We start from the raw sequence: 56410 nt of genomic DNA, 5'->3' as shown, positions 1-56410 counted from the left end.
TATTATTTCAATACCTTTGCTTTGTAAAAATTCTACCGTATGATAATAATCTTTTACTCTGATGGCAAAATGTCCATCTCTACTATCGATATTTTTTTGGTGCCTCAGCGTTTCTGCCTGTTTATTTTCAATTAAATGAAGTTGCGCATTCCCCACCTGATACCATGCTCCAGGAAAATCAAAGTCTGGTCGTTTTAACTCTGGAAACCCAAGAAGTGTTCCATAAAAGTGTTTTGCCTTTACAATATTATTGACTGCTAAGCTGACATGATGTAGGTCTGATATTTTCATCTTGGTTACACACCCAATCTAAAAAGTTTTAGTGCTAGTATAACACTTATTGATCCTTACCTAGTGAAAAACCATCAAACAACCTACCACCATACGGTTCTAATATACTCTTCACAATATGTATTACCTTGCTTTTATCATTCTTACTATAAAATAAATCAAACGCTTGCGTAAATGCTTCTGCGAAGTTCTCATCGTATTCAACAAGAGAACGAATAACCCATTTGGAGGAACCAATCCACCTATTATTGGTTCTTAATGTAAATTCCGCCGCAAGCTCAGCAAGGGTCCCAGCAATAAATATTGCTTCCGATCGATTTGAAGTCCCAATAAAATCATCAAGTACATCCGTAAGAAAATATTGTTTCAACTTAATTGTTGCAGTGTCCCATTTTTCTGGACCTGCATGTAAAAGTGTTTCCGATTCTTGTTTAATACCATCTAAAATACCGTTATCCTTGAGAACAATCCCCTCTGAAATCATCCTTGGCAAACTTGGTCTTGCCCTTTCACAATCGCTTTTAAAAAAGGTTTGATAGGACTCAAGATTATGACAGAATAGTTCAACCGGCCATCCAAACTCGACAAAAGATTCTCTATAAGAATCAGGTATCTTTTGATCAAAGACCACAATATCCAAGTCAGATGTTGCGCTTTCCTGACCACGCACCACACTGCCAGCAAGTATGGCTCCTTCACAATCAGGAAAATATTTATCTACAATTTTCTTTGCAGCTTGTTTGGAAGATAATCGTTGATTTTGATTTACTTGCATCTCTTATACACCTCTTTTCTCAAAAGCATATCATAAACAAATGATCATCTTTAAGAAAATTTTCCTCCCTCTCATTTCCTTCTGACTAATCCAAATGATAAACTATGGTATATATATCCTTTTTGGAGGTTTTTCGGTGAAACAGCTAAAACGTATTTTAATTGTTATGGGCATTTTACTTTCCTACATTCTATTTATCGGCATTTTCTTTACCAATAAAGTAATGTACATTCGTAAAAAAACAAATGAAGAAATTTTACAGCGGGAAAAACTGCTCGGACACTTTAAAGAAGACCTATATATCAAATTGCCAAAACGAGAACTTACTATCCCCTCTCCCCTTGGCTACAATATTTACGGGGAAATGTTTGATGTACCAGGGTCTGCTCGTTATATGATTTTCAGTCATGGTGTGACTCAGAACACCCTCAATTCCATTAAATACATGAATATCTTTCTGGAAAGAGGCTGGAATGTCGTTTTATATGATCACCGAAGACATGGCAAATCCGGTGGAAAGACAACAAGCTATGGATTTTATGAAAAGCACGATTTAAAAGCCGTCGTAGATTGGGTTCGTGAACATGCAGGAAGTGACGCAATCGTAGGTATACATGGGGAATCAATGGGTGCTGCTACGCTATTGATGTATGCAGGAGCCATTGAGGACGGTGCTGATTTTTATATAGCTGACTGTCCGTTTTCTGATCTGGAGGAACAATTGACCTATCGATTAAAAGCGGATTTCAAGATTCCTAAGCAGCTTGTTATTCCAATTGCCAATACTTTTTTACGCATAAGAGATAAGTACTCCATCCGAGATGTCTCACCTATCAATGTTATAGAAAATATTGAAAATCCAGTCCTGTTTATCCACAGTGAACCGGACGACTTTATTCCCATTATGATGACCCAGCAACTTTTCGAAAAGAAGAAAGGGAAAAAACAACTATATGTCGCAAGAAACGGGATGCATGCGATGAGTTACTCTGATAACCGCGAGGAATACGAAAAGGCGATTGATGAATTTTTGGACGAAATTGGATTTGGAATCAATAAATAATTCCTAAGGAGCAATCATACCAATGGTTGTTCCTTTTTTGTTCCTAAGAATAATTTCCTATTGTTAATTGAATCATAAAGGTAGCGACAAATTGGAAGGAGTGAAAGAAATGGACGAGCAAATTAAGGAATTGAATGCTTTTTTGGAAGGCGAATTTATGGGCATTCATGCATATGAACATTATATTAAAAACACAGAGGATGCTGCGATAAAGAAGGATTTACAGACAATTCAGCAGAACCATAAGATGCATGCTATTTTTGTAGCAGAAAGAATTCAGAACTTGGGAGGCGAGGCGGTCGATGATGTTGGCCTTGTCGGAGCTTTTCAGGAAAGAGTTCAACAGGTAAAAGGCTACCCGAAGGATTCTCGTGCCATTATTGATGGTGCCATACATGGCGAGGAATTTGGGTCCGATATGATGGCCGAATTTGTAAAGGGTGATTTGGATTTGGAGAGCAGGAATATCGTTCAGTCTATATTGAATGAGCATAAGCAACATATTGAATTATTGAAGAAACATTTAAAGTAAGTATGAAACGAGGACGGTGCGAATGTCACTGTCCTTTCTTTTATGTTGGTAAGTACTCTCTAAATTTTTCTACCTTCCTTTCATATTTACTTCTATAATAAAAGTAATATAAATAAGGAGGAGCGTAACATCATGCTTGAATATTTTAACGTTAGTATCACCCCTTTTCAATCTGAACGAAGAGTAAGTGTCCTCTTACCTAAAGGATACGAAACATCCGACAAGCGATATCCTGTTTTGTATATGCACGACGGACAAAACTTGTTTATTGATAGTGAAGCAAGCTTTGGAGTGAGCTGGGGGATTAAGGATTATTTAGAACAACAGTCAGACCTTGAAATTATTGTAGTAGGTATTGATTGCAATCATGAAGGTTATGAGCGGTTTAATGAATATGCGCCATGGGAAAATAAAGAACTTGGACAAAGGCTTTTCAATGATGAGAACCTTACAGGTGGTAAAGGCAAAGAATATATTGATTATCTAACGTTTGAATTAAAGCCCTTGATTGATGAAAAATATCGAACACTACCGGAAGATACTGCGATGGCTGGCAGCTCTATGGGTGGACTAATTTCCACTTACGCTGCATGTAAATACCCTCATATTTATAAGAAGATTGCTTCCCTGTCTTCTGCCTATTGGATTAATCAAAGTGAAATGGAAACATACATAAAAGAACGTGATTTAAGTAAAGTCGAACGATTTTATTTGGATGTTGGCACAAAGGAAGATACTTCATTTATCAATCATCAAATTTACATCGACTCCAGTCAAAGTGTGTATGAGTTGTTGGTGGAGAAAATCGATAACGTGCGCTTTGATGTTGTGGAGGATGCCGTTCATAACGAAGCGGCTTGGCGCGAGAGGCTTCCAGTCATGTTTGAATTTTTATATAAGTAATATGAAGCTCTAACACAAAAGGACTCACCTCCTAAGAAAGTGAGTCCTTTTGATCATAACTACTTAAAACGTTTCATAAGTTACAACTTCGTCAAGTGGGAATCGCAATGTACCGTGTGCTTCTGCAGCCGCTTTTCCAACAGATATTAACATGACAGGGACATAGCGCTCAGGGATATTAAATTCTTTTCTGAATGCTACTTTATCGAATCCACCCATTGGTACGGTGTCATAACCCTTTTCTTTTGCTGCTAGCATCAATTGCATAGAAGCAAGTGCACCGTTCATAACCGCTTCATCACGCGCAAACTGATCATTTGTGTATGCTCCATGAATTTGATTTGTTAAGATTTCTTTAACTTCTGGAGTCATGAAACCTTTCTTCACCACTTCTCCATATACTTTTTCCGCATTATGATTAGCTTCTAGGTCACCTAAAACTGCAATAGTTATAGAACTATCCACTACTTGCTGTTGATTGTAAGCAATTGGTAGTAGCTTTTCTTTCTGACTATCGGATTGAATGACGAGGAACTTCCAATGTTGTAGGTTCCATGAAGATGGTGCCGTAATGGTTGCCTCTAATATGTCTTGAAGATCCTTTTGCGGCATATCATATTGTGTATATTTACGTACAGAATGACGTTCTTTCATCGTTTGTATGGCTGATTTAGTAGTTGTGTTATTCATGAAGAACTCTCTCCTTCTTCTTGTTGAATTTTATTACTAATTATTTTTAACACACGAATATCTCAATGTCAAAATATATACTTTCGAGATAATTGGAAGTTTCAGCTACCATTAGAAAGTTATGGAATACCCACTTATATATATTTTTCCCCTTAAAACAGAAAAACTCCATTCCAATAATAGAGAATGGAGTTAGTACGTTATTTCAAAACCGCAATGACATATAAGCATCCATCAATTCCTGCTAAGGAACCGTGTACCGTGTCTTTTGGTAAGTAGATCCGATCCCCCTGTTGACAAGTAATGAGATCACCACCCACCTCCATTGAAACACTGCCATCCAGTATATGTAAGACCTCGTTTGTTGGATGGGTATGAGTGGGATGGGCTTTGAATGGCTCATCTTTCTGAATTTCCACATATCCTGTTCCCTTGATTGGTAACAATTCCATCGTTACTTTTTCAAGGCTGCCACCTACCCCACGTTCTACTTTAAATTCTTTAAAATCGGAGGAAAAAGAATAAGCAACTTTTTCAGTATTACTTTTTTCTTTCTCCAAGGACGCGTGAAACGGACATTTTGTAGTTTCCACATTATTATCATCCATTAAGAAGTACTGCCTCCATTCTCTTGTCTCTGTTTTACCATACCAATTAAGGGAAGGGTGAGCAGGCACACTATCATACACTTCCAAACGATCCCTCACTGTTTTTTGGAACAACTTTCCAATCTGGGTTTCTCCACTTATACCGTCAAACACCCATCTTGGCTGAAAAGTAATCATAAACGTTGCAGCTTTCCTACTTGCCCGTTTTTCATGTACAGGAGTGTTACATACAACGAATATGGGCTCATCATGAAAGGAAAATTCCCATAAATGATGATCTGGGTCTGCTGGAATATTTTGCGGCCATTCCTTCTCATCCAACTGATGGAGATGTTGAAGTATACCCCAAAATTGTTTTTCATACTCTTCCAACGTTTTTTTCTTTTCTGGCTTAAAGAAAGCAACAAACGAGGTGTTTTTTCCAAGTCCCCTCGCTTCTTCAAGATATAACTTCAATGCATCAGCCAAATCCTCCATTGCATTGGGACAAGTTGGGCTTTCAATAAACGTAAAACGGAGCGAACCTTGTTTAAATCCTTCTACTCCAAATATACACGGAAACGGACGATTCTCCGATATCATATCCTTCGAAAATTCAGAGAAGACATGTCTTCCCCATGGAGGAATATTCTCTAGTGAATAAAATGCCTCCAAATTTAACTGCTGCATCCATTCTCCCCCTTTACTTTAACAAAGTACTAATTATAAATACGAACAAATCTCTCCATCTATGCATGAAACGACTTTACTTTTACATATAAATTTATGGACAAGTCTTGTAGTTAGGAGTAATTCACATGGATATTATTTGGACCGTCCTTCACTTTATGGTACTTGGAATAAGCTTGGCCGCTCCAGTTGGGCCAATAAATTTGGAGATGATTAAACGAGGAATTTCATCTGGATTTTATGCATCATGGCTTGTGGGACTAGGTGGTATGACTGCTGATATCATTTTTTTATTGATTATCTTAATTGGAATGGCTCCCTATCTCCAAATTGAATGGGTGGAGTTATGCATGTATGGGATAGGAGGAAGCTTGTTGCTATACCTTGGTATTACCACTATCTATGGATCATTTGCCAAAAGGAGAATTCTTGAACTTGGACAACCCACTCAGAGAAATTCGTTCATTGTCGGTTTTAGCATTGCTGCCTTTAATCCAATAAACTTTGTATTCTGGTTTGGAATTTTCGGTTCTTCCATCCAATCCCTCTCCGAGAAGAGTTGGATCATTGCTTTGATCGGTTGCCTCTCCTTATTACTCGGAGTTTTTCTTTGGAATTTAAATATCGCTTTTACCGTTCATTTTGCCCGTGCGTTCATAAAGGAGAGAATACTTAAAACAGTTAATTTTGGTGCGGGTATTTTTTTAACAGCTTCCGCGTTCCCGTTTTTATCCAAATTCCTAAACCTCATTTTATAGAATAGATTCCTCCCTTTTGAAAAAGATAGTTTAGAGGGGGGAATATAATTGAAACATATGCTATCGACGTTCACTGAATTTATCTGGGGTTTCCCGATGATCATTCTTTTTGTGATTGCTGGACTCTTTTTAACCGTCAGACTTGGCTTTCTCCCTTTTCGTTACTTTCCTCATATTGTAAAAATGACACTAGGTCAAATAGGGAAAAAAACAGAGGGTTCAGCGGGAGGAATCAGTCCGTTTGCCGCTTTTACTTCTGCATTAAGCGCCACTGCTGGTGCAACCAATATTGTCGGTGTTCCGGTTGCGATCGCTTTTGGAGGTCCAGGGGCTTTGTTTTGGATGTGGATTGTAGCGTTTATTGGTATGTCCACCATTTTTGCAGAGCTTGTATTAGGAATTACATACCGTGAAAAAAATAAAGAGGGAAAATGGGTTGGCGGTCCTTTTTACTATCTTTCCAAAGGCTTGCGCTGGGACAAACTTGGCTGGTTTTATGCATTCGGATTGATGCTTGAGGTGGTACCAAGTGTCATGGTTCAGTCCAATAGCGTAAGTGTACAATTGGAAAATGAATACAATATCTCGTTGTTAGTGGTAGGAATTACTTTGGCCATCGCTACTGCCTTTATCGTGTTTGGTGGCATAGATCGTATCGGTAAAATTAGTTCAAGATTGCTTCCCATATTTGTTCTTAGCTATGTTGCCTTAACATTAACTATTATTTGTATGAATATCGGCAAGCTTCCAGGAGTTTTTTCCATAATTATTCAGGATGCTTTTACTCCAACTTCTGCTGTGGGAGTTTTTGCAGGAGCAACTGTCGTTCAGACTATGCGATGGGGTCTGGCGCGCGGACTATACACCAGCGAAGCCGGCATGGGGACATCTGCAATCGCCTACGCATCTGCTGAGACGGACCAACCAGTAAAACAATCATTCTGGGGGATGATTGCGGTAATTATCGATACCTTGGTCATTTGCACCCTCACCGGGCTTACAGTATTGATAACAGATGTCTGGAAAGAAGTAGGCGTGAAAAAAGCTGCTTCTATGGTGTCTTATGCAATGAAAACTACGTTACCAGATTGGCTCAGCTCCCTTTCCATTTCCGTATTTCTAGTGTTCTTCGTCTTGGCTACCGTTGGGGTAATTATCTTCTACGGGGAAAGTCAAGCAGAATTATTATTCGGTCGGAAAATGCGTTATGTTATGAGATTCGTTTATTTAGCTGCAATTATTATTGGTGCTGTTGGGGGATTAAAGTTTGTATGGGAACTGTTGGACTTGCTGCTATTCTTCATTGTGGTACCGAATATAATTGGGATTGTGTTTTTGAGTGGTGTGGTGAAGAAGGCGAAAGATGAGTACCTTAAGGAGTTTGTGAAATAATGTTAGGATAAAAGGTGCCACCGGAAGGGGATGAGCACCTTTTACTGGTTTAGTCTTTAGTCCTTTTCATTGGACTAGATACTGTCGGGAAATTAAAAATACAATCCAAACTGTACACTTTACTGTCCAAAAACTAGTAAATACATGCGATCCGACAAAAGACGCCATAACTTCCAATACTGTTTCCTTTATGTACTTTCGATATATGCGTTTTCCTTAAATAGCAACTCACCCACTGGAAGGTCACACATTTTAAAAGCGCCTCTGAATCTGCGCTCCAGTCCCTCTTTGAATTCCCCATACAATTCCTCAGAAATGGAAGTTTGCCAGGCAAACCGGTAATGCAAAATCTCGTCATGTTCCAATTTTTCGAGAGGATTCAATGCCATTCCCATCTTAGTTGAACTAGCGTTTGATTGAGCAGCTAAATTAAGTAAGAACACTTCAAGGATTTTAACTTCCCTGTCATTTAGATCATGATCATTCATTTTTACTTTTACATCTACCATTGCAATACTAATAGCGAATTCCACCTAACTACTTAAATTTTGTCGCTATAATAAATTCGGCAAGTTAGTTAACAATACCTTCCTATTTTTCAATATTTTATAATTTATATCTCATAAAAACACAATTAGGATCCTCTACGTAATCTGCAAACGGCTCACAAAACTCAAATCCATAACTTTTATATAGTTTTTGTGCAGGATAAAATGCCTCCATTGAACCTGTTTCTAGATATAAATTCTGATACCCACGTTCATTAGCCTTATCAATAATGGATTGAAGAATCTGTCCTCCAATCCCCTTTCGTAAGTGACTCGAAGACGTACGCATGGATTTAACCTCACCACTCATTGCATCCAATTCCTTCAATGCTCCACATCCAATAACCTCTTCACCATCCCATACACTCCAAAAAGTAACATCCGGTTTTCTCAAAGCATCTAAGTCCAAATAATGGTTGCTTTCTGGTGGAGAGAGCAGATTTAAATTTCTCATATGCTCCTCTACAAATGCAATGACAGCTGGGTGTGTAACATCATCAATTTTTATTTTCATGTTCGTTTCTCTCCTTTTGCTTTGTTTCCAAACTTATCTCATTGTGTTGAATTTTTTACTTCATTGCTAAACTTTTTTAGTTGTATAACTATATAAATGTTAAAACACATAGAGGCAATCAGAAAAGTGTAAAGCATGATTTCTATCCCCATGCTACCGAAAAGAACAGAAAACGAAACTACTAATATTGCAAGAATAATTCCATTAAACATCATCTCTCCTCCTTAAGTGAAACTGCATGGTTAGGGAATGTTAAAGCTATGGAAGCACCCGAAGAGAAGATCACTTCAAAGGAAAGTGTGAATGGATCTACAGTGAGAAATTCTTCGTATAACCATTGATCTATATCACGGTTCATTACAGGTTGTTCGTTGTGATAGTTTTCATGATGGTATTCAAACGAGGACACATCATGAAATACTAAGATAATCTTACTTAAACCACCATCATTGCTCAAAGTAAATCTTAAACCCATTTTCCGGAGGCTTTTATGCTCTAATTCCCAACTTAATAATTGATAATCATGAAAACCAAGACCAGAAAAATGTTGATAGACATCCATTGATATTTTGTTGGCCAATGCTTTATATAACGCCCTATAATCCAAAACATTTTGATTCCACTTCTTCTGAATCTTTTCTTGTTCTAATTCGCTTATATTCTCATTGTTTTGCGCAAGGAATAATTCATAAGCAAAATACTTCATTTATCCTTCTCCTTGTACTGCATCTCACAACTTATTTTAGCATTAAATTCCAATAACAGACTATAAAAATAGGATCCTGATACAATTTTTACCTAATCTGCTAATATACATGATATAATTCTCTCAAACTTATTTCTGGGGTGAAAAGATGATATTAGAAAATCAGAAATCAGAAGTCAAAGTATTTCCTACTAATTTTATGAAACAAAAAGAAACATCTACAAAACTTGCCATCATTTTACCAGGAGCAGGTTACACTTCTCAAGGACCATTGTTGCACTATTCTTCCGGACATTATTTCAATAAAGGATATGATGTCCTTCAGGTCAATTATCGGTTTAGCGAAGAGGAACTTAACCCTTTTGATGCAGATGGATTTACTGCTAATGTTCTACATACATTAGAGGAAAACCTGAAACATAAAGATTATGACCAATGCGTAATGGTAGGAAAATCAATTGGTACTATAGCATTGTCAAGGCTGATGGAACAAGCAGCATACAAACATGCACATCTAATATGGCTCACTCCATTGCTACATAAAGATGATGTATACCATGCTATGTTACAAAATGAAAATAATGCCCTTTGTATTATTGGGGACAATGACTTCTGCTACAGGGAAGAACGATTTGCCAACCTAAAGTCTAATCCAGCATTAAGAACACTTTTGATAAAAAACGGAGATCATAGTCTTGAGAATAAAGAGGATGTATTAGGTTCCATTGATATACTTAAAGATGTGATAGACAGTGTTATCCAATTTTCAAAATAACTGTTCCCAATACGGTTTCTTGTACCTTTCTAGATATTTGAAGATAATAAAATACATCAAAGAGTATCGATGAATTCCAATCATGCAAATAGGCATTGCTAAGCTGCCTTATTTTCGTTCCAATATGCTTTTTATTTGATCGGTATACATCCTATCCAAACTTTCTGTTGTGTAATGAAAATTATCCATGCTTGATTTTTTAGTTATCCCTATCTCTATTAAACGGACATCAAGTTTATTCAGAACATAGGTCGGATGTTCATCTTCATTTTCATAACCGCCAGCTTCATCATTTAAATCTATCATCTTTCCATCAGTGAGCTCGATTTTATAATAAAAATCCCCTTTATTATGTGTGAAGGGAAAGTAATACCTATCACCACGAACACCAGCATCTATTTTGACCACATCAGTAAAGTCATACTCCTTCCCTTGTGGATGCAGGAATGAATGATCAATGATTTTCTGATCTGTTATTACTGTCACCGAAGAAAAGATAATATAAAATCCAACTATATTAGTTACGATGAAGCTGATCCACAAAACTCTACGCTTTCTAGTGGCCTGAGTTTTCTCCCTGTATTTCCTATAGAAAAAATATAAGAATATAAGAAATAAATAGAGACCAATAATGATCATAAATCTAGAGGCAGGGTATTTAAATACCCATAGCATATAATCCTCAGGTACAAAAACCAAGTATTGAAGATAACCTATAAAGCTGTATAGGAAAAAACTTAAAATTAGAACCACTAAACATCCTAGTAAGTAAACTATAGCTCGCCCTACTGTTTTCATCCTCTTTTCCCCATCTCAAATAAACTGCCAACACTTAAGCCATAAAAGAATTTAAAAGATTAGCAAAACCCTTAATTGCTCGATGAAACTGAAAAGAACCTGCTACAATGATACAAGACATACCTATGCCACTGATTAACCCAGTTAATGATCGAAGGAAATTGTTGCTCACTCTCCAGCCTCGTAGCTGTGTATATCCATCTGCAACCATTGGAATGTTAAGGAGAACACCAACTACAAGAAGTTTTATAAACGAAACGTCTGCCGCCAGCCATAGTAATGGAACCACAGCAAGGTAACCTAGCAATATGGACATACATCTGTAGCACATAGGGAATTGCCTGCCCCCTATGACAAGTGAACGATCTTTTCTTTTATGGCACGGAAAGAATCGCAAAGTCATAACTGCATGAATGTAATCATTCATCTTTCTTTCCCCTTAATTAAATGGATTGCAGTCACATTCTGTGCAATCCAATCCACTTGATTTTCCTGAAGACCCTGGAAGTGGAATATCACAATAGTAACAATCACACCATCCGTCACTTCTATTTTTCTTTCCGCTTCTTTTCATATAGTAATGAATGCTCGCAAACAGTCCAATCATACTTAGTACGAGAAAAATAATACTAGCTATTAGCTCTGACGTTGAACTGGCTACGGCAATGCCATATATACTACCAATTGAAGTTATACATAGTAAAGCCCATATAATAAAAATCATTTGCAACCCTCTTTTGTTGTAAGTTAATTTGTTGAATACGTATATCCCCCACCCCATACAATTCTTTCAATAACTTAAAAACCCTGCTTCTTTTTGTCGAATATGTATCTTTTTTCCTATTAATATAGTAACTACTCCAAGTCCTTCCGCTCATTTTATGAAAATCTATTCTGAAAGTGTTCCCTTTTCCGATAGAATAGATGGGGAGATATCTCCTAATTTATTCAAGAGGAGTGTTGAAATGAGAAGGTTGGTGATCTTATTGTTAGTAGCAATGCTAGTTGTACCAGTATCCGTTAATGCCGGCACCATTGGTGGGAAAGACAATCCTGGTGGTGTGCCTGGTCAGTGGTATGTGGGGGATACACCTAGTAACGTCGATCCGAACAAGCCGGTTCTTGTATTCGTCCACGGAATTAACAGCTCATCAAAGACTTGGTGGGAAAACAATAATATGTATCAAACAGCTTTGAATAACGGATATGAGACAGCGTTTATTGATGTTCATCCTGATAAAAACATGTGGGATAATGGAGCCATCATCAATAGTCGAATCCGTGATATATCCAATCATTTCAATCAAAAGAAGATAGTGATTGTTGCGCATAGCAAAGGCGGCATTGATGCACAAAACGCCCTTGTTCATTATGGCGCGCATCCTTATGTTTCAAACCTCATTACTCTGTCCACCCCTCACTATGGCTCACAGCTAGCAGACCTCGCTTACAGTGGCTGGGCTGGTTGGCTTGCAAGTATTCTTGGTAGTAAAAATGATGCAACCTACTCACTTCAAACTGGTTATATGAATAGTTACCGGCCTCAAATAGATAATCATACAAATAGAAACCGAAATAAAATTTACACCCTAGCAGGAACTAGTTGGGGCGGGTTCGGCTCTGCTCTTTATTGGGGTGGATTATACTTAAGTTCTTATGGATCTAATGATGGTGCGGTTACCGTCAATAATTCCCGTCTTACGTACAGCACCCAGGTTCGGGTAAGCAACTGGAACCATACCACAGTCCGTGAAGGGGGTACGTTCCAATACTTCCGTCCATACCTTACTACTTCTCAAACAGCCGGTTTTTCACTTGCCGAGGCAGCTGCAACAGTAGAACCTATGGAACAGGAGCCAATCAACATAAGTGCACTTCATCGTGGCGGTCAGTTCCAAAAAGAAGTGAAACAAACCTTTACAGTAGAGGAAAATGTACAAAAGATTGACCTTGATTGGCTGAGCGACAAGCAAACTAAAGATATTAAAGTTATTAGTCCGTCCGGAAAGGTATATACGACTTTTGTCCATTCCATCGATCAGGAAATTTTTAAAGGCGGACACCACCACTCTTTCCAAATCACATCACCTGAAAAAGGGCAATGGACCGTAAAAGCTAAAAAAGATAAAGCTGCTTATTTAATGACTGTTGGTTTCCATACAGATCTTAATGAGGAAGTAGTACTAGAAGATGCTACATTTGAACTGAAGAACAAAGGGCAAAAAGTGAAAAATATGAATGTAGATGTCAAAATCAATAAAGATGGGAAGGCTAAAGCAGACTTCGGGATGAAGGTTCCTAATAAAGGTAAGGTAGACGTAGACTTTAAAGAAGAAGGCGTCTACACCATTACTTTAGATGTGAAAGGTACCACCAAAAACGGCAATTCCTTTGAACGGACGATTGTAAAATCGTTTTATGTTGATAAGAATGGCAACAGATATTGATATGAAGAAAGTGCTCTTCCGTTTTTGGGAGGGCACTTTTCTTTTCAGTTTAGTTGTGCTTTTCTAAAATGATGGATGGCCGCAGAACCTAAAAGCAAGAACCCAATTAGTATTAGTGAAAGCATAAAGACCCTAGCACCAGAAGTCGGTGAACTAGAAATTAATCCTGCTCCAATAAGTAAGAGTACACCCAAAATACTTACAAACAAATTTCGTTTTGTTCCAGACTTAAGAAATTTAATTCCTAATGTGAAGACCATATAAATAAAACTTACCATCATGATAACCGGAAAGATCGGTTTAAATTTGATAGAGTACACAAAATAGTCTAATTGAGCTATATTTTCCCGTTCCACTTCCCCATCATGAATCCATGAAGTAAATACTGCAGTGTGTTTCCATTCGAAAGGATTATCTACCAACTCGCTCCCTTCATACCATGAAGCAAAAGTGGCGATGCAAAAAAACATAATAGCCAAGCCGAACGAAATTGTTCTTTTATAACTCATAACCTTCCCCCTTACTAGAATGTTCCTATAAATATAAACGATTCTGATAATGAAAAAGTTTCAAACAAACTGTTTTAATATTTTTGCAATAGGGAACTACTACAACATTGAGGAGGTTCACCTATGAAGAATACAATCACCTATGCTTCCGCATTAATTGTGGTTTCGCTTATTGGGGTGGGCTTTTATAGTGGCTATCAAGAGGAATCTAAAACTAATGTACTTGATCATTCACCAAAGACAATGGTTACACTGGGTGACTCATTAACATATGGAGTCGGTGACAACTCCGGCGAAGGATACGTAGAAAATTTGGAGAAGTTGATCCAAGAAGAAAAAAACGCAAATATTAAAGTGAAAAACTACGGTATCCCTGGACAAGAATCAGACGGTGTCGTAAAGCAAGTGAAACTTACTAACATTCAGGAGGACATCCGCAACGCTGATTATATCATACTCTTTATTGGCACCAATGATCTCATTCAAAGCAATGGTGGCGACTTAAAAGGAATCAATGAAGAAAAAATAAAGGAAGGCGCTATTGAATACGAGAAGAATGTTCAAGAAATTCTTAAGACCATCCGTCAAGAAAACAAAGATGTTCCAATATTATTTCTCGGGCTATACAATTCTTATCCGGATTCAGCTGAACATGAAAATATCATTGTCGAGTGGAATGAAAATAGCCAAAGACTAGTGGATGGCTTTAAACGCATCAAATTTATTTCCACTAATGATCTTTTTAAGGAGAAGTCAAAGGAGTATTTCAGCGATTCCTTGCACCCTAACGCTAAGGGATATGATTTGATTACTGAAAAGATTATTGATGAATATGATTTTTAAATTTACATTAAACAGTTGATCTACGTTGCAGGCGCTTCGCTTTCCATGGGCGGTCCGGAAGCCTCCTCGGGCATTCGCCCTGCGGGGTCTTCCATGTCCCTTCCTCCCATAGGAGTCTTCGCGCCTTCCACTACGATCAACAAGGTATTACACTCTCCTATAATTAATGCCAATAAATGACTACTTTAGCTCTAGTTACACCTCGACATTTTCAATTTTAAATACTCCCCCTTCATAAATTAATTGATTCAATAGGTAAACATGCCCTACTCCATATATGACTAATAAACGATCATTTTCACTGGCCAAGCTCTTTATGTTTTTATAAATTAGTAAGTTACGATAATACCAATAATTTGCGACCCACTTAGCACCTATCGGATTGTCATTATCTACTATCATCGCCATATCCATATATATTTGATGGCTCTTTCTAACTTGTTCAGTATCATTTAAAAATAATAGATATTCCCAGATTGTAGAGGTCTGAGATTTATTATTGGCTTCATCTATCACTTTTTCTATATCCATAAATATTTGCTTAGAATTTTGTGTTTCTTGCTTTTGCATATACCCGAATATATCTGGTACACCTTCATCTTCGTTCCAATCCACTGCAAAAATGTTTTTATGACCTAACTCTTTTGCTAATTGGAATCCGATTTGATGCCGTTCATTAGCTGATAACTTTAATTTTCCATCTAGATATTCTTGAAATTCTTTTGTTAAGTTTGATTGATACTTTAAGGGATACTCCAATAGTATTTTGGTAGGGGTGTATTCTTTCAAAGTAGTTAAGACATTGTTTATCTCCAATTGTTTCTCTGATGTGAAAATGTCCAACTCATCCGTTCTTGCATAATCTTGAACAGCAGACTTTTCAAAGTGATCGGTACCTAAAATCATGATTGAAGGTTTATTGGACATCGGTTTTCTCTATTTCTGCTTTATTTTTCCGCCCTAATTTTTTTATAATATTAATATCTTCAGGATAAGTATGTTCAATTTTCTCAAGGTCATAGATTGATTTCCAGCTTACTTCCATGATGGTGTTATCTGGATCGTTTATCCCCTTACTCTCTCCCAATTTTTTTACTTTATAATAATGAGTAAGAACCTCAAAATCCTTGATAACTTTTTCTTTGATGAAAAGTTTCTCCACGATATTAATTCTATATCCTGTCTCTTCCATCACTTCTCTAATGCAACATTCTTCAGGTGTTTCACCAATTTCTATGCCACCAGAAGGCACAGCCCAACCCACATTATCATTTGCTCTCACCATCAGCACTTCATCCTTGTCATTTATGCAGATTCCAGCTGAACCAAGCCACTTTTTCATAGAATTTTATCCTCCATTCTCTCGCTATGATTTAATTCAAAATGCTCCTCCTGCAGCTTTATGATGGAAACCCCTTCTTCCGCTTCTTTCACTCTCAGTGCCAAACTCTCTACCCCAAAGATCTCCGTAAAGATATGGCTTCCAACAAGTAGGTTTATACCTGCAAACTTAGCATATTGAATGGTATATAAACTTGCCTCTCCAGTTATGTAGGTATCGCAGCCCTGATCTAAGGCAAATTTTATATGATTGGTGGAATGCCCTGCACCTGTCAGTACACCAACCTTTTTCACCTTATTCTCGTGATTTTTCCACACTCTTACAGGCTCTTCCAGTTCAGTTCTCATAGTCTCTACCAAGCTCTCGAATTTTTCACCTTCGTTAAACTCTCCTATACCAGGTACACTAGAGTTCCTATACTCTGAGAAACGTATGATGTTATCAATACCAATCCTATTCATCAATGACGTGCATGTACCAAATTCAATATAATCCAATGGACCATGTATCCAGAAATGGCTTATGTTATATGCTTTTAACCTCTTCATACATTCATCTTTTAATCCATAAATAAAATCCCATGCGTCATGATGGGTTATGATTAAGTCGACCTTTGCGGCTTTTGCCTGATCAATCACTTCGATTGAAAGGTTGGTTGAAAATCCAATTGTCTTAATCATGTTATTGGAAGTGTTGTTAAATCCATAATCGTCTTTGAATTCTTCTAATAATTCTCTAGGAAAAAGCTCATTGATAATGGCTTTAAATTTTGTGATTTTCATAATTCCCTCCCCCAAATTCGCATACTAATCATTTCATTTATACCAATTATTTCAAATTGGAATCATTAACTCAATACTTATTTCCAATTATATCTAAACAAGTTTAATAGATAGCTTGGGTAAACAGCTCTATTTCTATATTATAATAGTAAATCTACAAATCTTTTCCATTGGGAAAATAAATGCTTATTTCTGCTATTATTGCGGTCTTTTTTTCTGAATTTTCCCAATATAAATTCTTCTTTTACTATGCTAAATTATTCTTGTGTTACCAATTGAGAGGAGATGAGCATGAGGATGAAGAAAAAGAAACAATCTAAGAAAGTATTTTTATCCGTTTTATCAGCTGCAACCATTCTATCAACTGTTGCGCTAAGCAGTCCATCAACTGGGGGAGCAAGCAACTTTGAACTAGATTTCAAAGGAGTTAGCCAGATTACAGATAAGAAAGCAGTTTCTAAAAACGGAAAATTAGGTGAAGCTTCTTTTCTAGCAGATACAGAAAATGTTAAAATTCCAAAAGGCCTGAAAAAGAAGCTAGAGGTCGTGCCAAAAGACAATAGCCTGTACATTGTGCAGTTTGATGGTCCTATTTTAGAAGAAACGAGAAAAGAGTTGGAATCTACTGGGGCAACTATTGTAGATTACATACCAGACTATGCATACATTGTGGAATATAAGGGCGATGTTGCGAAGGCAACGAAAGGCATTGCCCATTTAGAATCAGTAGAGCCGTATTTGCCTCTTTATAAGGTCGATCCACTATTATTTACAAAAGGTGCTTCTGCTTTAGTAAAAGCTGTTGCACTTGACGCAAAACAAAAAAACAAGGAAATGAACTTCAAAGGCATAAACGAAATTGTTGAATATGCAGCGAACAATGATGTTCTTTATATCTCTCCTAAACCGGATTATAAGGTGTTGAATGATGTTGCGAGAGGGATTGTTAAAGCCGATGTTGCCCAGAGCAGCTATGGGTTATACGGGCAAGGTCAAACAGTTGCTGTTGCGGATACAGGACTTGATACTGGCCGTAACGACAGCTCCATGCATGAAGCTTTCCGCGGTAAAATCACCGCATTATATGCTCTAGGAAGAACCAATAATTCCAATGATCCGAATGGTCACGGTACTCACGTTGCTGGATCTGTTCTTGGAAATGGGACAAGCAATAAAGGAATGGCACCACAAGCAAACTTAGTATTTCAATCCATCATGGATAGCGGCGGCGGATTGGGAGGCCTTCCATCTAACCTGAGCACTTTGTTCAGCCAAGCTTACAGTGCCGGAGCAAGAATTCATACGAACTCATGGGGTGCTGCGGTAAACGGTGCTTACACGACAGATTCCAGAAATGTCGATGACTATGTTCGTAAAAATGATATGGCGGTTCTTTTCGCAGCTGGGAATGAAGGGCCAAACAGCGGTACCATCAGTGCACCTGGTACTGCGAAAAATGCAATTACAGTCGGAGCTACAGAAAATTATCGTCCTAGCTTCGGGTCTTACGCGGATAACATCAACCATGTTGCACAGTTCTCTTCCCGTGGACCGACTCGTGACGGCCGTATTAAGCCGGACGTAATGGCTCCAGGAACATTTATCCTATCAGCACGTTCTTCCCTTGCACCGGATTCTTCTTTCTGGGCAAATCATGACAGCAAATATGCGTACATGGGTGGAACTTCCATGGCAACACCGATTGTTGCAGGAAACGTAGCACAATTACGTGAGCATTTTATCAAAAACAGAGGCATCACACCTAAGCCATCTCTATTAAAGGCCGCTTTGATCGCTGGTGCAACGGATGTGGGTCTTGGTTTCCCTAACGGCAACCAAGGTTGGGGCCGTGTAACATTGGACAAGTCTTTAAACACTGCATTTGTGAATGAGACAAGTTCCCTGTCTACAAGCCAAAAGGCAACATATTCTTTCACAGCAACAGCAGGCAAGCCACTTAAAATCTCTCTAGTATGGTCTGATGCTCCTGCAAGCACATCTGCATCTGTGACGCTGGTAAATGACCTTGACTTGGTAATCACTGCTCCAAACGGCACGCAGTATGTAGGAAACGACTTTACGGCTCCTTACAATAATAATTGGGACGGCCGTAATAACGTAGAAAACGTGTTTATCAATGCTCCGCAAAGTGGGACATATACGGTAGAGGTTCAGGCATATAATGTTCCTCAAGGACCACAGGCGTTTTCATTGGCGATTGTAAACTAATTTTGATTTAGGGTAGACCACTGTGATCGAGAGTGAGAGCTTTCGGTTGCAGTGGTTTTTGTTTGATTTCTTGGGCTTTGGTTGGCTGTATTAAATGAATGTTGCTCTAATTAGATGGTACATTAGCTTCGATTTTCTCCATCTTGGTAAATGTCCGAAGTTTTTGTAAAGTTGACCGAAGATTGCGCCATTTTTGACCGAAGTTTCTCCAAAGTTGACCGAAGTTTTTGTCTTTTTGTCCAAACCAAAAATTTGAATGGCCGAACCTCGCTTGATAGTTGACCGAACACCGCCAGATCTTGTCCGAACCAACCACTATTTCGCCCTTGAAATGTCCGAATAACTATGCAATTTGGCCGAACCATTTTTTCACACATAAAAAAACCCTTTTTCAACCTCTTTTCGGCCTATTTTTCAATCCTTCTATCACAACACCATCTACCAATATAAAAAAGCACCTAGAAGCAGACCGACTACTATTTAAATAGCCGCTACTCCCAGATACTTTTATTCACTTAACCTATTCTTCGTTTGTTTCCCCAGTTTCAGTATTCGTTTCATTTTGTTCCATGTTCGTTTCGTTGTTGTTCATTTCTTCATTCTCAGCGGCGCATCCAGTTGCAAGAGCTAATAATAAAACGGAAGATGATAAAGCTAGTAACATTTTTTTCATGATTGAACTTCCTCCTTGAGCTATGCTTGTTTTAGTGGACTACAAGGTTAATCATACAGAAAATTCAGCCAAAGAAAAGGTTTTTTACCAATAATTCACATCAATTAAACAATGTTTACGTACGCTTTACATCCCCTAAATATCAGTCGTCTGACTCCTCTAAGATAACTTCATCTACATGGCGTTTCTTCATTTTATTTCGGAGCTTACGGTTTTCTTTTGATTCAAAGACGATATCCATATCATAGTCTTCCGTATATAAATCCTCCGCTTTAATATAGAGGGAAAGTCGCTTATGGTTAAAAGTTTCTAGGCTTCCTTTTACCATTACTTGCACATCCCCTTTCTCATCAGCAGGTTTAAAGACAATACCGAACTCACCGATAGATGGAATCTTTACATTGTCCCCTTTCTTAAAAATGATTTCCTGCTTTGCTTTTTCTTTTTCTGGATGCTTCATCTTTCTCACATACTTCTGGTTCATCGCTAGTTGCCTGTCTAGCTCATGTCTTTGCCTATCCGATTTATCGGTGTAATCTTTTGTTTCTTTGTACGTGATTTCATGTGCCCGTTCGATCAACTTAGGATGCATGCCCAGACGCAACGCAATAGCAAAAGCTTGACTATCTCCACCTTTTCCAACAATAAGACGATAAGTCGGCTTAAGTGTCTCCACATTGAATTCCATCGAGCCATTACAGAAGCCTTCATGCTCATTGGCAAATTCCTTAATTTCACTATAGTGGGTGGTGGCCAACATCGTTGTTCCTTTATTATATAGCTCTTCTAAAATAGAAGTTGCAAGTCCCATCCCTTCTGCCGGGTCTGTTCCTGAACCGAGTTCGTCTAGCAGCACCAATGTCTGCGGTGTAGACTCAGCTAATATTCCAATAATGTTTTTCACTCTGGATGAAAAGGTACTTAAAGACTGTTCAATACTTTGTCCGTCTCCTATATCTACCAAAACCTTATGGAAGATTGCTATCTCGCTGCCTTTTTCAGCAGGAATGTGCATGCCACATTGGGCCATCAAAGTCAGGAGTCCAACCGTTTTAATTGTTACTGTTTTTCCGCCTGTATTGGGACCTGTGATTACGAGCGCGTCGTAATCCTCACCAATAATCAAGTTTAACGGTACTGCATTTTTTCCTAGTAAGGGATGTCTGGCACCTTCCAATCGGATAACGTGGTGTTCATTTATCTTTGGTGCTGTGCCATTTAGTAATAAGCTGTGCTTTGCCTTGGCAAAAATCACATCATAACTGACCATCAAATCCATTGCCAATTTGATTTCTTTTTCATGCTCCTGGACCAAACCAGTAAGCGCAAAAAGTATTTGCTCCTCCTCTGCCTCTTCTTGAAACTTCAGCATACTGATGGAGTCCTGAATGATGCTAATTTCTTCTGGCTCCATGTACACGGTAGATCCCGAAGCAGAAACATCCAGAACCGAGCCCTTAATATTATTTTTGTATTCTTTTTTGACCGGAATGACATACCTACCGTTTCTGGTACTAACAAGGTTTTCCTGCAGAAACTTACTGTACTTTGTCGATTTCACTAGCTGCTCAATACGATTCTTGATGCGCTCCTCCAAGGTAGATATCTGCTTTCTTACTTTTAGCAGTTCCTTGCTTGCGTAATCGTCCACCCTTCCATTTCGAATACAACGAATTATTTCTTCCATTACATGAGAAAGCTCCGAAACAGAGTAAATATAGCTGGTGATGACAGGTGCTACGTACTCTTTATCCTTCATAAAACGTTTGAGCTTTTCAATGGTATCTAGGAAATCATGTAGTCCCATCAGTTGGTCTGGTCTGAATGCAATCCCCTTGTGAAGATTTTTCAAGATATACTCAATGCCTTGCAGACCGTGAATTGGTACACTTGAACTAATGGCAAGTATCTTTATTCCTTCTGTCACTTCGTTTAGCCATGCTTCAATCTGTCTTTTATTAATGGATAGCTCTATTGCCAAGACAGCGTTTTTTCCTGGCTCTGATATCGCAAAAGATGCCACGTCTTTCTTTAAATCTGTAAATTGTAAAGCCTGAATTGTTTCGTTGTTCACTGTATTTTCCTCCTAGTAATTAGTAAGCAGTTTTTTGGATGCAGTCACTAAAACCGTGCAAGGAAATGCTAAGAGCAGGGCGAAAAAGATTTAAGCATATAAAAAAACACAAAGAACAACACTCGTCCTTTGCGTTTTGAATGGTAGTTTTTAAATGGAATGCACGATAGGTAGAAAAATACCTATACTTATGCTGTAACTATCATTTTATGGAGCAGGCGCAAACCCGTGTTCTTAACATTCCGCTATGAGATAAAAAGCGTACTCAAACAGAGCTCGACAATATCGAACTTTTTCCTCATATCGCACGTATTTGATTACGTTTAGTTAAGAACTACCTTTTCCATAAAACAAACTCCTTCTGTTTGAAGATACTTACATTATAATGGATGAACTTTCAAAAGTCACGCCTAATTATTTTTTACATTTAATATTTGCTTTGTAAATTCTAAATAGTCTTCAAGATGTTTCTCGACAATTACTCTTACAATTTCTAAGTTAATTTCTTGGTAGTCATGAACTGCTATGTTACGAAATCCTACCATTGCCTTCAACCGTAAAGACAAATTTTCATTAATGATAGTATGCGAAGACAAATAATCAAACGCATCTCGACTTGATTGAGGAATACCCAACTTCTTTTCGGATACTACATGCATGGCAATATCTATACTTGCTTCACATGCTCGTTGGATATTCAGTATGATAGAATCTTGCTTTGTAAAATTCTTTAGATTTAATGGGTCATTATCATATTCTTCTCTAATTCTTTTAATACACCGCTCTATCGTACTTATTTTATTTAGAATAATATCCTTATTCATAAACTCTCCCACTTTCGGTAACTCGATCGAGAATCCTCTTTCTTTCCTCATTTAACATTGCATACTTTTTATAGGTGACCATTTCAAACAAAGCCTGTCTTTTCTTATCGGACAAATATATTACTTTTCCTTTGGTTATAATTTGCATTTGAAAAACAGTAGATGCTTGCGTAAGGTCAACTAAATCCACGTCTTTATTAATATGACTTGCTAATTTCTGAGCAAGCATATACCTTTCGTAGTGATCCAATTTCTTGCTGCTCAGATAAGCGACATCTACATCACTACCTGGATGAGTCAACTCTGGTGTAGTTTGAGAACCAAATAAATAGATAACTTCTGGGCCTAATTCTCTGACTAAGAAGTCTACAATAGTATTCTCGTCAACCATCATCTTCCCTCCATCCCAACACAATTTTATGTAAATCATACCACATCTCATTATTCTTTCCACATATATCCTCAAGCAAAACGAAACTCCTGTATAAACAGGAGTACATTCGATTCTATTATTGTATGTTATTCCTTTTATTAATGATCAATTTCTTTGTTTTCTCGTTAACATAGGCGTAAAGTATGTCTTTCACATCGATCTGTCGAATTGTTAAATGGTCTAATAGCCATTCTTTGGATCTGTCCAGCAGTTTTAGATTCTTGTCTTGAATTTTCCCATCAATGATAACTGAAATTGGCAATCCCTCATCATCAATAGATATTTCAAGATGTTGTACCGTCACAGGGGTGTTTTCGGGCTTTGGAATGATACTTATCTCCCCAATTGGTTCTAAAATGGCATAGTCAATGTCAGAGATTTTTGGGTACCCTTTACTTCTTAGGATGGAAAGCATCTGGGCGATGGAAACCATGGATTTTTCCATATTATCCTCTACTATTTGTCCATGCTTAATGAGGATGGTCGGTTCTCCCAGAAAGAAGCGGTTGCCCCATTGCCAAAGTGTCAGTTTCGAAAATATTATGTGGATGGTAACGAGCACAGCAAGTGCACCAAGCGTCGGTAGGTATTCTGTGCTGATTAGCGGTTCTGATGCCACTGTTCCAACGATAATAATCGCTACTAAATCATATGGAGTCATCTGTACGATAGTGGATTTCCCCATTAATCTCATAATGGCAATCGTAATTATGTATATGGTCAATATTTTCAGGATTAAAATCATGGTTAACTCCTCATATCTCTTTTCGAAATATGATGTCCTGATTTCCTGATAATATCCAGTGATTTAGTTGCTTACTATTAGATGCTCGGTTGTCTCAGGTACTTTCTTTAACGCCTTCTTCAAAAATTCGGGGTACAATACTACATCTTCTAACTCTGAAATTGGTACCCATTCATAAACCAACCTTTCTCCTTCCACCCCATGAAACGATTCATTAGGTAGAGCTTGTTTATCATCCGTTGAAACAAGATAGTAAAAACCTATTTCATGCACTTTCTTCGCACGGTATTCAAAGAAATTCTCCACAATCCAAACCAATCGTCCGACCTGTACGGATAGGTCGAGTTCTTCTATAAATTCGCGTTGCAGGCTGAGGGGGGATGCTTCGTTCATCTCCACTCTTCCACCTGGAAGCGACCAGATTTTGTCACCGCTTGCTCTGTGAAGGAGGATATGGCCTTCCTGTATCCAGACGCCTGCCACTCTGTAATTGAAAACGGCTTTTTCTGTATGGAAAACAACGTCCATTTTATGCGCCTCCTTTGAGATCGTTTATTATGGTTGCAATTTGTTCAGTCAATGCTACTTGGCTGCTAATAATCCAAACCAAAAATGCAATCAATACAATTGAATAGAATATTACGTACCTTTTCCAGTTATTTTCAGGCCGAAATGGCTTATAAGTGTTTTTGAATAACAACAAGAAAAATACCAAGCAAAAGACATATGTCACATTCCAATAAGCATTTGCTTTTGATATCAACTCTATTGCTTGTATTGCTTCATTGGTGGGAGTGTTTATCACTTGCTCCTTTATTATGTAGCCTTTTTCAATGGTCAGTTCTCCATTTTCATGATATTGATACGAATATCCTGTTAAATTGAAGTTGGTCACCGTAGTAAACAGTATAAGGCTAAGGGAACCTAGTATATAAAAAATAAAAATATGTCTGGTTTTAATTTTTGAAATGAGATTCACTCCAAACTTCTAATGATTTAACGAACACCACCCGGTCCTGCCCGAGCCCGTCATAGTTCTGATGAATGGGAATGTCGTTTATCACCATGTCCCCGTCCTTCATTGTAAAACCCATTCTTTTATGAAAGTTAATAGAGCCGGTATTCACAGGCGAAGTCACACAACTCACTTCTGTACACCCTTTTTCCTTAACTGCTTGAAAAAAATGTTCATACAGTGTTCTTCCGATACTTTTCCTGCGCGCGTTTGGGTTTACCCCTACAAAATGTATGTATGCTTGGTGTGAATTGGATGGAGAAATAAAACCTATTACAAACCCAATGGTCTCTCCGTTTTCTTCTATAATAAAACTCGTATCTTTAAAATGATGAATGAATAATCGTGGCAGCATGTCAACCATATCCCGTCCGCCCCACCAAGTGTTGAGGTTGGTGGATATTCTGAGAAAGTCTTCGTCTTTAATGTTTCTTATTCTCATACGATTGCCCCCTCTATCTCACCTCGTATGTAATCTCTAACACTAGTTAACTCTTCCTTTTGAAGTTCTCTTACTCTGATTCCCTGATAGCTCTCTACCACTTTACGGATGGTCTCCTTGTATTCTTGCGGGAAAAAAGTCAGCCCATATTCGCCCGCTTCTAGTTTGGAGGAGATTACTCCCTCTTTTATGTACCAATACACTCTTATCAAGTTCAGCACACAATATACCGGGTCCGCCTCTACGTTTTTTAAACAATCCTGGTAGTCTGCAAGGATAGAAGATAAATAGTGATCTCGTGGAATGACGGGAAAAACATCATCTATCGGAGGACCTTCCCAGCAAATTCCTCTATGATTGAGTATAGTGAGATGGGCTGCCAGATCAGGGTCCACTTTATGATTAAGGTTAATAGCCTCGTATTGACCTGTTAACAACTCTGTTTCAAAACTTTGCCTCCACCCTTCACTAAAGTGGAATTCATAGGGACTTGGATGAGTCCAGTTTTCAAGTTGCTTCTGTGTTAAGAAACTGACTTCAATCGAATATGGGTCGTTAGAATTGGCTAGCATGAAATTTGCTAGTTCGCATTGCGTAGAGATGTCCAGCGATTGTTTAACTACTACCAGTAGGTCTACATCACTTCGATGAGGATTAAAGCCGCCCATAGCCAACGAACCATGAATATAAATGCCGATAAAATTTTCTTCTATGATGTTTTTAATTGAATTGGTTAATTTGTTAAAATAGTTATCCATATTCATATCTTAAGCAAACCCTTCCGCCATACGAATCAATGCTTTTTTACTTACTTCCTTTGGCGTTAATTTGTAAAAGTAGGTGATTTGGTAATGTACATCATTCTCTTGCCAAGCCAAGATGCTTTTTCCTGAATCCTTCGAGATAAAGGTTCCTCGACTATTGTTTATTTGAACTTCTTCTCCCACTAATTCATCAAATGATTCTTTTGGTTCTTTTCCTATATAAACTTCCAATGTCTCTTTGTTTATATTAGTCAATGTCACATTCAACTTTTCTTTCTCTTTTTCAAAGTTGCGTTGACTAACTTCCAATCCTTTAAAAGGCATTTCCATTGGCACTTTATTTTCAAAGGTTAGGGATGCTGCAATTGATTGGAACGTTTCATGGTCATATTCATACAACTTTCCTTTCCAAGTTGACCAACCAACTATTAATCCCACTAAAAAGGTCAATAGTATTGCCATGCCTGTAATCTTTCTTTTAGTCATGTTGCTTCACCCCTAACTATTCAAGCGTATCAACCCTATTAAATGGATAATACCTCAGGACTACTTTCCCCATCACGTTTTCTTTTGGAATAGAGCCAATCTCACGGCTGTCCCTGCTTTCATTGCGATTATCCCCCATGACAAAAACATGACCTTTTGGTACCGTCACTTCTTCAAACGGATAAAGCATTTCTTCTTGAAGGTACTCTTCTACCAGCGCTTCACCATTGCGATAAACAGTTCCACCGCGATATTCCAACTTATCACCCTCAACACCAATCACTCGCTTAATCCAGTAATTGTTTCCCTGGGTTTTATCCAGCAGAGCGTTTACTAGCGGACTCTCCTTGAAATTATCTGTTAGGCTTCTTTCGCGCTCCACCCGACTATCAATGACAACAATATCATTGTACTTTGGGTCGATCCCCACCATGTACCCGCTTTTAAAGATTAACACTTTATCACCATCATCCTTGTTGCTCCAGATATCCTCCCCATCCAATGTCGGTTCCATGGAGCTCCCTTTTACGGTAAACGGCTGCATCACCAATGCGCTGACGAGGAAAGCGAAAAAGAGGCCGATTACGCAAGCCTTCCCCCAACTAAACAATTCTTTTTTAATTTTTTCTGTTTTCATATGTATCACCCTTATTTTCTTTAAGATAATGCCTGTCCTTGTACTACGTTTTTAAAGGAAAAAAGGTTCTAATTTCCAATGATTACTTCACTGTTTTTTCAACTATTACACTTTTCAACTCTTCCAAACTACTAATCACCAAATCTGCTTGTGCTAGCTCTTCTTCTTGGGCAAAATCAAACCTGCATCCAATTGCTATCAATCCATTTCCTTTTGCCGCATTTATATCGGATAGTCGATCCCCAACAACCGCACCATGTTGTATGGAATACTTTCTCACTATCTCCCCTACAAGCTTTGTTTTGTCCAAGGACTCAATTTGATTGATACTGAAGACCTCTGTAATCCACTTCGTCAAATTATACTGTTCTACTATTGCACGAAGATAAGGCGTTTGCCCGTTGCTTGCTATGTAAAGATCAACATTTTGCTTCTTCAGATACTCTAGAACTTCCTGTACTTTTGGGTACAGAGCTCCATTGCCATTGTTTATATTGTTTATTAGCTTTTCATGGAAAATCTCGTTTGCTGTGTTCCTGACTTCAAGTGAATGGGAAGGCAAAAGTGTCTCCCATACTACTGGTAGGGGAACTCCCATAATTCTCCTGTATGTATCAATGGGAGTAGGCTCTTCTTTCTCTCAAACATTCATTTCCACTAACAACTTGAATGTATCATCTAAAGCAAACTCTAGTATTCTATCTGTTTGAAAAAGAGTTCCATCCATGTCAAAGATTATTGCATGCATTGTTTTTATGCTCCTTTATCTTGTTGTTTATTTTTCTTGAAGAAGGGAGGTATCTAATGTTTTGGCTTCGACTACCAACGCAAGCATCCCGCTCTCGCTTCCTGATTCATGCCATTCACCTTCTTCCCACATGACTCCTTCTCCACTTCTTATGGAGATTCTTTCTCTGTCTGTACCAGTTACCCACCCTTCTCCTTGGACTACAATGAACAATTGCTGTACAGTTGCCTGATGATATCCCACTACACCACCTGCATCCAATTGAATAAATCCGATACTATTCTCCTGCTTGTTTCTACTAACTTTTATAAAATGGGCAGCCTGTGAATCGTAATGTTTTATTGGGAAACCTACTTCTTTGTCAAATCGGAAAAATTTCATTGTATACTCCTTTCCAATTACACATTTCTAAACAAAGCTCCCTGCCTTCTTGCAAGCCGCTCCATCACATTGACCAGTATCAGGGCAATGATGAAATACGCAACACCTACCATTAACTCATTTAACAAGAGTGGACTTATTGCGTTGTATTCCAACTGATAAATGGACCGGATTGCTTCTATGCTGTTAGTAAGAGGCAATACTCTTGCCACGGCTTCCATCGGTCCAGGAAGTAGACTGACCGAAAAGTTCACTCCACAGAATACCTGAAACGAGGCGATCATGAAATTCAAGAACAGGTTTACATTGGAGAACAATAAACTTACACATGCAAAAAGCAGTGAAAAACTTAATAGAGAAAACATAGTTACTACAAATAGGAGTAGCAAGTGACCAAACTGCTCCATCGGTAGTTCAACTCCAAACAAAAATCTCGCGATGACTAGCCCTACTATAAAAACAAACAATCCATCTAGTAAAGGTACGATAGCTTTCCTTGAAATAATTACAAAAGTGGAGGTCGGGGAAGCAACATTCAACTCCAATGTTCCATATTGCCTCTCTCCCCTGAACATGGACATAAAATTAATCATCATTGTCCGGCCGGTATAGAAAATAACGTTTCCAAGTACAACATAGGACAAATACTCCGGACCCGCAATCGCAATTACTAATGTTGCAAAAAATAAATAGTGCATGAAAGGATCTAATATCCTAAAGAGTATAAACAATCTCAGTGTTTGAAAAGAATAGAGAGCTTTATAAGATAGATAAGTAAAACCATATTTGTTTAGCAGTATCATCTATATCGCCCCCAGACTGCCATGGTTTCTTAACACCATTTCCATTTTTTTAATGATGAGAACGGAAAGGAGAAAATAGACACCACTTACCAGCAATGCAATGATCATGGTAGTAAACATTTGCGGTGACAAGACAAGCGTCTCATATACCCCCTGAATCCCCCATGTCATCGGTATGACATAAGCAACTGTTCTAAAAATCCACGGCAAACTGTCCACTGGCACAAATACCCCACATATTAAAAGTACCGGGATCAAAATTAAGTTCTGATAATCAAATACATTTTGAAAAGCAACAAATACGATGGCAAGTATCATGCCTACGACACTCAAGGAAAACAACAGTACCAGAACCGAAAGGAAGAAGAGCCAATAGTCCTGAATGCCAATCGGCAATTGAAAAATGAATCTTGCATATACGAAACTAAGAATCATCGATAAAAGAGCAATAAATGCATTGCTGATGGCCTTTGTCAATATAACTTGGAATAAGGATACAGGAGCTGCAATCAAAAGCTTCAGCGTGTCACTCCACTTTTGGGATATCAACGCCGAGCCTGAAGAATATAACACATAGCTCCACATACTGATTAATGCAGACGCCACCACAAACTTTTCCACATTCACGCCACCTCGCATCTGCTGAAGAAAGTAGACAATTGCCAAGAACATCAACGGCTGAAAAAACAGTAAAAACTGATACATTTTGTTTTGAAAGTTAGTAAAATATTTTAGCTCTCTCACTAATAAGTAGAAAAAGTTCATGCCAGTCACCCCACATCCTTCATATGGTGAACATATGCATCTTCTAACGATATCTCACGTCGTTCAAGCTTAATAACATCGCCATACTTTGCTAGATATTCTTTCAATTGATCCAAATGGGATTGTTTTTCTTCCACCTGAAACATAACAGAGTAATAAGGAGCTTTAATTTCTGTCACTTCTACTTGTTGCAGGTATTTATCCTCTTTTAGTTTGCCAGTCTCATAGACTTGCATCGTAGCTTCAAACAGCTTTAGGTGGTTGCAACTCTCTTTTATATGTGTCGGATCCCCAATCATACTGATTTCCCCATTTTTAATAAAAGCAATTCGATCACAAAGCTCATCCGCTTCCTGCATGTAGTGGGTTGTTAAAATGATAGTAATACCTTTTTGGGCAAGTTCTTTCACAATATCACGGAGAAGCCTCGCTCCAATTGGATCGAGCCCTATTGTCGGTTCATCAAGGAAGATGATTTTCGGATCATTGATTAAGCAACGTGCTATATGTAGTCGTTGTACCATTCCTTTAGAATATGTATGTATTTTCTGGTTTGTTGCCTCTGTTAATCCTACTAATTCAAGTAACTGGGAAATAAGTTGGGATTGTTCTTTGTTAGGGATCTTATATAAGGTACAAAAATAGTGCATATACTCTTTGGCAGTAAGGCGCCCGTAAACTCCTCGCTCCCCTCCATAGACGAAATTTATTTTGTCTCTAATTTTACTACTTTCTTTTACCACGTCATAACCGAGCACTTTGACGCTTCCTGCTGATGGTAATAGCAACGTGGTCAAAATCTTTATTGTGGTGGTTTTTCCTGCGCCATTCGGTCCAAGAAGTCCAAATACTTCCCCTTCCATGACCTCGAAGCTTATTTGATTAAGCGCCGTCTTTTTATCCCCCTTCATTTTGTATGTTCGTGATAAACTCTCAACCCCAATTACTTTTTTCATATTTTTGGCCCCATTCTGAAAATTATAACTGTAATTATAGAGAAGATGGGGTTAGGTGTAAATATTTGGTTTTATTTTTTAGGGAAAATAGGAGTTTTCTATCAATTTATTAATGTTCATCTCCATCAACACCTTTTATTGTCCAAAACTCACTGTTTACTGTCGGTTTGGAATAAAATACTGTCCAAAATTTAAAAATACGATCCAAAGTGAACCATTTACTGTCCAAACTCATCACAATACATGCCAAACAACACAGTACGACAAATACCTACATTGATAAAATATTCCCAACACAAAAAAGCCGAAGAACAAAGTTCCCCGACTATTTTGCGTAATCCACTTAACCTAACACATCCGTAATCCCGTCCATATTCTCCGAGATCCATTCCACTGCCACATCCAGGTTCTCAAACTCTTGAACCTCGAATGTCACTTCATCCTGAAACAGCCATACATCTTTGTCATCATGATTGATGCCACCAATCGACCAGTGCAACAGGCTGTAAGGATGATTATGATTTAAGAATGATGCCCACGTTTTGGATTGGGCCACATTTTTCAACGAGTTGATTTTGCCCCCATTGCTCATTTTGCTCCCTCCACTACTAATAAACTCATTCGTGGATTCAAGATTTGACTTGGACATTTCAGCATGTAACAGTTTGCACTTTCCACAAAATCAACTGTCATGTCTTCATCAAAAAAGAGAAGCTTTGATTTTTCCATTAATAATGGTCCTATGTTTGTTTCTAACTCTACATCATCATCGTCTTTTTCAGGTGTGATCCATAATGCGGAAACTCCACTAACGACACATCCGCATCCATCTGTATCATATTTTAGCTTTAACCATTTTCCTTCTTGGTTTTCAAGCTTTGCTTTTACTCTTTCTGCTGCTTTCTCTGTAAACGTTACTTTCACGTTTCATGCCTCCAACTGTTTCATTGTTAGCCTGATTGTACCATATATTGTTCATTAGTATAACTAGAAGGCATTTGGAAAGGATGGTAGTGGATAAGTTCTTGTTGTCAAAATGGATAATTGTAGGTACGATACTAATATCTTTATTAGAAGGAGGAGATTACCAATGTCAAAAGTAACAATTAAAGTAATGGATAACGGAGGCTTCCGTGTAACAGGTGATGTAGAGTTAATTGATGCAGAAGGAAACAAGTTCGAGGACAAGCCCGCGTTCACTTTATGCCGCTGCGGGCTTTCTAAAAAGCTCCCTTATTGTGATGCTTCCCATAAAGGGAATTTTGAATCCTGTGTTCGGGCTGCCCAAGTATTGAATGACTGATTTGGTGCAGCCGTAACAAGTAAAGCTTGGAGGGGGAAAACTCTCTCCCCCTCGTTGCTATTATGAAAAATGTAGTCGCTGGAGTTTTGGAAGGTAAAGGGACAAAAAGAAGGAACGACCCAGACTAAATATAACAAAAGCCAGCCAGATTCCCTGATTTTGAAGCGTCGGGACGAATAACCAAATGAGCAGCAAAAATACAAGTAGTGCAAGAAAGATAGAATCTCTGATAGACTTTGCGTCTGTCGCCCCTGAAAATATACCTTCTAGTTGCAACCCCCAAAAGCCCACAAACGGAAAAATTATCATCCAAATTAAGTTTTCAATTGCCATTTCCTTGACCGTGACAATATTGGTAAACAATCCGACAACACTATCTCCAAAAATCACAATGAGGAAGGACAGTATAACAGCAGTTCCTAACCCCCATATTACAGACAGTTTTATAGCTCTTCTAAAAAGTAATGAATCTTTTCCTCCTACTGACCTGCCCGTCAAGATACTAGAGGCATTTGCAAATCCTCCAATCAAATAAGCCATTATATAATGTATTTGTAGCAGAATTGCGTTTGCCGCCAGTGTTACTTCTCCCATACTAGCACCCTTTGATGTGAAAATTCCGGTCATGATTAACAAACATACCGTTCTTAAAAAGAGGTCTCTATTTACTTTTACCATCTTCATCAAAGGTTCCGGATCTAGTATCATTCGAAGCTTTACGTTGGAGATCCCTATTCTGTTATGTCTGGCAATGATAAATCCACCAAAGAGAACCGCACTTATTTCAGAGATAAGTGTGGCATAGGCTACCCCCGCTACCCCCAGTCCTAAAACCAATACAAATATGATGCTTAGGACTATGTTCATCATATTCATAACCAGTTGAGTGGCAAGCGAGAGCCGTACCTTTCCCATTCCGATTAACCATCCAATAAATACATAACTCATAAGGATAAACGGCGCACCCCAAACGCGAATGGAAAAGTAGGTGGAGGCGAAGGAAGAAACCGCTTCGCTCCCTCCAATCACATTTAATGCAATATGTAGGATAGGCTTTTGAAAAATAATGAAAAGCAAGCCGAAAATAATAGCGATAATCATCGGCCTTAGTAAAGTTAAAATAGTTTCATTGGTATTATTTGAACCTTGTGCCTGTGAAGTAAAGCCACTTGTACTTACTCTTAGAAATCCAAGTAACCAGTACATAGTATTGAAGATGACAGCACCAATTGCCACTCCACCTATGGCAGAGGGATCAGGCAGCCTACCAACAACCGCCGTATCGACCGCTCCGATTAGCGGTGTGGTAATACCCGCAATAATTAGGGGAAAAGCCAATGCTACATACTGCCTGTTACTAAAGGCTGATTTCTCTTTTGCTACTACTATATTCATTCTTTCTTTTCCTTTCTGTCCTTAAAACGAAGCAGCCTTAATTAGTGCCTTCGTATACGGATGCCGATTATCGTGGTAGAGGTCTTCCAACGGAAACCGGTCCACTACGATGCCATCTTTTAAGACGATTATCTGGTTGCATAAAAAGGTTACAGCTCTTATGTCATGCGAAATGAATAGTATTGTCATGTCTGTTTTTTCTTGTAAGTCTTTTAGTAACTGCAGGATTTGCTTTTGGATGGTAACATCAAGGCTTGCGGTAGGTTCATCACAAATTAGAAGGCCCGGTTCTAGACTTAGAGCCCTGGCAATACTGACTCGTTGTTTTTGTCCTCCACTCAACTCCCCTGGAAACCGCTCCAACAGATGCGTGTCTAGACCGACCATTTCAAGGAGTGCCCTCGCTAATTCTTTGCGGGATGCCTCTTCTCTATTTAGGAAAGATGGCTGAACTTCCTTAAAATTATCCAGCGGTTCCATTATGCTTTTCCATATTGGAAGCTTGGGATTAAGCGTGCTGTTGGCATCCTGGAACACCATTTGGACTTGTCTGCGATACTCCCGCAACGCATCTTTCTTTTTGGGCACAATTTGATTCCCATTAAATGTTATGTGCCCCTCCCTATAAGGTTGAAGACCTAATAGTACCTTTGCAAGCGTACTCTTCCCACTGCCGCTTTCCCCTACAATTCCTACACACTCACCTTTGTTTACAGCGAGGGACACATTATCTAGAGCTTTAACCCCTTTGGAATAACGGATGGAGAGATTTTCTACGATTAATTGACTCATATGGACATCACCTTCTCGTTAGTTGGCTCCGACCGCCTTTCTTCTCCCGGTAAAGCCAATAGACAACCGCATAATTTTTTCGTATATGGGTGCTGATGATGACAGCGAATCACTTCAGGAGTTCCAGTTTCTACTATTTCACCCTGTTCCATCACATATATCCTGTCCGTCCGCTTGTAAGCTTGAGTAAGATCATGTGTGATCATCAAAACGGCACACCCCGTCTCTTTGCTCATTTTTTCAATGTAATCCAATACTTTTTCCCCGCTCATAACGTCAAGGGCAGTAGTCACCTCATCACAAATTAGCAACGATGGCTTCAACGCAAGGGACATCGCTATTGCAGCCCTTTGCACTTGTCCTCCACTTAATTGAAAAGGGTAATTACTATAAACTCTTTCTGCTTCAAGTCCCATTTCGGCAAGCACCTCCAAAGCCACAGCTTTTGCTTCATTTTTTGATAGAGGATTATGTACCTGTATGGTTTCAACCATTTGTTTTCCTATGCGGATAAAAGGCGTGAAACTTCCTCTGTAATCTTGAAAAATAATGCCTATTTCTTTCCCGAGAAGCTTTCGGTGTTCCTGACGTGACAGACCTAATAGATTTCTATTTTTATAGAGAATCTTCCCTTTTGCGTTCATTTGTCCTGGAAGAAGGTTCAAGATTGCTCTCGCCGTCATGCTTTTCCCGCAACCACTTTCGCCTATCAATCCAATCATTTCTCCACTAGCAACCTGGAGATTTAATCTGCTGATGATTACCTTAGACTCTTTGTGTTTTTCCACAATTAGGTCTTCAATAGTAAGCAAAGGTTCACTCATCGCTTATCACTGCCCTTTCTAATGTCAAAGTGATCTTTTAATCCATCTCCCAATAAATTGCATGTTAAGACCGTTATCATGATGGCAAGCCCAGGATAAATCATTAGGGAAGGCACTGCTTGAAAATATCCTCGTCCTTCATTCAACATAGCTCCCCATTCCGGAATAGGCGGCTGTGCTCCAAGTCCGATGTAGGATAAGGCAGAAATCATAAGAATCACCTTACCTACGTCAATGGCTGCCATCGCAATGATCTCTGGCAATACTTGTGGAAAAAGATGCATACGAATGGTTTTCCATGTACTAGAGTGAGAAATCTTAGACACAAGAATATACTCTTTTTCCTTTTCTGCCATAACCAAACTTCGGACCACCCTCGCATACATAATCCACCTTACTAAAATGATGGCGAGCACAATATTGGTCAGGTTCGGACCCAATATGCCGGCAATTGCTATCGCCAAGATAAAATCGGGAAATGCCAAAATGCCATCAATTATTCTCATGAAAATGGCATCTACCTTTCCTCCCAAGTAACCGGAGAGAAGGCCAATGGGAACACCAATTACTATTGCAAGGAAAATCGCAAGCAATCCAAGCCCGATGGTTAACTTTGCTCCATACAGAATTCTTGAAAAGACATCTCTGCCCAATTGATCTGTCCCAAGCCAATGGATGGATGAAGCCTCTTTTAGCCTATTTCCCATATCTATCTGGAAGGGATCATGGGGAGCCATCACGCTTCCAAACAAAATGACACCAGCCAGTACGCTTGCAAGTATGGAACCAATCACTAGATTAGGATTGCGAAGAAGACTAGTGTTTTTCCATTTTATTGTCATGCTTTCCATTAACTTATCTCCTTTCCATACCTAATCTGTGGATCTATGATCAAATAGAGAAAATCTACAATTAAATTGGTCATGACCACTATGAGACCTACCACCAGAATGTATCCTTGTATTAGCGGATAATCCCGTTGCATCACTGCTTGTACAATCATTTCTCCCATACCCGGCCAGGAGAATAGTATCTCAATTACGGTGACCCCTCCGAGAAGACTGCCAATACTCAATCCAAACATAGTAACAAGCGGAACGAGACTACCGCGTAAAGCATGAAATAAAAGGATCCTCCCTTTTCCCAATCCCCGGGCATAAGCAGATTCGATATATGTACTTTGCAAGGTAGAAACGAGTCTTTCCCTCAGTAATTTTATATATAAAGGCGCCATTGCGACCCCAAGAGTGATAGAAGGCAGGACAAAGTGGGTAAGTGTTCCCTTTCCCATAACAGGCAGCAAGTTCCACTTTAATGAAAAAAAGTAGATGAGTAGTAACCCAAGCCAAAAGCTAGGAATGGATGCACCGAGTATGGCAAACCATCTACTTATATAATCCGGCCATTTTCCTTCATATACCGCTCCTAGTACACCAAGTGGTACAGCAATAACAAAAAGAGCAATCAGGCCTCCTACGGATAAGGCAAAGGTCGCTGGGAGTTTATCTAAAATTATTTCCATTACAGGCCGTTTAGAGATAATAGATTCTCCTAAATCTAATTGCGCTACATTCCATAGCCATTGAACATATTGGATGACAATTGGTTTGTCAAATCCATATTCCTTCATAACCCTTTCCTTATCCTCTGTGGTCGATATAACATCATCCACTTTCAATAATGCCCTGACCGGGTCTCCCGGGGTTATTTTCATCAGGACAAATGTTATAAAAGAAAGGATCAAAATCATAATAATCAATTGAAACAGCCTTGAGCCGATAATAGAAACAGCCTTTCGCATTTTCCCACCCACTTCCAATCATGAAGAAAAGTGAAAGCATCTATGATACTTTCACTTCATCATTTTATTTTACATCCATCTTGTTTGTTATAAGATAATATTCCTCTGATCCTGGCTCCCAATCTTTCACTCTATCATTTACACCTACGATAATATGCGGGTGTAAGATGAAGGAATGAGGAACCTCCTTCTGAATGATACTCACAGCTTCCTTCTGTAGTTCCATCCTCTTTTCTGGATCTGCTGTAGTGTTTAGTTGTTGAGTTAGTTTGTTTAATTCCGGAATATTAATCTGGCCAGGATTCAATGCTCCTTCTGGCAGATAAGCAACATTAAGGAAATAACCGCCATCCCCTCGAGGAGCTGTCAGGTTAGAGTATGTCACCATATCCCATTCATCTTGTTGCTCCCATAAATAACTATCAATACTTTCAATGGTGATAATTTCTATATTAATCCCAACAGATGCAGCCTCACCCTGCAGGTATTGAGCAAGCAAGGGAAGCTCAGGTCTTCCTGGATACGTCGCCAGTTTAAGAGTAAGCACCTTTCCGTCTTTTTCCATCTTTCCGTCCGCGTTCTTCTGATAGCCCGCCTCTTTCAATAGCTCTTCTGCCTTTTCCGGGTCATAACTGGTTGGTTCCGTTTCACCTGCAAACGCAAAGTTAGGATTAAATGGACCAGCCGCCTCTGTTGCGTGACCATTCATTATTTCTTCTACTGCTACTGGACGGTTCACCAATAGGTCCAATGCTTTTCTCACATTTACATCCTGCAATGCAGAGTTAGCATTGTTATAGAGTAGAAAGTGAACACGAAGACTTGGTACCGACTCAACCCTTAGCTTATCGTTGCTTTCAATTGGTTCCAACGACTCGGGAGGAAGATGATAGGCAATATCTGCTTCACCAGATTGAAGGGCGAGTGCTCGAACGTTTCCATCAGAATTAAATTTGATTTTGACTTGCTCTAACTTAGCTGCTCCGTCCCAATAATCTTCATACCTTTCTAAGTTCACTTCCGTTTCTGAAATGAAACTTTCAACCTTAAATGGTCCAGTCGCTATCGGCTGCTCTCCAATATTTTCAGCATCCGCTTTAATGATGGAGGTATTGGTATGTACTAACTCTGAAAGAAAGGCAGGATATTCCTCTGTGTTGACGAACGTTATCTCCTGACCGTCTGCTTCCATTGACTCGATTTTCAGACTTGATGAAATTGCTTCATTCGTTTCCAGCACCCGTTCAAAGGAAGCTTTCACTGCTTTTCCATCCACTGGTGACCCATCATGGAAGGTGACACCCTCCCTAATTTTGAACGTCCAAGTTTTTTCATCTTTTCTCTCCCAGGCTTCTGCCACCCATGGCTGAATTTCCAGGTTGTCATCAATTCGAACCAATGTTTCTGCCACTCCAGCACGCACTCCCATCCAATCCTGATGCGGATCCATTGTTTCGGAAGCAAAACTGAATAGCATCGTTACAGACTTTTCACCGGATTCTTTTGATGTTGTCTTTTCATTTGCACTACTGCAACCTGTAATGATTAATAACATGACGATTAAAATGGAAAATACCAATGACTTTTTTGATTTCATATTTTTCTCTCCTTTTACCTATTCAGCCTTAACGAGACTCGGTTTAATTTTAGCTTCAGGCATTTTCTGTCTGGAAAGCGCAATGGATGCACCAATGATTAATGCACCGCCAACCAGTGAGAGAACACTTAATGTCTCTCCCCAAAATACAAATCCCCACATTACATTAAAGAAAATTCCTATGTATCGAACAACTTCCACTACCATAATATTTTCATGTGTAAATGCACTCGTTAACACTAACTGTCCTATCAGTGACACCACTCCGATACAGAGTAGGTAGAACCAGCCAAGAGGCGTCGGCCACACAAATTCATTCCACATGAGAGGGAGAGAAACAAGTGTACCTGATGCCAGAAAATAAAAAACAATTTCATACTTATGATGTCTTGTGCTTAAATACCGAATCGAGGTGGCTGCACATGCCGCTAAAAAAGCGCTGAGAACACCGACCAGTGCATAAACCGTGTAAGAATTATAACTAAGTGGGTTTATCAAAAGCATTGCACCCACAATGAATAGAGGAAACAACATAACCATATTCCTGTTCATTTTTTCTTTTAGAAAATAGCCGGAAAGCATGATGGCAAAGAAGGGCGATAAATGCGCAAGAATGCTTGCATCCCCAAGAGGTATGTGAGCAATGGTAAAAAAATAAGCCAAAAGATAAAATGCTCCAAGGGCTCCACGCAACACCAGCATCGGAACACCGTTTTTAGAAAACGTCACTTTCGCTTTTCGCATTAAAATGAAAATAAGAAAGGCTCCTATAAAGCTACGAAAAAACACTATTTCAGACACTGGAATAGTTTCACTTGCAGCTTTTACAAAAACATTCATGATACTAAATGTTAATGATGACACAATGGCAAGTAAGATCCCTTTATTCAATATTCAATACTCCCCCTCCTTGAAAAGGCCTTACAATAATCTTTAAAATAGAATGATTACGATTTAAATGCCGTGCGTATTTTGAGTTTAATCGAAAGTCCTCTCGATAAAGCGTAATTATTACTATTTGCAAATTTCACTATACACCCACCTTTTTAAACCGTCAATACAAAAATAAAAAACCCTGAAAGAATGAATATCCCTTCAAGGTTTTACTATGAATTACAACTAAAATATTGTTTGAAGATCACATAGTGAATGAATAATATAATCATATTCTTCCACTTCTCCAAACCCATAGGTAGCGTAAACAAAAGGAATACCTGCTGCCTTCGCTGCTTGTTGGTCTCCAAGCGTATCTCCCACATAAACGGGGCTCTCAAGTTTATTCCGCTCTATGATTAGTTTTATATTTTCACCTTTTGAAAGTCCTGTTCTACCCGGATTCTCATAGTCAATAAAATGTTTCTCCAATTGGTGGTATTTATAAAAAGCTTCTATGTATCCCTCTTGGCAATTACTTACGATAAAAAGTTTGTATTTTTGAGATAAGCTCTCTAGCACTTCATCTAATTGGTCGTAGAGCTGCCCGCCTTTTTGCTCTAGAAGCACTCTTTCCGCTTCGCAACATTTGTTCGACAATTGAGTACGATACGCTTCGTCTATATCTGGAAAGAGAATCTTTTCTATTTCATGCATTTGAAGCCCCATGGTTGCTTTGAAATCCTCACTTGTTAACTCTTTCTCGATCTTATCATCATTTTTCAGAATTTCATTCCAAGCTACCAGTACTGTTTCGCGAGAGTCCCATAACGTTCCGTCTAAATCGAAAATAATGCTATCCATTTGTTGACCTCCTTTGTTTTATTATTACTATTTTTCTATTGTATCGTATTTTTACATTTTTCTGTGAATAACAGTAACCTTCTTCCAATTTTATCGTCTGTAGAGAAGAGGTGGTTATTAAATGAAACACATTTACATTATATTGTTGTCTATTTTATTCTTCATTTCCGCTTGTAGTTTCGATGAGGATGTTAGTTCTCCAGTCATGCCTGCAGATTTTGAATTTAGCCTTACATACGGTACCTACGGCAAACAAAAAGTGGATACTTTTTGATAGTTAAAGATCTTGTGATAGACGGTACTATAGAAGCTAAGATACCTTTAACAGTCGAAGAGAAAGATCTTATTTATAGCGAAATGTTAAAAATAAACATAATGGGAGATTTGGATACTGGTAGGGAGCTTCAATGTGCAATAGAACCTCCTTCATTCACGTCTTGGCACATCCAAATGAATGGGGAGACGAAGGAGTTTTCCTATACTAATTTTTGCGAGTATGATGGAGACGCTAAAAATCTGATGGACCTCGAGAACTATATACATGAATTAGTTGCAGCAAAGAAGGCGTATCAGGAGCTACCCGATTTAAATGGCGGGTATGAATAAAAAATGAAACTTCCCTCCTTTTCTTCCGTATTAATTACTAGACAGATTGGAGTGATAGGTATGGAAGTTAAGGTTACAATAAAAGGGGAAAATCTAATTATTAAATGGCAGTTTAGTACTATTAGCGTTCCCCTCTCTACGATTTTATCAGTCGAAAATGACCCCACTTACAGCGGGACGGATAAACATGCTCTTCGCATCGGGTTTCCATCAGGCCATTCTGACAGGGTAGTGATTCGTACGAAATCGGATACCTACTTAATTTTCACCAGTAACGGTGGTTTAACAGACAAAATTCGGTCTTATATTTCATTATAAGCTTAGGAACCTTGTCATCCTAAGCTTTTGAATTCCACTATACTTTAGGCGGAAAGAACCCCTCTGGACTCCGGATGACTTGTTCTTCAGGAAATACTGTTCGTATTACCTCGAAAACCTCCTGTTGCACATTTCCCGCCACCCACTTCGCCTTTTCTCCCGTTTCATATTTCTCATATACACCTAAACGGGCTGTCCGCTTGCCCCCACTTCCGTCCCCTGTAAAATCATCCACACAAACCCTGTCCACTATCCCTTTTAGTTTTAAAGCAAATTCTTCGGAAAACGGCAAGGCTGGTGCAATAGCCACTTGGGTTGGAATGCCTTCTTTATGCAATGTTTTTAACGCCTTAAGTCTTGCAGGTATTGGTGGAGCTGAGGGTGAGAACCTTCTACGTACCTCTTCTAGATCAGTTTCTATTGTGATGCTTACCATCACGCGGTCTCCCAATTTCTTTAGGAGGTCGATGTCTCGTGTCACAAACGGGCTTCTTGTTTGAACAAAAAGAAAGTCAGGCGGTTCTTCTGCCATTACCTCTAAAAGGGTACGGGTAACCTCTTCCTTTTGTTCTACCGGTTGATAAGGATCCGTACTGGATGACATAAAAATGCTGATGGGCTGCTCTTTTTTTCTTAAAAGCCGCATTTCTTTGGCGAGCTTTTCTTTTACATCTTTTTTCACATCCACCCAGGTGCCCCACTCTTGTTTGCGAAACAAACCAACCGGGCTTTGTCTCACATAACAATAGGAACAACCAAAGGCGCAGCCGATATAGGGGTTGAGGGTGTGGGTATAACCTTTTAGAAAACCGCTCGCTTTGGTCAAAAGTTTTTGTGGTGTCTTCTCTGTTACTTCAACTCTCATCCTTTTTCTCCCTACTTCCATCACATCAATATTTTTCTCTTGTTGTTTCCATCATTTTCTTTATACTTAAAGTATTACAATACAAAAGGGGTAGATACATATGGTACTTACAGTTTTAAAACCTATTTTTGCCGAGTCTGCAAGCAATCTAGTGAATACAATCAGTTCTTATTCTGGAACAGTTTTATTTAAAAAGGAGCATTGGGTAGTGGATGCAAAAAGCTTGCTTGGTGTTTTGGCGCTTGCTCTTCAGCCAGGCCAGGAAGTAGAAGTAACGTCTGATGAAGGCGAAGAAGTATTTGAAGCGATTTTGGCTCTTGGGTATTTCGAAAAGAAATAATAATGGAGCATCCTTCCTCATTTAGTGGGAAGGATGTTTTTGTTTTATCAGGAAATATCCAAAATATCATCTACACATAAACAGCCTGCTTCGCCGAATTTATCCACCACATGCAAGCGCCTCTGATAGGCATCAAGATGATGCACTGCTCCTACAAACAAATGGTATCTTCTTTTTTCATAATAGGTAATGGTTACTTCCTTACCCGTTTCCATCGCTTCGCAAAACAGTTCATTCATTTCTTCGAGCCGCTGTTCGTCCAGTTCCGGCTTTGTTTGGTATAAATCCTCTTTGGTCCAATCGCGCAGCATTTTGACATGCTCCGGCAGCATCATGGACGTCCATTTAATGGTTCCCCGATCTCGTATCATCCTTAAACATCCTTTCTTACGTTTCTAGCTATAGCAAATTCTCTATGCCTTATGGCCACCAACCAGCCTGCTTCGGTGCACCGCAGTTCCGGCATTGGTATAGGACACAGCCCGCAATAGCGCATTGGTTCCGTATTTTCCACGGATGGTGTCCATTACATAGCCTAGTTCGCGTTTTTTTGGCTGTTCGAGTTCAAACAGGCTCAGTTGCATTTCGCTATCCTCCACAATGTTAGAGAGCGAGACGGCAATTTTCCGGACGGTTTTTGGTTCATAATTTTCCTCAAACAGTTCGAGGCAGGTACGGTATAAGTCCATGGTGACGTTGCTTGCTCGTTCCATCGTTCGGGAGCGGTAGAACCCTCCGCCAAGTTCATCGCGGCTGTAGCCGATTCCAAGACTGATAGTACGGCCGGCTTTTCGGTGATGCCGTGTTCTTCTGGCGACTTCCTCACAGATTTCCAAGATGACTTGTTTCACTTCTTTTGGATCTGTGTAGTCACGCATTAAAATCTGACTTTTGCCAAAGCTGATCTGCCCTTGAATAATGGGGGCGCCAAGCTCTGATAGATCAATCCCCCAGGCATGATAGTATAGCTGATTTCCCATCACACCGAACTTTTTCTCCAGCAGCTCGAGGGGATAATTTGCGAGCTGTCCAACATTGAAAATTCCCATTCGATTTAACGTTTTTTGTACTCTGGATCCAATTCCCCACATTTCACTTAAGGGGGAAAGCGGCCAGAGTTTTGTTTTCACATCGTCATAGGTCCACTCGGCTATGCCCTTCTTTTTTGCTTCAAGATCCAGGCAAAGTTTTGACATGAGCATATTCGGACCAATTCCGATGGCGCATGGAAGCTGAAATTCCCGCTCCATATCCTCTTTGATTTTTTCAGCAATCGTGGTCGCATCTCCCCAAAGTGCCTCTACCCCGTCGACTTGCAAGAAGCTTTCATCGACACTATAGGTGTGGATGGCGTCCTTTGGGACATATCGATTGAAAAGTCGGGTAATTTCTGTGGAAATGCGCAGATAGGTTGCCATCTTGGGGTTTACAATATGGATGCGTTTGTCATTTGGAATTTCAAATCGACGTGAGCCCGTCTTAATTCCAAACTCCTTTTTCAGCATGGGAGAAGCTGCAAGTACAACGCTCCCCTGTCGCTCCGTATCCCCAACCACCGCCAAATAGCAGGTGAGCGGGTCAAGACCCATCATTACTGCAGAGCAGCTGGCATAAAAGCTTTTCATATCTACACATAAAATCTTGTTGTTTGGCATCTTGCTGTAATCCATGTCCACGACCTTCACACCTCACTAAAACAGAAAGTATGTTCGCATTAGTAGTATATACCCAATAATAAGCGAATATACGTTCTGTTTCAATGGTAAATTCCACTACATATTTCGACAAATAGCTTTTTCGTATTCTTGTTAAGTGTGAAAAACCCTTATAATAAAGGAAATGAGGTGACGACGTGGAGAGAAATTTAGTGAAAAAAATGATTCGAAATTGCTTTGTTCAATATCAGCATGATTTTGAATCTGTTCCGCTTAGTGAGGAAGAGTATGAAAAAATGGCAGAGGAAGTGAGCAGAGCGGTTGCCGAAGATCCCGATTTGGAAGTGTTTGATGTGGTCAATGATGTGGTGTATGAATATTTGAGTAAATGGTAAGCGCACATGGCAAAATAATTAATAAATCCGATGTAATTACACAAGATAAAAGAAGAGTTCATCTAGAAAAGGAGCGACATCATGAAGAAAAAGCCTGTGCTTGTATTATGGATAATGGTATTCATCTCCATTCTGACACTCCCTTTTCTTGGGTGGAAGCACTTTAAACGTTTTTTGCCCGGAACAATATTTATGTCTATATTAATGGCATTAGAGAGCATTGTGGCGGAAAAGTATAAATGGTGGGCCATCTATAAAAAAATCCCGCCCTATTTTGTGAATGAATTTGCATTTATAGTTGGACCGTTCTTTGCCGGCTCTCTGTGGATATTGCGTCTAACATATGGACGATTTTACCTGTACTTATTATTGAATGCAGTCGTAGATGCTATATTTGTATATCCCATCTACGTATTATTTAAAAATATAGGGATATTCGAGTTAAAAAAAATGAACAACCATCAGCTATATGGACTATTTTTAATAAAAGCCTTATTAATGTATGGATTTCAGGTTATATGGGAGAAGTACGTCCGTAAGAGTTCAACCAAAGAACCTGAACAAGAAAGACCTTATACCATATCCCCTGCAGATTGAGCACCCTTCTCACGGAGCCACTCAATTAGCTTCACATCCGTGTTATTGCGAACAGCTACGTCAAATGGAGTAAGTCGGTCATAACCAATCCAATTAAGATTTGCTCCTTGGCCGAAAAGGTACTCTGCGACCATAAACTGACCACCGTGGCAAGCCAACCAGAAGGCTTGAGTGGTTTCGAATGAAGAAGGAATCTGTTTATCTTCATAGTATGCTTTCACTTCATCCAGCATCCCAAGTCCCGCTGAATTCCAGAGCTTGGTCTGTGCGCCATTCTCTACTAACAGGCGGGCTGCCTTCCACTGGCCAAATGCTACTGCATCGTCTAATGGGGTGCCTTCCGCAATTACAGCTCCTGTGGAGTTTATGTCCGCACCAACATCAAGAAGCGTCTGAAGAACTTCTACGTCATTACTGCTGGCAGCCCAATGAAGGGGTGTTTCCGTGTGATGACCGGTAAATCTAGCATCCACCTCTGCTCCCGCTTCCACTAATGTGCGAACGATTGTTGATCCGTTCGGAAAGTGACCAGGCCAATCGGTGGCCACATGAAGCAATGTGCGGGACACTCCGAATGCGTCAGAATTTTCATCATGATAACTTCTTGCAATAATTCTTGCCGTCACAAGGTCGGGATGATCATCAAGTAAACGTTTAAGCACTGGAACATCGCCGGATTTAATTGATTTAATGACCTCGATTCCTAAATCCTCATCTTCTAAAATAAAATTCATATGTATATGCCTCCATTTCATGTGTAAGGTTACAAGAAATACCCGTCCGAGACCACTTACTGTCGAAGCAGACCCATTTACTGTCCGTTTTGAGGTAAATACTGTCGGAAACTTTCAAAATACAAGCCAAAGTCATCCATTTACTGTCCAAACTCCGGATAATACGTGCCAATCGACAAACTTCAACGAGCTTCGACGAATCGACCTCAGGAAGGAACCTCTCACTAAACAAAAAGACGGCTTGCACCAATCACACAAGACGTCTCACAAAGGATATTACTCCTTTTCTACTTCCACCTCAATATCCACCGGCTCGCTATCATCTAACAGGTTCTTCAGAGTTACCTTAAATAATTGCTCACCCTGTTCAGTCACTTCCTCGACGTGCCACGGATAGCCGGCATCCACTCCTTCTAATGCCTTGGCAACAGCCTTTTGTTCCAGTTCATCCTGATCTGCATCTACCATCACCTTTATGGCGCCAGACTGGGCCGGAAAGGATTCAGCTACAATTCCTGAGTTCCATACAGTCACTTTCATTCCCACTAAAAGATCCATTGCTTCCAATGGCTCTCCTTCCGAGTCTTCCACTGTCGTGCTTTCTTCAAGGGTGTAAATCGTAGCAGAAATGCCTGAACCGCCGCTACTAGGGTGCTTTCCCGTCACTAAAATTCGTGTTTGACCATCATTTGAAATAGAAACGACATACCCGGTTAAGTCCTCCACTGCCTGTTCCTCGTCATCCGCAGGTTGTTCATTTGGTGCTTCGGAACCCGTATTGGACCCTGAGCTGTTATTGTCGTTTCCGCCTGTTGTACCACAACCGAATAAAAGGAGGAAACAAGCCAACAAAGACATGATTTTAACTCTTTTCATCTCATTCTCACCTCTTGCTCTATTGGACGAAAGAAGGATAGAAAGGTTACAGAATCCGCTCTTTTCATAGCAGGACAGAATAGAAGCGCATGATATTTTTAAAAAACTAAGCGGTAAAAAGTCCAATTGTCGACTTTTTACTGGTAGTAACAACACCTTTTGTGAAAAGAGCCTGACTATTTTTGTCGAAAAGCTTTGCCACCTAATTTTTCCACCACTCCTGGAAACACCTGATACAGTTTGCTGGCCATGTTCATCCAGCCAGGAAGATTAATTTCCCGGGTACGAGTGAACATCGCATCTGCTATCCGTTTAGCAACATATTCAGGCTCAAGCATCCACTTATCCACTTTTTGCTTATAACTACCGGATGAATCCGCAATATCAAAAAACTCTGTTCTAATTGGACCAGGGTTAACGGATGTTACAAAAATATTAGTATCATATAGCTCCATTCGCATACTATTAGTGAAACCGAGAACAGCATGCTTCGTTGCTGCATACACACTCGACTTCGGTGTCGCAATCTTCCCAGCCTGTGAAGCAATATTAATGATATGCCCTTGATTTTGCTCAATCATGGACGGCAAGACCATTTTTGTACAAGCAATCAAACCATACACATTCACCTCGAACATTCCACTCATATCATCAAGAGAAAGGTTGGCAATTTCATCAAATTTTCCGTATCCAGCATTGTTCACCAACACATCAACCGCAGGAATCTCGGTCAATAACTTCTTGAAAGTATGCTCGATATCTGTCTGTTTACGAACATCAAGTGGATAAACAGGCGCCTCTATCTGATGAATCAATTTTATCTGGGCTTGCACCTGTTCCAGCTTATCTAAGGATCGTGCCATGAGTACAGGTGTCGCTCCTCGCTTGGCGACCTCAAGAGCAAGTGCTTTCCCAATTCCACCTGAAGCACCGGTGATCACAATATATTTACCTTGAAGATTAGCCATTGCTTACTTCCCTCCTGCTAAATACGTAAATGGCTTGGATGATGCATCTTCTATAATCAAGCCCTTATCAAGAAGATAATCCACCTGACCAATCGTTTCAGAAAGTGTCAGTAGCAGTTGTTTTTCATAGACAGATTTAAAAAGATACTGACAAATTTCATAGGCAGTAGCAGGCTGATCTTGGAGGAACTTTAAAACCTTGTTTGCACGCTTATCCTGTTGTTTCAATCGTGTTTCTAATAACTCCGGGACATTTTCAACCATATCTCCATGCCCTGGTAGCACACGCTGAATCGGCAAACGTCTCATTTTCTCAATAGAGTGAATGTATTCAAGCATGGCTTTCTTCCGTTCCGTTTCGTCAACATAAGGCGGCTCTACCAGTGGATTAGGTGAAATATCTGCTAAGATTAAATCTCCCCCAATTAAGGTTCTACTCTTTTCATCAAATAAAACCAGATGACTGCTTGCATGACCAGGTGTTTCTATGATCTGCCAATTTGCCAGACCGTCTAGGCGATCTCCTTCTCCAACGAAAGAAGTGAGCCCCCTGTGGCAAGCAAAACGTAACGGTTTATCAATGGCATCCAAGACAGAATAAAAGCGTTGCTCGACACCCATACGTTCAAACATCTCTTTATAATAAGCTTCATGAGTAGAAAAGTAACGGTGATCCTGCGTCATCCAAGGATGTGCACGCTTATGCCCGAATACTGGAATATTAGAAGGAAAATAATCCAATAGTCCAACGTGATCTGGGTGATGATGGGTCACTACCACTTGGTCAATATCTAAAACTTTCAGTCCATGACTACTTAACTCACGCTGAAAGATTTCCCAAGCTTCCATCGTTTTCACACCAGCGTCCACCAGTGTCACTTTATCAGTAATGATAAGATAGGTATGTACGTCCCCAACCGCAAACGGGGTCGGGATTGTAATTTGTTTGATCTCTTGCTTACAAGAAACGTCGTTCATCATAATCCCCTTTTAATTCGTTTTAGTATGTATATATGTAAGAAATGTACAATAAAATTATAACAAAATAATAGAACCAAAAAAGTAATTGAATAACCATTCAATTATAGAATGCACTAAATAAGGAAAAAAAGAAAGGGTTATTCCTCAATAACTAATAAAATTTCCCAGTTCATTTTTTTGAAATAACGTCAAGCACGATTTAGGATTTTGGGAGCAGTTTTCTCCAAAGAATTTATATAATCATGACAAATATCCCCTTGACTTTCCCCCGCTTCCGATAGATAATGTATAAAATTACAAATGATAACGTGACGAATGGGACTATTAGAAAGCTGCAAGATGACAAGAGATGGAGGTTCACCGGCTGAAAGGCCTCCTCATCCCCTGCACTTTTGAACCTACCCAGGAACAATCAGGTAAACCTGATCGTCTTCCCACGATACGGGAATGAAAGCTGGGTTCAACTAACCAATTAAGGTGGTACCGCGGATAAGACTTATCCGTCCTTTTATACAGGACAGATAGGTCTTTTTCTATTCTTAAAGGAGCGTGTTAACGATGAAAATAGCATTTATTGGTGCCGGATCTATGGCGGAGGCAATTATGGCCGGACTGCTGAAACAGCAGATCTGTACAAAAGAGGACATTACGGTAACAAACAAACAAGATCAACAACGTCTGGAAAACCTTGAAAGTAAATATGGGGTAGCCACTTTGGAAGATAAAGAGACAGTAGTGAAAAATGCAGATGTGATCTTCTTGGCAATGAAGCCTAAGGATGCAAAAGATGGAATCCAGGCAATAAAATCCTATGTAACAAAAGAGCAGCTTATCGTTTCCGTACTGGCCGGAATCTCAACTGAAGTCATCCAAGACCTTTTTGAACAAGAGCTGCGTGTCATTCGCTCCATGCCAAATACGTCAGCAGCCATTGGTCTATCTGCTACTGCCATTGCAAAAGGCTCCTTTGCCACTGAAAGCGATCTCGCGCTAGTACAATCGTTATTCTCAGCAATTGGTCTATGTACCATTGTGGAAGAAGACCAACTTCATGCCGTAACAGGCGTCTCCGGAAGCGGTCCTGCTTATATCTATTACATTGCAGAGGCGATGGAAAAAGCAGCGTTGGCTCAAGGCTTAGATATGGATGTTGCCAAAAAGCTCGTCAGCCAGACATTGATTGGAGCAGCTCATATGCTCCAAGAAACTCATAAAGATGCAGAAGTCTTAAGAAAAGAAGTGACGAGTCCAGGGGGAACGACACAGCGAGGGATAACATTGCTTGAAGAACGAAAAGTCTCCGAAGCATTTGAGAGTTGTATTGAAGGGGCAACAGAACGTTCTAGAGAAATGGGAGAGGAAATGGCGGAGAAGTTGAAGGAGAAAGCGTCGAAATAATAATAAAGCAAAAGCACTTGGAGATTGATCTGCTCTCCAAGTGCTTCTCTGTAAAGAGACCTTATTGTTCATTAATAATCTCTATAGCCTTCTCTAATAATTCATCTCTTCCCTCTTTTATTCCTTCAATGGTCGGTCTCATGTAAATGTCCGGGATAATTCCGACCCGTTGCGTTTCAGTACCGTCCGGATAATACACACCAATACCGGTAATGGATGTTTCAATGCCACCTGGCAGCGTAAAAAGGGATATATTTCCATCCGCTGCAGCAGTAGTACTCCCAATTACTGTTGCATTCTCAGCGGTACGGAAAGCCATCGCGTGGTACTCAGCACTGCTTTGGGTGACTTCATTGATAAGAATGACGATTTTACCTTTATAATGTTCGTTATTTTCTTCTCCTACTATCAGAGGATCTGTCATTGTAAAAAGCCCAGGGTGCTCAATACTACCATTAGTAAACTTGACAAACTCCCTACTAGCTGGGAGTAAATATTCTCCCAGACTAAACACCGTAAAATCAAAAGGGTAACTTCTAAAATCAATAATCAGGCCTTTTGTCTGTTCTAGCTCTGATTGATACTCTTTTAGAGAAGAGTAAAAAAAACCTCCCATATACATATAGGCAACAGAATTTGAATCCAACAATTGAAACGGCTCTGTTCCATTATGAAATATATCGTATTGATCTACTTGTAGATTATTTTTTGTGAAAACGGCAAGCTCCAGACTTTTCAACTCCCCGTTTCTTTCAATTTCAACAAATAACGATTTTTCATTTGTCCGCAACAGCTTTGGGGCCATATCCCTTAATTGCGTCTCATAGTTAGATGCAGGAATATATTTTAGTTGAGTTTCTAATATCTCATCAATGGTTTTTCCATCAACCTTTGTTATTACATCGCCAACTTCAAGTCCCGAACCCGCTCCTTCCTCTTCTTTATAGAATCCTGTCACAACAGGCTTTCCTTCGACAAACGTTAAAATGGCGGGGGCATATCTTTTCCCCCAGTACCCTTCAATAAATGAACTAGGGTTCCATATGTTTGCGTGGGTGTCATGTACTCTCGCTATTAACTCCAATGTATTTAGGTGGTATTCCTGTTCATTTTTAGCCTGAATTAGTTTTGGAATGAACTCTTTCATAACATCGTCCCATTCCTCGTTGATCAAATACTTGTAAGGAAAATAATATTCAATAATGTTCCAATACCTATATAGGGAAAGCAAGCGATATTCAGTTTCAGGATATGGGTGTCGGTATTCCAGTTCGTTCTGAAAGACAGGATTTCCAATACCTTCAGCTAGTGAAACATAATGATGGGAATCGTTACGTTCACTATTTTTAACAGTTTGCAAGACTCCTTCTAGCTCCTCGCTGAAACCTGACGAGTTCAACCAATCAAGGTTAGGTTCCATTTTGACTTCCCCTACTCCATCCTCAGGTGGAGTCGTTTTCCCGCCTTTAATTTCCCCTAAACCTTCTATCCACTCCACTAACACGGCATCTCTTTCTAAAGAGGAAGTGGCAGACAAAACTTCTGGCATTATGTAAAAAAGCTCTTGGTCCCAATTAAATTCACCTTCCGCAACATTAGGATGGTAATACTTCAAAAAGCCCCAAACCTTCCCTAAATAAAACAAATTCTCTTCCACATCTTTAGAAATACCTTCTGGTTGCTCTATTGTTCTGTAATCAAAATTTATTTCTGGTTCTCTCTCCTTCGGTGCCTCTTCAACAGCACCTTCAAAGAAACTACAGCCAACAAGTAGAAAACAAAACATACATAACCAAATGGACTTCCCTAACATAAAAATTCTATTTTTCAACCATATCCCCCCTTATTCTTCAAATGATAGATTGGTAGGTTCCTCTAACAACTGACTAGCAAACTCAATATTAGTAGTGGGTGTATTCTCGTCTACTTCAACAAACTTCAATTCATCTATCCAAACTTGCCCACTCCCCACTAAAAGCACTCCAAAGGAAATGGTTGAACTTGTATCTGGAATATCTAAAACGATACTGTAGTGATTCCAGTCTGTATTACCCGTAATAGGTCTGTCGCTCATGTTATCAAATTGAAGAATATCTCTTAGATTGTCGTCCACTCTCATCCAAAATCCGCAATAGGCATCTACTTCACTCGATTTAATAAAACCCGAGAGTTTTAATCTTTTTCCCAAATAATTTTGTGCTTTGAATTGCTGCATCATAGTGGCAAATTCTTCTGCCTTGTGAGCAGTCACAGACTTGAGATAACCAGATGCCTTACCTTTATGAAACGTCTCGCGATCAACCCCCATCTTATAATGAAATGGATGACTGCCACTAAGGAACCACCCCTTTAACATCTGTTCATTTTTCAATGCTATCACCTCCTGTTGATGTTGAATACTGCTCATAATCCTCCGGTACTGTCCAGGCGGGAGATTATAAGTTCTTTTAAAAGATCTTGTAAATGACTCCTGAGTCTCAAATCGGTAAAATAATGCGATTTCTAGAATAGGATCATTGGAATAAATGAGTTTTTTTGCTGCATTGGCAATGCGCCTGTAACGGATATATTCCGATGCCGTAACACCGACTTCAGCCTGGAACAATCGCAAGAAATGATATTTGGAGTAACCAGCGACCTTAGATAAATGGTCAAGGGATAAATCTTTATGTAGGTTTTCTTCTATAAACTCAATCATACTTTTCACTATAGTATCGTTACTCATCTCTTGGCCTCCTTACCTGTATTTTAGCAAACAACAAAGAATCATTTTTGACATTTATTGCTTTTATATCTATTTTTCACCACACAAAAAACCACCAGCCTCAACAGCTGCTGTTGGTTCTAAAAGCTATCATTCTCGCTTCTTATAAGAGCACCGGATGAAGCATCATAAACCTCCCTATAAATAAATGAACATTCATCTTTATAAGAACAATCGTTGTAGATATACTCTATAGTTAATGATGGACTTCTAGTACCACTCATATTCCCCGCATTAATTTTTGAGTGATAGGGCTCAGTATAATATGCTTTCTTTAGTGTTAGGTCACCACCAGTGGTGGACTGTAATCGTTCAAAGCTCAGAGCCACATGTTCATCCCACCCCTCAGGGAAAAGCCGTTCTTTTACAATGAAATTAGATATTTCCGCATGTATCATCATAACACCTAAAAGAACCAAATATGCTGAGCAAATGTAAATAATTAGTCGAAGCGGCTTCCAACGGACGGATTTGTTTCGAAATGTATGTAATGCACTCCAAATAGGAATAAGTAACCACATTAATAAAGGTAATCCAAAAAAAGAACCGATAATAGTGACTTGGCCGTATGCATCTAATGGGTGAGCAGGATTGAAGATGAAAAAAATAAGATAATATATCCATATATATATAGTGGCTTTAAACCACAAGGATAGTTCATTCCCTATAAACCTCATAAAGCAGCCTCAACATAATAAGATTTAACGATTGTCTCCACATACACTCCCCAATTCCAAACAATCCTCTAAAACTGCTTGATAAACTTTGTTCCAGCCCCCATAATAATTTGATATCTCTGCCGGTTTAATAAAGATCCTTTCCATAGATTCATATTCTCCCCTAAAACTATGAAACTTCGTAATATCCATTCTATAAAAAACCTGATATCCTATTTTCGGATAAGGACTTTCCTCATTCCAGTTCGGATTTTCATGATGATCGACCACTATGGAACCAAGCAAGCGGCAATCTCCTTCCACATATCCCTCCTCCATTGCTTCCCTTTGAAAACACAATTCTGGGGTTTCATTGAGTTCGATATGCCCACCAGGAAAATCCCATCCTCTATCTTTGAGGTTTATCAGCATCAGCTTATCTTGATAAAAGCAATAGCCGTGAGCGCTAGTTATCAGATTTCTTGGGGGAAGTTGAGATTGCTTGTCCCAGGTTAATTGAACGAACGAATCGCCCCAAGTTACTTGAATAGATATCATGTACATCAAACTCCAATCATAGATTATATATGACAATTTTAGCATAATTAACCAATATATAATGGTTTTTCAAACAAAAAAGCAATTACCCTCGGGTAACTGCCATTATGGGATTAAGGTCTCAGATGCTTTGAAATATTGGCTGGAGCTGCCTTCCCGCTTAACCCTTGACTAATTCAATGAAACTCATTGTCACCGAGTCTTTATACCGGCGATGAGAACCTCTCTTCTCCTTTTTTCTCGTCACAAAGGTCTTCATCACGGCGATGAGAACCTCTCCACTCCTTTTTCCTCGTCACAAAGGTCTTCATCACGGCGATGAGAACCTCTCTTCTCCTTTTTYCTCGTCACAAAGGTCTTCATCACGGCGATGAGAACCTCTCCACTCCTTTTTCCTCGTCACAAAGGTCTTCATCACGGCGATGAGAACCTCTCCACTCCTTTTTCCTCGTCACAAAGGTCTTCATCACGGCGATGAGGACCTCTCTTCTCCCTTTTCCTCGTCACCGAGGTCTTCATCACGTCCATGAGGACCTCACCTCTCCTTTTTCCTCGTCACTCACGTCTTCATCCCGACTATCAAGAATTACCCAAACAACTATTTCACAATTCCAATACAATAAAAAAGCCTGTCCAGGAAGACTACGCTCTCCAAACAGGCTATCAAATCATTATAAATTCTTCACAAAATCAGCCAATATCGGCGGAAACTCCTCAAAAGAAAACTTAACATTCAATCTCTCTGTCCATTGATGAGGATCCTTCCCTACAGGCCCTAAGTTAAACACCGGCATCTGCAATGCTTCCATCTCTGCAAAAGGTAAGGAGTATGTCGCCCCGTAAACCGGAATATTGAATGGCAGACGATCTTTTGCTGAGAAGTCCCCTTTGCCTATGAAACTCAAATCACATAAACCCGAAAAATAGCGCTGCTCATTAAATTCAACATCCGAATCTACTTTCCACTTCTGAATGAATTGACGCGCAGAATCCAATAATTCCTTATTATCCGTCGCTACCGCCGGATAATATGGAGGTGCAAAAAACAAGATAATCATCGGACCTAAATCCTTACAGAGCGAGGCTACTTCTTCCACAACTTTGATGGATTGCTCCCTTTCATCTAAATGCAAATTGGATACAATCACCGAAGAAATTCGCATGACCATTTCCTGATCTCCATGGATGGCTTTTGCCTTTTCCAGAATTTCTTCATAGGTGTAAACCGCTACGTCTACAGGCATTTCGGTAAAAGACGTAAAACGCTTAAACTGGTCCGCTTTCCCTTTGCAAAATTCATTGATATTCTTTGCCGCCTGCTTTGCAATTCGAAGGAAATCTGCCTCCCAATCCGTCAGTGACTTTTCCATAAATAGGACATTGTATAACGTTACCGCAGTGTGTGGAATCTGCACGGAATATTCCATTTTTAGATCCTTTTGTATCAAGCTAGTTGGAGGTGGTGTAACTTCCGCACCTACCTGCTCACACAGATCCGTATTCCACTCCATTAATTTTTGAATCTCTGAAACCATCAAATTAGCATTAAGGCCCGCCAACGGTTCACCTACATGCGTTTCTTTTCCGTAGCAGAAAAAGCCCGGCAATAATTTACCGATTGCACCAGTATAAAGATAAAGGTTGTTGTCACCAGGGTATTTTTGAAACATTGGTTCCGAATTGACGCATGCCTTATAAGTCAAATCATTCTTGGAAGCTAGATCAGCCAAAGCTGGCAAAGCCTGAAGCATTCCTTGAGAGTTCACCTCTTCATCTGGGACAGCCAGTAGGAGCAGATTTACATCCCATTTCTCGTCAATCGCTTTTTCCAAGAGAGACATTTGCAGTGACAGTCCCGCTTTCATATCCATGACCCCTCTGCCAAACAACCAATCTCCTGATAAAAGATGTTCCTTTGCTTCAGCAGGAAGTGCATCGGCATTGTTCTCGAGTTCCCGAGTCAGCTCAACAGGTTGAAAGGCCAAGTCCTTTAGGAAACCATAATCCTCCACACCTACTACATCAAAATGACTGACAAGCACAATCGTTTCTTTCTTCTCAGATTGCTTCACTAAAGCGGTTACAAAAGAACGCCCATCCTCCATACGATGAAGCTCCAGATTCCCAGGATTCTCTTGGAAATAATCCAGATGATTAAGTTGATAATAAATAAAAGAAGCCAAGCGCTTCTCTTCCCCGGATAATGTCACACTTCCGTGCTGGACAAGGGATACAAGTAGATTTGTCAACTGCTCTTTCGTTTGCCAGTGCATCTCCCATCCTCCTCTAGATAGTAGTATTTTGCTCCTATCATACTACTAATTTTAGAA

66 protein-coding genes and 1 pseudogene (1 of these 67 only partly in view) are annotated in these 56410 nt (G+C 39.4%); 17 read left to right on the top strand and 50 right to left on the bottom strand.

Annotated elements, in window-relative coordinates; all coding sequences use genetic code 11:
* Together FZC76_RS11110 and FZC76_RS11105 are read right to left on the bottom strand one after the other, a co-directional pair.
* Positions 1-291, bottom strand: partial view of a VOC family protein gene (locus FZC76_RS11110; protein ID WP_148988252.1) — the 5' portion only. Its footprint begins 108 nt before the window's first position; the window shows 291 of its 399 coding nt (coding positions 1-291); the start codon lies at positions 289-291; its stop codon lies off the left edge, out of view.
* Between the two features lie 46 nt (positions 292-337).
* Positions 338-1066: a nucleotidyltransferase domain-containing protein gene (locus FZC76_RS11105; protein ID WP_148988251.1), complete on the bottom strand. Its 729-nt coding sequence runs from the start codon at positions 1064-1066 to the stop codon at positions 338-340.
* A 94-nt stretch (positions 1067-1160) separates the two neighbouring features.
* Here FZC76_RS11105 and FZC76_RS11100 point away from each other — a divergent pair, with 94 nt between their 5' ends.
* The 3 genes from FZC76_RS11100 to FZC76_RS11090 all read left to right on the top strand — a co-directional run bounded on the left by FZC76_RS11100 (position 1161) and on the right by FZC76_RS11090 (position 3564).
* Entirely contained in the window at positions 1161-2129 is a 969-nt protein-coding gene (locus FZC76_RS11100; RefSeq protein WP_392396832.1) for an alpha/beta hydrolase, read from the top strand.
* Positions 2130-2238: 109 nt separating this feature from the next.
* Positions 2239-2661, top strand: a complete 423-nt coding sequence (locus FZC76_RS11095; protein WP_148988250.1) for a ferritin-like domain-containing protein — start codon at positions 2239-2241, stop codon at positions 2659-2661.
* A gap of 132 nt (positions 2662-2793) precedes the next feature.
* The gene (locus FZC76_RS11090) at positions 2794-3564 is read left to right on the top strand and encodes an alpha/beta hydrolase (RefSeq protein ID WP_148988249.1); all 771 of its coding nucleotides are present in this window, start codon (positions 2794-2796) and stop codon (positions 3562-3564) included.
* Positions 3565-3627: 63 nt separating this feature from the next.
* On the opposite strand, the gene FZC76_RS11085 is transcribed toward FZC76_RS11090, so the two are convergent.
* On the bottom strand, positions 3628-4254 hold the full coding sequence (locus tag FZC76_RS11085; protein ID WP_148988248.1) for a nitroreductase family protein: 627 nt from the start codon (positions 4252-4254) through the stop codon (positions 3628-3630).
* Positions 4255-4454: 200 nt separating this feature from the next.
* On the bottom strand, positions 4455-5531 hold the full coding sequence (locus FZC76_RS11080; RefSeq protein WP_187442041.1) for a YqcI/YcgG family protein: 1077 nt from the start codon (positions 5529-5531) through the stop codon (positions 4455-4457).
* Positions 5532-5659: 128 nt separating this feature from the next.
* Between FZC76_RS11080 and FZC76_RS11075 the strand changes: the two genes are divergently transcribed.
* Both FZC76_RS11075 and FZC76_RS11070 read left to right on the top strand, forming a co-directional pair.
* Complete coding sequence (locus tag FZC76_RS11075; RefSeq protein ID WP_148988247.1) at positions 5660-6289, top strand: LysE family translocator; 630 nt, start codon at positions 5660-5662, stop codon at positions 6287-6289.
* Between the two features lie 57 nt (positions 6290-6346).
* Positions 6347-7681 carry an alanine/glycine:cation symporter family protein gene (locus tag FZC76_RS11070; protein WP_148988473.1) on the top strand — a complete coding sequence of 445 codons (1335 nt, stop codon included), beginning with the start codon at positions 6347-6349 and terminating at the stop codon, positions 7679-7681.
* A gap of 188 nt (positions 7682-7869) precedes the next feature.
* Here the strand turns inward: FZC76_RS11070 and FZC76_RS11065 are convergent, their stop codons facing one another.
* From FZC76_RS11065 to FZC76_RS11055, 3 genes are all read right to left on the bottom strand, one after another.
* A complete protein-coding gene (locus FZC76_RS11065) occupies positions 7870-8214 on the bottom strand; it encodes a hypothetical protein (protein WP_148988246.1) in 345 nt (114 codons plus the stop codon).
* Positions 8215-8287: 73 nt separating this feature from the next.
* Complete coding sequence (locus FZC76_RS11060; protein ID WP_148988245.1) at positions 8288-8743, bottom strand: GNAT family N-acetyltransferase; 456 nt, start codon at positions 8741-8743, stop codon at positions 8288-8290.
* Between the two features lie 211 nt (positions 8744-8954).
* The gene (locus FZC76_RS11055; RefSeq protein ID WP_148988244.1) at positions 8955-9449 is read right to left on the bottom strand and encodes a hypothetical protein; all 495 of its coding nucleotides are present in this window, start codon (positions 9447-9449) and stop codon (positions 8955-8957) included.
* A gap of 148 nt (positions 9450-9597) precedes the next feature.
* Here FZC76_RS11055 and FZC76_RS11050 point away from each other — a divergent pair, with 148 nt between their 5' ends.
* Positions 9598-10224, top strand: coding sequence for an alpha/beta family hydrolase (locus FZC76_RS11050; RefSeq protein ID WP_148988243.1), 627 nt, complete (start codon positions 9598-9600; stop codon positions 10222-10224).
* A 108-nt stretch (positions 10225-10332) separates the two neighbouring features.
* On the opposite strand, the gene FZC76_RS11045 is transcribed toward FZC76_RS11050, so the two are convergent.
* Both FZC76_RS11045 and FZC76_RS11040 read right to left on the bottom strand, forming a co-directional pair.
* Positions 10333-11022 carry a hypothetical protein gene (locus tag FZC76_RS11045; RefSeq protein WP_148988242.1) on the bottom strand — a complete coding sequence of 230 codons (690 nt, stop codon included), beginning with the start codon at positions 11020-11022 and terminating at the stop codon, positions 10333-10335.
* A gap of 34 nt (positions 11023-11056) precedes the next feature.
* Positions 11057-11449, bottom strand: a complete 393-nt coding sequence (locus FZC76_RS11040; RefSeq protein WP_148988241.1) for a DUF2085 domain-containing protein — start codon at positions 11447-11449, stop codon at positions 11057-11059.
* Positions 11450-11987: 538 nt separating this feature from the next.
* On the opposite strand from FZC76_RS11040, the gene FZC76_RS11035 reads away from it, so the two are divergent.
* Positions 11988-13469, top strand: coding sequence for an esterase/lipase family protein (locus FZC76_RS11035; RefSeq protein ID WP_148988240.1), 1482 nt, complete (start codon positions 11988-11990; stop codon positions 13467-13469).
* A 44-nt stretch (positions 13470-13513) separates the two neighbouring features.
* Here FZC76_RS11035 and FZC76_RS11030 read toward each other — a convergent pair whose 3' ends face one another.
* Positions 13514-13978, bottom strand: a complete 465-nt coding sequence (locus FZC76_RS11030) for a YjdJ family protein (protein ID WP_148988239.1) — start codon at positions 13976-13978, stop codon at positions 13514-13516.
* A 123-nt stretch (positions 13979-14101) separates the two neighbouring features.
* On the opposite strand from FZC76_RS11030, the gene FZC76_RS11025 reads away from it, so the two are divergent.
* Complete coding sequence (locus tag FZC76_RS11025) at positions 14102-14821, top strand: DUF459 domain-containing protein (RefSeq protein WP_148988238.1); 720 nt, start codon at positions 14102-14104, stop codon at positions 14819-14821.
* A gap of 195 nt (positions 14822-15016) precedes the next feature.
* Here FZC76_RS11025 and FZC76_RS11020 read toward each other — a convergent pair whose 3' ends face one another.
* From FZC76_RS11020 to FZC76_RS11010, 3 genes are read right to left on the bottom strand one after another with little or no spacing between them, the layout of a single operon-like run.
* Entirely contained in the window at positions 15017-15748 is a 732-nt protein-coding gene (locus tag FZC76_RS11020) for a DUF5694 domain-containing protein (protein WP_148988237.1), read from the bottom strand.
* Positions 15738-16163: an NUDIX hydrolase gene (locus FZC76_RS11015; RefSeq protein WP_148988236.1), complete on the bottom strand. Its 426-nt coding sequence runs from the start codon at positions 16161-16163 to the stop codon at positions 15738-15740. The genes FZC76_RS11020 and FZC76_RS11015 overlap by 11 nt, the downstream gene beginning before the upstream one ends.
* Positions 16160-16945: a Nif3-like dinuclear metal center hexameric protein gene (locus FZC76_RS11010; protein ID WP_148988235.1), complete on the bottom strand. Its 786-nt coding sequence runs from the start codon at positions 16943-16945 to the stop codon at positions 16160-16162. Before FZC76_RS11010 ends, FZC76_RS11015 begins: the two co-directional genes overlap by 4 nt.
* A gap of 297 nt (positions 16946-17242) precedes the next feature.
* On the opposite strand from FZC76_RS11010, the gene FZC76_RS11005 reads away from it, so the two are divergent.
* Positions 17243-19174: a S8 family serine peptidase gene (locus FZC76_RS11005; protein ID WP_187442040.1), complete on the top strand. Its 1932-nt coding sequence runs from the start codon at positions 17243-17245 to the stop codon at positions 19172-19174.
* A gap of 520 nt (positions 19175-19694) precedes the next feature.
* Here the strand turns inward: FZC76_RS11005 and FZC76_RS23030 are convergent.
* From FZC76_RS23030 to FZC76_RS10925, 17 genes and pseudogenes are all read right to left on the bottom strand, one after another.
* Positions 19695-19847, bottom strand: a complete 153-nt coding sequence (locus tag FZC76_RS23030; RefSeq protein WP_187442039.1) for a hypothetical protein — start codon at positions 19845-19847, stop codon at positions 19695-19697.
* 142 nt (positions 19848-19989) lie between these two features.
* The gene (locus FZC76_RS11000; RefSeq protein ID WP_148988233.1) at positions 19990-21921 is read right to left on the bottom strand and encodes an endonuclease MutS2; all 1932 of its coding nucleotides are present in this window, start codon (positions 21919-21921) and stop codon (positions 19990-19992) included.
* A 410-nt stretch (positions 21922-22331) separates the two neighbouring features.
* Complete coding sequence (gene hepT / locus FZC76_RS10995; RefSeq protein WP_148988472.1) at positions 22332-22745, bottom strand: type VII toxin-antitoxin system HepT family RNase toxin; 414 nt, start codon at positions 22743-22745, stop codon at positions 22332-22334.
* Entirely contained in the window at positions 22738-23139 is a 402-nt protein-coding gene (gene mntA / locus FZC76_RS10990) for a type VII toxin-antitoxin system MntA family adenylyltransferase antitoxin (protein ID WP_148988232.1), read from the bottom strand. The genes hepT and mntA overlap by 8 nt, the downstream gene beginning before the upstream one ends.
* Before the next feature lie 115 nt (positions 23140-23254).
* Entirely contained in the window at positions 23255-23923 is a 669-nt protein-coding gene (locus FZC76_RS10985) for a DUF421 domain-containing protein (protein WP_148988231.1), read from the bottom strand.
* Between the two features lie 63 nt (positions 23924-23986).
* Positions 23987-24451, bottom strand: coding sequence for an NUDIX hydrolase (locus FZC76_RS10980; protein ID WP_148988230.1), 465 nt, complete (start codon positions 24449-24451; stop codon positions 23987-23989).
* Between the two features lie 428 nt (positions 24452-24879).
* Positions 24880-25380 carry a GNAT family N-acetyltransferase gene (locus tag FZC76_RS10975; RefSeq protein WP_148988229.1) on the bottom strand — a complete coding sequence of 167 codons (501 nt, stop codon included), beginning with the start codon at positions 25378-25380 and terminating at the stop codon, positions 24880-24882.
* A complete protein-coding gene (locus tag FZC76_RS10970; RefSeq protein ID WP_148988228.1) occupies positions 25377-26144 on the bottom strand; it encodes an aminoglycoside adenylyltransferase domain-containing protein in 768 nt (255 codons plus the stop codon). The genes FZC76_RS10975 and FZC76_RS10970 overlap by 4 nt, the downstream gene beginning before the upstream one ends.
* 3 nt (positions 26145-26147) lie before the next feature.
* The gene (locus FZC76_RS10965; RefSeq protein WP_148988227.1) at positions 26148-26630 is read right to left on the bottom strand and encodes a DUF4367 domain-containing protein; all 483 of its coding nucleotides are present in this window, start codon (positions 26628-26630) and stop codon (positions 26148-26150) included.
* 16 nt (positions 26631-26646) lie between these two features.
* Positions 26647-27267 (bottom strand): signal peptidase I, encoded by a 621-nt coding sequence (gene lepB, locus FZC76_RS10960; RefSeq protein ID WP_148988226.1) that lies wholly within the window; start codon positions 27265-27267, stop codon positions 26647-26649.
* An 82-nt stretch (positions 27268-27349) separates the two neighbouring features.
* Positions 27350-28015, bottom strand: a pseudogene (locus FZC76_RS10955) (HAD hydrolase-like protein).
* 27 nt (positions 28016-28042) lie between these two features.
* Positions 28043-28396 (bottom strand): cupin domain-containing protein, encoded by a 354-nt coding sequence (locus FZC76_RS10950; protein WP_148988225.1) that lies wholly within the window; start codon positions 28394-28396, stop codon positions 28043-28045.
* A gap of 17 nt (positions 28397-28413) precedes the next feature.
* A complete protein-coding gene (locus FZC76_RS10945) occupies positions 28414-29199 on the bottom strand; it encodes an ABC transporter permease (RefSeq protein WP_148988224.1) in 786 nt (261 codons plus the stop codon).
* The gene (locus tag FZC76_RS10940; RefSeq protein ID WP_148988223.1) at positions 29200-29964 is read right to left on the bottom strand and encodes an ABC transporter permease; all 765 of its coding nucleotides are present in this window, start codon (positions 29962-29964) and stop codon (positions 29200-29202) included. It abuts the gene before it with no gap.
* Between the two features lie 5 nt (positions 29965-29969).
* Entirely contained in the window at positions 29970-30920 is a 951-nt protein-coding gene (locus FZC76_RS10935) for an ABC transporter ATP-binding protein (RefSeq protein WP_148988222.1), read from the bottom strand.
* Positions 30921-31263: 343 nt separating this feature from the next.
* Positions 31264-31512: a DUF2552 family protein gene (locus FZC76_RS10930; protein ID WP_148988221.1), complete on the bottom strand. Its 249-nt coding sequence runs from the start codon at positions 31510-31512 to the stop codon at positions 31264-31266.
* Positions 31509-31844, bottom strand: a complete 336-nt coding sequence (locus FZC76_RS10925) for an iron-sulfur cluster biosynthesis family protein (protein ID WP_148978202.1) — start codon at positions 31842-31844, stop codon at positions 31509-31511. The genes FZC76_RS10930 and FZC76_RS10925 overlap by 4 nt, the downstream gene beginning before the upstream one ends.
* 166 nt (positions 31845-32010) lie before the next feature.
* Between FZC76_RS10925 and FZC76_RS10920 the strand changes: the two genes are divergently transcribed.
* Positions 32011-32223: a CDGSH iron-sulfur domain-containing protein gene (locus FZC76_RS10920; RefSeq protein WP_063560517.1), complete on the top strand. Its 213-nt coding sequence runs from the start codon at positions 32011-32013 to the stop codon at positions 32221-32223.
* Between the two features lie 60 nt (positions 32224-32283).
* Here the strand turns inward: FZC76_RS10920 and FZC76_RS10915 are convergent, their stop codons facing one another.
* The 8 genes from FZC76_RS10915 to FZC76_RS10880 form a co-directional block, all read right to left on the bottom strand.
* Positions 32284-33618 carry an MATE family efflux transporter gene (locus FZC76_RS10915; RefSeq protein WP_148988220.1) on the bottom strand — a complete coding sequence of 445 codons (1335 nt, stop codon included), beginning with the start codon at positions 33616-33618 and terminating at the stop codon, positions 32284-32286.
* 21 nt (positions 33619-33639) lie between these two features.
* Positions 33640-34410, bottom strand: a complete 771-nt coding sequence (locus tag FZC76_RS10910) for an ABC transporter ATP-binding protein (protein ID WP_148988219.1) — start codon at positions 34408-34410, stop codon at positions 33640-33642.
* A complete protein-coding gene (locus FZC76_RS10905) occupies positions 34407-35234 on the bottom strand; it encodes an ABC transporter ATP-binding protein (RefSeq protein ID WP_148988218.1) in 828 nt (275 codons plus the stop codon). The genes FZC76_RS10910 and FZC76_RS10905 overlap by 4 nt, the downstream gene beginning before the upstream one ends.
* Positions 35231-36085 carry a nickel transporter permease gene (gene nikC / locus FZC76_RS10900; RefSeq protein ID WP_148988217.1) on the bottom strand — a complete coding sequence of 285 codons (855 nt, stop codon included), beginning with the start codon at positions 36083-36085 and terminating at the stop codon, positions 35231-35233. Before nikC ends, FZC76_RS10905 begins: the two co-directional genes overlap by 4 nt.
* Complete coding sequence (nikB, locus tag FZC76_RS10895; RefSeq protein WP_148988216.1) at positions 36085-37035, bottom strand: nickel ABC transporter permease; 951 nt, start codon at positions 37033-37035, stop codon at positions 36085-36087. The genes nikC and nikB overlap by 1 nt, the downstream gene beginning before the upstream one ends.
* Before the next feature lie 64 nt (positions 37036-37099).
* Entirely contained in the window at positions 37100-38632 is a 1533-nt protein-coding gene (gene nikA / locus FZC76_RS10890; protein WP_148988215.1) for a nickel ABC transporter substrate-binding protein, read from the bottom strand.
* A gap of 18 nt (positions 38633-38650) precedes the next feature.
* Positions 38651-39523, bottom strand: a complete 873-nt coding sequence (locus FZC76_RS10885; protein ID WP_148988214.1) for a DMT family transporter — start codon at positions 39521-39523, stop codon at positions 38651-38653.
* Positions 39524-39751: 228 nt separating this feature from the next.
* Positions 39752-40369: an HAD family hydrolase gene (locus tag FZC76_RS10880; RefSeq protein WP_148988213.1), complete on the bottom strand. Its 618-nt coding sequence runs from the start codon at positions 40367-40369 to the stop codon at positions 39752-39754.
* A 121-nt stretch (positions 40370-40490) separates the two neighbouring features.
* Between FZC76_RS10880 and FZC76_RS23025 the strand changes: the two genes are divergently transcribed.
* Genes FZC76_RS23025 through FZC76_RS10870 form a run of 3 tightly spaced genes read left to right on the top strand, consistent with a single transcriptional unit; the run spans position 40491 to position 41293 of the window.
* Positions 40491-40643, top strand: a complete 153-nt coding sequence (locus FZC76_RS23025; protein WP_187442038.1) for a hypothetical protein — start codon at positions 40491-40493, stop codon at positions 40641-40643.
* Positions 40640-40975, top strand: coding sequence for a hypothetical protein (locus FZC76_RS10875; RefSeq protein WP_148988212.1), 336 nt, complete (start codon positions 40640-40642; stop codon positions 40973-40975). The genes FZC76_RS23025 and FZC76_RS10875 overlap by 4 nt, the downstream gene beginning before the upstream one ends.
* A 60-nt stretch (positions 40976-41035) precedes the next feature.
* Positions 41036-41293, top strand: a complete 258-nt coding sequence (locus FZC76_RS10870; protein WP_316246604.1) for a SunI/YnzG family protein — start codon at positions 41036-41038, stop codon at positions 41291-41293.
* A gap of 37 nt (positions 41294-41330) precedes the next feature.
* On the opposite strand, the gene FZC76_RS10865 is transcribed toward FZC76_RS10870, so the two are convergent.
* Entirely contained in the window at positions 41331-42158 is an 828-nt protein-coding gene (locus FZC76_RS10865) for an SPL family radical SAM protein (RefSeq protein ID WP_148988211.1), read from the bottom strand.
* A 100-nt stretch (positions 42159-42258) separates the two neighbouring features.
* Between FZC76_RS10865 and FZC76_RS10860 the strand changes: the two genes are divergently transcribed.
* Positions 42259-42498 carry an HPr family phosphocarrier protein gene (locus tag FZC76_RS10860; RefSeq protein WP_010194213.1) on the top strand — a complete coding sequence of 80 codons (240 nt, stop codon included), beginning with the start codon at positions 42259-42261 and terminating at the stop codon, positions 42496-42498.
* Positions 42499-42545: 47 nt separating this feature from the next.
* On the opposite strand, the gene FZC76_RS10855 is transcribed toward FZC76_RS10860, so the two are convergent.
* Together FZC76_RS10855 and FZC76_RS10850 are read right to left on the bottom strand one after the other, a co-directional pair.
* Positions 42546-42869: a YolD-like family protein gene (locus FZC76_RS10855; protein ID WP_148988210.1), complete on the bottom strand. Its 324-nt coding sequence runs from the start codon at positions 42867-42869 to the stop codon at positions 42546-42548.
* A 42-nt stretch (positions 42870-42911) separates the two neighbouring features.
* A complete protein-coding gene (locus tag FZC76_RS10850) occupies positions 42912-44168 on the bottom strand; it encodes a Y-family DNA polymerase (RefSeq protein WP_148988470.1) in 1257 nt (418 codons plus the stop codon).
* A gap of 182 nt (positions 44169-44350) precedes the next feature.
* On the opposite strand from FZC76_RS10850, the gene FZC76_RS10845 reads away from it, so the two are divergent.
* Both FZC76_RS10845 and FZC76_RS10840 read left to right on the top strand, forming a co-directional pair.
* Positions 44351-44548: a YqzH family protein gene (locus FZC76_RS10845; RefSeq protein WP_148988209.1), complete on the top strand. Its 198-nt coding sequence runs from the start codon at positions 44351-44353 to the stop codon at positions 44546-44548.
* Positions 44549-44629: 81 nt separating this feature from the next.
* Entirely contained in the window at positions 44630-45145 is a 516-nt protein-coding gene (locus tag FZC76_RS10840; protein WP_148988208.1) for a hypothetical protein, read from the top strand.
* Here FZC76_RS10840 and FZC76_RS10835 read toward each other — a convergent pair.
* From FZC76_RS10835 to FZC76_RS10820, 4 genes are all read right to left on the bottom strand, one after another.
* Complete coding sequence (locus FZC76_RS10835; RefSeq protein ID WP_148988207.1) at positions 45121-45879, bottom strand: ankyrin repeat domain-containing protein; 759 nt, start codon at positions 45877-45879, stop codon at positions 45121-45123. The two genes, FZC76_RS10840 and FZC76_RS10835, sit on opposite strands and share 25 nt — an antisense overlap.
* Positions 45880-46155: 276 nt before the next feature.
* Positions 46156-46755 (bottom strand): DUF3221 domain-containing protein, encoded by a 600-nt coding sequence (locus FZC76_RS10830; RefSeq protein WP_148988206.1) that lies wholly within the window; start codon positions 46753-46755, stop codon positions 46156-46158.
* A 176-nt stretch (positions 46756-46931) separates the two neighbouring features.
* On the bottom strand, positions 46932-47723 hold the full coding sequence (locus tag FZC76_RS10825) for an SDR family NAD(P)-dependent oxidoreductase (protein ID WP_148988205.1): 792 nt from the start codon (positions 47721-47723) through the stop codon (positions 46932-46934).
* A 3-nt stretch (positions 47724-47726) separates the two neighbouring features.
* The gene (locus tag FZC76_RS10820; RefSeq protein ID WP_262372547.1) at positions 47727-48704 is read right to left on the bottom strand and encodes an MBL fold metallo-hydrolase; all 978 of its coding nucleotides are present in this window, start codon (positions 48702-48704) and stop codon (positions 47727-47729) included.
* Between the two features lie 558 nt (positions 48705-49262).
* Between FZC76_RS10820 and proC the strand changes: the two genes are divergently transcribed.
* Positions 49263-50102 carry a pyrroline-5-carboxylate reductase gene (gene proC / locus FZC76_RS10815; protein WP_148988204.1) on the top strand — a complete coding sequence of 280 codons (840 nt, stop codon included), beginning with the start codon at positions 49263-49265 and terminating at the stop codon, positions 50100-50102.
* 61 nt (positions 50103-50163) lie between these two features.
* On the opposite strand, the gene FZC76_RS10810 is transcribed toward proC, so the two are convergent.
* The 5 genes from FZC76_RS10810 to FZC76_RS10790 form a co-directional block, all read right to left on the bottom strand.
* Positions 50164-51933, bottom strand: coding sequence for a S41 family peptidase (locus FZC76_RS10810; RefSeq protein WP_148988203.1), 1770 nt, complete (start codon positions 51931-51933; stop codon positions 50164-50166).
* A gap of 12 nt (positions 51934-51945) precedes the next feature.
* Entirely contained in the window at positions 51946-52827 is an 882-nt protein-coding gene (locus tag FZC76_RS10805; RefSeq protein ID WP_148988202.1) for a helix-turn-helix domain-containing protein, read from the bottom strand.
* 119 nt (positions 52828-52946) lie between these two features.
* The gene (locus FZC76_RS10800) at positions 52947-53543 is read right to left on the bottom strand and encodes a hypothetical protein (RefSeq protein WP_148988201.1); all 597 of its coding nucleotides are present in this window, start codon (positions 53541-53543) and stop codon (positions 52947-52949) included.
* A 24-nt stretch (positions 53544-53567) separates the two neighbouring features.
* Positions 53568-54080, bottom strand: a complete 513-nt coding sequence (locus FZC76_RS10795) for an NUDIX domain-containing protein (protein WP_148988200.1) — start codon at positions 54078-54080, stop codon at positions 53568-53570.
* A gap of 671 nt (positions 54081-54751) precedes the next feature.
* Positions 54752-56353, bottom strand: a complete 1602-nt coding sequence (locus FZC76_RS10790) for a M20/M25/M40 family metallo-hydrolase (protein ID WP_148988199.1) — start codon at positions 56351-56353, stop codon at positions 54752-54754.
* Positions 56354-56410: the final 57 nt, after the last annotated feature.

It is taken from the genome of Sutcliffiella horikoshii (assembly GCF_008180725.1).
GTDB lineage: Bacteria > Bacillota > Bacilli > Bacillales > Bacillaceae_I > Sutcliffiella_A > Sutcliffiella_A horikoshii_B.
Note: the sequence above shows the minus strand (reverse complement) of the source record. Positions and strands in the feature narration are given on the sequence as shown.

Coding starts and splice junctions, on each gene's coding strand:
- FZC76_RS11105 (WP_148988251.1), bottom strand. CDS start 1,066: ATGCAAGTAAATCAAAATCAACGATTATCTTCCAAACAAGCTGCAAAG.
- FZC76_RS11100 (WP_392396832.1), top strand. CDS start 1,161: ATGATAAACTATGGTATATATATCCTTTTTGGAGGTTTTTCGGTGAAA.
- FZC76_RS11095 (WP_148988250.1), top strand. CDS start 2,239: ATGGACGAGCAAATTAAGGAATTGAATGCTTTTTTGGAAGGCGAATTT.
- FZC76_RS11090 (WP_148988249.1), top strand. CDS start 2,794: ATGCTTGAATATTTTAACGTTAGTATCACCCCTTTTCAATCTGAACGA.
- FZC76_RS11085 (WP_148988248.1), bottom strand. CDS start 4,254: ATGAATAACACAACTACTAAATCAGCCATACAAACGATGAAAGAACGT.
- FZC76_RS11080 (WP_187442041.1), bottom strand. CDS start 5,531: ATGCAGCAGTTAAATTTGGAGGCATTTTATTCACTAGAGAATATTCCT.
- FZC76_RS11075 (WP_148988247.1), top strand. CDS start 5,660: ATGGATATTATTTGGACCGTCCTTCACTTTATGGTACTTGGAATAAGC.
- FZC76_RS11070 (WP_148988473.1), top strand. CDS start 6,347: ATGCTATCGACGTTCACTGAATTTATCTGGGGTTTCCCGATGATCATT.
- FZC76_RS11060 (WP_148988245.1), bottom strand. CDS start 8,743: ATGAAAATAAAAATTGATGATGTTACACACCCAGCTGTCATTGCATTT.
- FZC76_RS11055 (WP_148988244.1), bottom strand. CDS start 9,449: ATGAAGTATTTTGCTTATGAATTATTCCTTGCGCAAAACAATGAGAAT.
- FZC76_RS11050 (WP_148988243.1), top strand. CDS start 9,598: ATGATATTAGAAAATCAGAAATCAGAAGTCAAAGTATTTCCTACTAAT.
- FZC76_RS11045 (WP_148988242.1), bottom strand. CDS start 11,022: ATGAAAACAGTAGGGCGAGCTATAGTTTACTTACTAGGATGTTTAGTG.
- FZC76_RS11040 (WP_148988241.1), bottom strand. CDS start 11,449: ATGAATGATTACATTCATGCAGTTATGACTTTGCGATTCTTTCCGTGC.
- FZC76_RS11035 (WP_148988240.1), top strand. CDS start 11,988: ATGAGAAGGTTGGTGATCTTATTGTTAGTAGCAATGCTAGTTGTACCA.
- FZC76_RS11030 (WP_148988239.1), bottom strand. CDS start 13,978: ATGAGTTATAAAAGAACAATTTCGTTCGGCTTGGCTATTATGTTTTTT.
- FZC76_RS11025 (WP_148988238.1), top strand. CDS start 14,102: ATGAAGAATACAATCACCTATGCTTCCGCATTAATTGTGGTTTCGCTT.
- FZC76_RS11020 (WP_148988237.1), bottom strand. CDS start 15,748: ATGTCCAATAAACCTTCAATCATGATTTTAGGTACCGATCACTTTGAA.
- FZC76_RS11015 (WP_148988236.1), bottom strand. CDS start 16,163: ATGAAAAAGTGGCTTGGTTCAGCTGGAATCTGCATAAATGACAAGGAT.
- FZC76_RS11010 (WP_148988235.1), bottom strand. CDS start 16,945: ATGAAAATCACAAAATTTAAAGCCATTATCAATGAGCTTTTTCCTAGA.
- FZC76_RS11005 (WP_187442040.1), top strand. CDS start 17,243: ATGAAGAAAAAGAAACAATCTAAGAAAGTATTTTTATCCGTTTTATCA.
- FZC76_RS23030 (WP_187442039.1), bottom strand. CDS start 19,847: ATGAAAAAAATGTTACTAGCTTTATCATCTTCCGTTTTATTATTAGCT.
- hepT (WP_148988472.1), bottom strand. CDS start 22,745: ATGAATAAGGATATTATTCTAAATAAAATAAGTACGATAGAGCGGTGT.
- mntA (WP_148988232.1), bottom strand. CDS start 23,139: ATGATGGTTGACGAGAATACTATTGTAGACTTCTTAGTCAGAGAATTA.
- FZC76_RS10985 (WP_148988231.1), bottom strand. CDS start 23,923: ATGATTTTAATCCTGAAAATATTGACCATATACATAATTACGATTGCC.
- FZC76_RS10980 (WP_148988230.1), bottom strand. CDS start 24,451: ATGGACGTTGTTTTCCATACAGAAAAAGCCGTTTTCAATTACAGAGTG.
- FZC76_RS10975 (WP_148988229.1), bottom strand. CDS start 25,380: ATGAGAATAAGAAACATTAAAGACGAAGACTTTCTCAGAATATCCACC.
- FZC76_RS10970 (WP_148988228.1), bottom strand. CDS start 26,144: ATGAATATGGATAACTATTTTAACAAATTAACCAATTCAATTAAAAAC.
- FZC76_RS10965 (WP_148988227.1), bottom strand. CDS start 26,630: ATGACTAAAAGAAAGATTACAGGCATGGCAATACTATTGACCTTTTTA.
- lepB (WP_148988226.1), bottom strand. CDS start 27,267: ATGAAAACAGAAAAAATTAAAAAAGAATTGTTTAGTTGGGGGAAGGCT.
- FZC76_RS10950 (WP_148988225.1), bottom strand. CDS start 28,396: ATGAAATTTTTCCGATTTGACAAAGAAGTAGGTTTCCCAATAAAACAT.
- FZC76_RS10945 (WP_148988224.1), bottom strand. CDS start 29,199: ATGATACTGCTAAACAAATATGGTTTTACTTATCTATCTTATAAAGCT.
- FZC76_RS10940 (WP_148988223.1), bottom strand. CDS start 29,964: ATGAACTTTTTCTACTTATTAGTGAGAGAGCTAAAATATTTTACTAAC.
- FZC76_RS10935 (WP_148988222.1), bottom strand. CDS start 30,920: ATGAAAAAAGTAATTGGGGTTGAGAGTTTATCACGAACATACAAAATG.
- FZC76_RS10930 (WP_148988221.1), bottom strand. CDS start 31,512: ATGAGCAATGGGGGCAAAATCAACTCGTTGAAAAATGTGGCCCAATCC.
- FZC76_RS10920 (WP_063560517.1), top strand. CDS start 32,011: ATGTCAAAAGTAACAATTAAAGTAATGGATAACGGAGGCTTCCGTGTA.
- FZC76_RS10915 (WP_148988220.1), bottom strand. CDS start 33,618: ATGAATATAGTAGTAGCAAAAGAGAAATCAGCCTTTAGTAACAGGCAG.
- FZC76_RS10910 (WP_148988219.1), bottom strand. CDS start 34,410: ATGAGTCAATTAATCGTAGAAAATCTCTCCATCCGTTATTCCAAAGGG.
- FZC76_RS10905 (WP_148988218.1), bottom strand. CDS start 35,234: ATGAGTGAACCTTTGCTTACTATTGAAGACCTAATTGTGGAAAAACAC.
- nikC (WP_148988217.1), bottom strand. CDS start 36,085: ATGGAAAGCATGACAATAAAATGGAAAAACACTAGTCTTCTTCGCAAT.
- nikB (WP_148988216.1), bottom strand. CDS start 37,035: ATGCGAAAGGCTGTTTCTATTATCGGCTCAAGGCTGTTTCAATTGATT.
- nikA (WP_148988215.1), bottom strand. CDS start 38,632: ATGAAATCAAAAAAGTCATTGGTATTTTCCATTTTAATCGTCATGTTA.
- FZC76_RS10880 (WP_148988213.1), bottom strand. CDS start 40,369: ATGGATAGCATTATTTTCGATTTAGACGGAACGTTATGGGACTCTCGC.
- FZC76_RS23025 (WP_187442038.1), top strand. CDS start 40,491: ATGAAACACATTTACATTATATTGTTGTCTATTTTATTCTTCATTTCC.
- FZC76_RS10870 (WP_316246604.1), top strand. CDS start 41,036: ATGGAAGTTAAGGTTACAATAAAAGGGGAAAATCTAATTATTAAATGG.
- FZC76_RS10865 (WP_148988211.1), bottom strand. CDS start 42,158: ATGAGAGTTGAAGTAACAGAGAAGACACCACAAAAACTTTTGACCAAA.
- FZC76_RS10860 (WP_010194213.1), top strand. CDS start 42,259: ATGGTACTTACAGTTTTAAAACCTATTTTTGCCGAGTCTGCAAGCAAT.
- FZC76_RS10855 (WP_148988210.1), bottom strand. CDS start 42,869: ATGATACGAGATCGGGGAACCATTAAATGGACGTCCATGATGCTGCCG.
- FZC76_RS10850 (WP_148988470.1), bottom strand. CDS start 44,168: ATGGATTACAGCAAGATGCCAAACAACAAGATTTTATGTGTAGATATG.
- FZC76_RS10840 (WP_148988208.1), top strand. CDS start 44,630: ATGAAGAAAAAGCCTGTGCTTGTATTATGGATAATGGTATTCATCTCC.
- FZC76_RS10835 (WP_148988207.1), bottom strand. CDS start 45,879: ATGAATTTTATTTTAGAAGATGAGGATTTAGGAATCGAGGTCATTAAA.
- FZC76_RS10830 (WP_148988206.1), bottom strand. CDS start 46,755: ATGAAAAGAGTTAAAATCATGTCTTTGTTGGCTTGTTTCCTCCTTTTA.
- FZC76_RS10825 (WP_148988205.1), bottom strand. CDS start 47,723: ATGGCTAATCTTCAAGGTAAATATATTGTGATCACCGGTGCTTCAGGT.
- FZC76_RS10820 (WP_262372547.1), bottom strand. CDS start 48,704: ATGATGAACGACGTTTCTTGTAAGCAAGAGATCAAACAAATTACAATC.
- proC (WP_148988204.1), top strand. CDS start 49,263: ATGAAAATAGCATTTATTGGTGCCGGATCTATGGCGGAGGCAATTATG.
- FZC76_RS10805 (WP_148988202.1), bottom strand. CDS start 52,827: ATGAGTAACGATACTATAGTGAAAAGTATGATTGAGTTTATAGAAGAA.
- FZC76_RS10800 (WP_148988201.1), bottom strand. CDS start 53,543: ATGAGGTTTATAGGGAATGAACTATCCTTGTGGTTTAAAGCCACTATA.
- FZC76_RS10795 (WP_148988200.1), bottom strand. CDS start 54,080: ATGATATCTATTCAAGTAACTTGGGGCGATTCGTTCGTTCAATTAACC.
- FZC76_RS10790 (WP_148988199.1), bottom strand. CDS start 56,353: ATGCACTGGCAAACGAAAGAGCAGTTGACAAATCTACTTGTATCCCTT.